Here is a 57,671-nt window from a genome sequence, read left to right as displayed (position 1 = left end):
ACGGAATAGACACTAAAGTAACGTCATCTAGCTGCCATTCCCAGTAGCGAGAGTCTGTTAACGCCTCACCTTCTAGTCTCATCGTTACAAGAGTCGATTCAGCAAGCCAGCCTGCAATCATCTGGTTGATGTCGGCCTCAATGCCATCAAGGTTCGTTAGCATGTCAGCAACGTTCAGACCGCGTTTCTTCAAGGTTTTACCTAAACGATACTTATCGGTACACAACTCTGGAGTCACAAAGCTAGTCACCTGTGCGTAGCTATTGAAGTCATAGCTGCCGAGTGGATCTTTTCTGTCTGCATCTTTACGCCAGTAACTCTCAGCCAATACTTTATTCAAGGCTAAGAAAGCAATGTGTCCGGCACTATGACCGCGGCTCAAACTGGCTTGGTGCTCTTTATCAACCGACAACTCAACTTCATCACCAATGTTAATCATAGAAGCTGATACAGGTAGTTGGTGGACAACCACAAACGCCCACCCTTCCGTATCACGCTTAACAGGGATATCTGCTGCAATATAAAGATTGCCAGTAGATTGTTCTATTGCACCAACAAGGCAATCTTCAACAATATACTGTTCACCACCTACGCTGACAAAACCTCGGTCTGCTGGGTGATCGGGCCAAATATGACTCACTGGGTGGAAAGGTGTCACGTCAGTGATCAAGTAAGTTTTGCTGTCGTCGTATTCAACGTACACCGCTTTTGCATTGAGCAGCCAAATTTGATGACAAAATTGAGTGATGGTTGGTGTGACGACTATTGTTGGTTTCATGGATGTCTCAGGTGTATTCAAATCTCTAGTGGCCATATCATTCTTCTTTTGGAATCTAGTCTGATTCGTTAAGCCATAGCGATACGAAAACATATTGTTATGGCTTAACGTGAATTTTACAAAAAAAAATACCCGAGACAGGCTCGGGTATCAATTCTATTGGAAAGGTTTACTTACGACCTTTAACCATGCTCATCATACGCTTACGTTTACGTTCTTGAGAAATTGTCAGCTTATTAGTCTTAGCTTCAAATGGGTTCTCGCTGTTCTGGAATTGAATGCGAATAGGTGTACCCATAATTTCTAGTGAACGACGGTAGTAGTTCATCAAGAATCGTTTGTATGAATCTGGCAAGTTACGTACTTGGTTACCGTGGATAACGATAATCGGTGGGTTGTAGCCACCAGCGTGCGCGTATTTCAGTTTCACACGACGGCCACGAACCATAGGCGGTTGGTGATCATCAGTCGCCATTTTCATGATACGAGTTAGTACAGAAGTACCTACACGAGTCGTTGCTGACTTGTAAGCTTCTTGAACTGACTCAAACAAGTGACCAACACCTGTACCGTGAAGTGCAGAGATAAAGTGAATACGTGCGAAGTCAACGAAACCTAAACGACGGTCTAGTTCTTTCTTAACACGATCTTTAACGTCGTTATCTAGGCCATCCCACTTGTTTACTGCAATAACAATTGAGCGACCAGCGTTCAATGCAAAGCCTAATAAGCTTAGATCTTGATCTGAGATGTTCTCGCGAGCATCGATAAGCAGTAATACAACGTTAGCATCTTCAATCGCTTTCAGTGTTTTAACCACTGAGAACTTCTCAACTGTTTCGTTGATATTTTTACGACGACGAACACCTGCAGTATCAATCAGAACATATTCACGCTCATCACGCTGCATCGGAATGTAGATAGAGTCACGAGTGGTACCTGGCATATCGTAAACAACAACACGTTCTTCACCAAGAATACGGTTAGTTAGCGTTGATTTACCTACGTTAGGACGACCAATGATCGCTAGCTTAATCGGTTGATCTTGAAGGCGCTTGAATTCTTCTTCCGCTTCTTCTTCAGTAAAATCAACTTGCTCTTCTTCTTCGTCTTCAAATTCAGTTAAATCGCTTACTTCGCCATTCTCAGCTTTTAACGCTTCTGCGAACGGGTTAAGAGCAAGATCAATCAACGCTGTTACACCACGACCGTGCGCTGCAGCGATTTGGTACATGTCTTCTACGCCTAGTTGCCAGAAATCAGCACTTGCAGCGTCAGGGTCGATACCATCAACCTTGTTTACTACTAGCATTGAAGGCTTTTCTAATTGACGAAGGTGCTTAGCAATAGCCACGTCTGAAGGTGTTAGACCCGCACGGCCATCTACCATAAATAGAACGACATCAGCTTCATCAATCGCCGCTAGCGACTGTTCAGCCATTTTAGTTTCAACACCTTCTTCGGTACCATCGATACCACCAGTGTCAATAACAATAAAGTCATGCTCGCTAAAATGAGCATGACCGTATTTACGGTCACGCGTTAAGCCAGGGAAATCCGCAACCAATGCATCACGAGTTCGAGTCAATCGGTTAAATAACGTAGATTTACCTACGTTCGGACGCCCTACTAGAGCAACAACAGGTACCATAACAACCTCTACAATTTCTTCTCTAAATGTAGTTATAGGTAAGCACTTGATCGCAAGTTTAAACTCTTACCTATAACCACACGGTCTATTAATTTATAACAACAAAACGGCTCCTAGCTGTTACCAACCAGGAGCCGACTGTGAATTATATCACGCTTTTATTGGCTAATCGTTAGTTTCTTTACATCGCCATTGCGAGTCGTCACTAAGTAGCCTTCAGGCATTTCAATTGGCGCAACCGCAAAGCCGCTATCATCGACCAACTGTTGAGCAACAAACTCACCCGATGAACGATCTAACCAGTGCAGATAACCTTCAGTATCACCAACAACTACATACCCATTAATAATAGCAGGTGCTGTTAGTAAGCGGTTTTCTAACAATGGAGTGCTCCAAAGTTCAGTACCACTACGCGCATCAACCGCAACCACATGGTCTTTGTCAGTCACAACGAATAAACGGCTACCATCACTTGCTAAATCAATCGCTGACGAGTAGTTGCGTTTCCAAACGGGCTTACCAGAACGAAGATCGATAGCTATCAGCTGACCATTGATACCTACGGTATACAGGGTTCCGCCAAGAACAACCGGTGATGCATCAACATCAACCAAACGATCAATTTCCGTTGCGCCTTTTGGCGTCCCTACTGGCTGTTGCCAAATAAGCTGACCACGATCAACGATAGCTGCGGCTAAACGACCATTTGCCGTACCCCAGAATACACCACCAGAAACAGTAACAGGCGAGCTATCGCCACGAAGTGTTAGGCTTGGTACTTCGGTACTGATGGTCCATTTTTGCTCACCGCTTTCTTGATCTAACGCGGTCAACATGCCACGACTGGTATGAACAATAACCATGTTGCTTTCAGTCGCAGGAGATGCAAGCACCTCACCATTCACTGATACACGCCACAGCTCTTCACCGGTTGATTCATCCAGCGCAATCACTTCGCCATTTTCAGAACCAACAAATACCTTGCCGTAAGCTGCCGTTAAGCCACCCGATAAACGAGCCAGTACTTCTTTCTCAAGATCGACTTTCCAAAGCTCTTTACCTGTTTCAGGGGCAAGCGCTTTAACCATACCTTCACGGCTTGCAACAAATACTTTGTCGTAAGCCAATTCTGGCGTTAGTTTTGAAAAGTAGTGACCAACACCATCACCAACCGACGTAGACCATTCCTGGCTAGGTGTGAACTCGCTGTTTACCGTTGGTACTGGCGCCATGATTACGGTGTCTTCTTCACTTGCACAGCCCGCTAGCAGGCCAAGAGCAATCGCACACAACGCCGCTTTTGGAAACATCTTCTTCATTCAAAGCGCCTTATTTAGCTAGGTCGTCAAGTTTGATTTGAAGCGTTTGGCTCGCATCAGCAGCTTGTTGAGCTTCAGAGTAAGCACTGTAAGCTGCATCTGTGTCGCCTTTACGAAGTGAGATATCACCACGTAGTTCTGCAACACGGCCTTTCCAAGATTCGTCAGTCATCGCTTCAAGATCAGTCAATGCTGCGTCAAATTCACCTTGCTCAGCTTTGATACGAGCAACACGGTAAGTAAGTAGTGGCGCTAATGCTGCGTCCTTAGTTGCCGATTTTGCCCATTCAAGTTGTTCAAGTGCTGCTGTAAGGTCACCAGCTTGAACTTGCGCTTTTGCTAATTGCATAGCAGCAAGAACAGAGTATTCAGCGTCTTTATTTGCATCGATGAAAGCTTGAATATCAGATTGAGCATCAACGCCTTTAGCATCTAGAGCTGAAATTACAGAGGTATAGCTTTCTGAAGCAGCTTCACGCGCTTCAACGACTGAATCTTGGTAATAGCGCCAACCAAATAGGCCTCCTAAACCAATAACCGCACCAAAGATTACGGCCTTACCGTTCTCTTTCCACCAATCTTTAATGGCTTCAACTTGTTGCTCTTCGCTATCGTAAAGTTCCACTTCCTGTCCTCTTTAATTCTTTAAACGCCAGCATAGTGCTGACGTTAATATTCATTATGAGCGTTTGCTCAATGGCTTAGATTAACGCAGCAACTTTCTCTGCAACTTCCGTTTGAGACACGGTTTGTTGCTCGCCACCAACCAAATCTTTTAGCACAACTGTATTGTCAGCAACTTCGTTCTCACCAAGTACTAGCGCTACAACAGCACCTACTTTATCAGCTCGTTTGAATTGCTTCTTGAAGTTACCACCACCGAAGTGGCTCATCACACGTACGCCTTCAACGTTATCGCGTAATTGATTCGCTAACTGCATGCCCGCGATCATAGTACCTTCGCCAGCAGCAACCATGTATACGTCAACGCTACGGCGAACTTCTGTAAGCTCTAGCGTTTCCATCATAAGAACTAGACGCTCTAGGCCCATAGCGAAGCCAACCGCATTGGTTGCTTTGCCGCCTAGTTGTTCAACAAGACCATCGTAACGGCCACCGCCACATACTGTACCTTGAGCCCCAAGGCTGTCAGTGATCCACTCAAATACGGTACGGTTGTAGTAATCTAGACCACGCACTAGACGCTCATTAACTTGGTATTCGATACCAACAGCGTCAAGAAGTTCACACAAACCAGCAAAATGTTGCTTCGATTCTTCACCTAAATATTCAGATAGTCGAGGTGCGTCACCTAAGATAGCTTGAACATCCGGGTTCTTAGTATCAAGTACGCGTAGAGGGTTGGTGTGCATACGACGTTTACAGTCTTCATCTAGCACATCAATGTGTTGCTCAAGGAAAGCCACTAACGCAGTGCGGTAGCTTACGCGATCTTCTTGAGAACCAATTGAGTTCAGCTCTAAGCGAACGTGTTTATCGATGCCTAGCTCACGCCATAGACGTGCTGTCATCATAATAAGTTCAGCGTCTACGTCTGGACCGTCTAGACCAAACACTTCAACACCACATTGGTGGAATTGACGGTAACGACCTTTTTGAGGGCGCTCATGACGGAACATTGGCCCCATGTACCATAGGCGCTGTTCATCACGGTTGATAAGGCTGTTTTGAATACATGAACGTACACAACCTGCTGTACCTTCTGGACGCAGCGTTAGGCTGTCACCATTACGGTCATCAAAGGTGTACATCTCTTTAGAAACAACATCAGTCTCTTCACCAACCGCACGGCTAAATAGGTTCGTCTCTTCAACGATAGGCATACGTACTTCGTTGTAACCGTATGCGCTCACCACACTTTTAACTGCGCTTTCTACTTTCTGCCACAATGGTGATTGAGTTGGAAGGCAGTCGTTCATGCCTCGAATTGCTTGGATATTTTTAGCCACAGTATTTATTCCATAATTTCTCACGACCAGGTGTTAATGCGAATAGACAATCACACCCCATCGCGTTGTATTAATCTTCTAAGTTTTCTACATCAATGCGATTTGCTTTATCAAGCACTGACGCTTTTGCACGAATCTTAGCTTCAAGTTTGTCGACAAGATCATCGTTGTCGAAGCGCTCTTTCTGACGCTTACCGTCTTCGTAGAAAGCACTCTTACGTGCACTACCGGCTAAGCCTAAGTGAGACACTTCAGCTTCACCAGGGCCGTTAACCACACAGCCAATGATAGATACATCCATTGGAGTAATCACATCTTCTAGGCGCTGTTCAAGGGCATTAACTGTGTTAATAACATCGAACTCTTGACGAGAACAGCTCGGGCATGCGATGAAGTTGATGCCACGCGAGCGAATGCGCAAAGATTTAAGAATATCAAAGCCAACCTTGATCTCTTCAACAGGATCAGCCGCTAGCGAGATACGCAGCGTATCGCCGATACCTTCAGAAAGAAGCATACCTAAACCTACCGCTGATTTCACAGAACCCGCACGCGCACCACCCGCTTCGGTAATACCAAGGTGCAAAGGTTGATCAATCTGCTTAGCCAGCAAACGGTAAGAACCGACGGCTAGGAATACATCAGAAGCCTTAACGCTGACTTTAAATTGATCAAAGTTCAAACGGTCTAGGATGTCTACGTGACGCATTGCAGATTCAACCAGAGCTTCCGCTGTAGGCTCTGTGTATTTCTCTTGGATCTCTTTCTCAAGAGAACCACCGTTAACACCAATACGAATCGGAATATTCATATCGCGTGCGCAATCAACAACTGAGCGGATACGGCTTTCGTTACCGATGTTACCTGGGTTGATACGCAGACAGTCAACGCCGTATTCCGCCACTTTAAGTGCGATACGGTAGTCGAAGTGAATATCAGCAACCAAAGGAACAGAGACCTGCTGCTTGATTAGCTTAAAGGCTTCAGCTGCATCCATAGTCGGTACAGATACGCGAACGATATCAGCGCCAACTTTTTCCAGAGCTCTAATTTGAGCAACGGTCGCGGCTACGTCTGTTGTTCTTGTGTTAGTCATGGATTGCACAGCAATTGGTGCACCATCACCGATCGGCACATCACCCACATAAATACGGGTTGATTTGCGACGAATAATAGGAGATTCGTGTTGCATATTAACTCTAAGGTAAGGTTATTCTAGCTACTTTGCCTGAAGTATACCCAGAAAGGTCGACAGGTTCACTTGCAAATGTCATCGATACGCCTTCTGGCGCACCTAGAATCACTTTATATGGCGCAGTTCCTGATAGATTTAACGACTGACCTGCTTTTTTGATGCCAGTCGACAAGGTTTTGCCCGAAGCATCTTTCACTTGGATCCAGCAATCAGCAGAGAACTGCATCAGTAGCTCGTTAATCACAGCTTCAGGTGCAGTGCTTGCTTTAACAGCTTCTGCATTAGCAGCAACTTCAGCAGTTGGCTCTGTCTCTGTTGATTGCTGTGCAGTAGTTTCGTCAGTTGGAGTAACTGCATCAGAAGTATCTTCCGCATCGCTTATCGCAGCAAGGTCATCTGTACCTTCAGCAACAGAAGTACCGGCTTCGTTTTGTTCAGCTTCAATCACTTCTAAAGAGGTAAATTCAGGGGCAAGTGATTCTTCTACAGCTAGCTTTTCTGAGCTTTCAGTATTCGCTAAAGATTGAGATAGGGTGTCTTGTTGTTGGTTCTGCCACCACCACAGTGAGGAGATACCCGCAATTACCGCAAAAATGCTCCAAGTAAGGAGCATAATACGACTGTTGTGCTTCTCGGTTTTGGTCTTACGAGAAAAGCTCAACATTTCTTGTTCTTGATGTTGAGCGTCACCAGCATGATGGAGTGCACTCAATACGACCTTTTCGTCAAGATTTATGTATTTCGCGTATGAACGAATGTAGCCACGCATAAAGGTGGCAACTTGATCTGACTCGAATTGGTTTTCTTCAATTTGTTGGATCAGCGTAACGCGCAGCTTTAAACGATCAGAAATCTGCTTTTGTGTTAAACCAAGAGATTCTCGTTTATTTTTAAGCAGCGTTCCCGCTTCGATTTCTGGAGCGACAGTTTCTTTTGTTTGTGTTTCGTGTTCTGTGTTCATAGAGTGTGAACTTCTAAAGTAATATCGCAGGTCGACGAGAGCGTTTTTTATTGTCGTTTAAGCTCAATCTAACAACCCACTTGTGTGGAATTTTTCCTGTGACCCAGTTCATCAACCCTTAAAGTAGAAAACCACACACTCTTGGTGAGCGACTTTCTCAGGAAGCTAGTTTATCAAGTAGCCAACCTAAATAGACACATTGATGATTATCGGGTAACAAGCGAGCACTTAAATTAATTTAAGATTATTTAATCATAAGCTAATGCCATTGCAAGGCAAAAACACTTTCGACAAAATTTACCGTTAGCTCATGGTTTTGTCCAAAATTTAACGAAAAATGTAAGAAAGCGTGGGAAAAAATCCAATTCTTGGAAATTCACCTTCCAGAAAAGCAACAAGCCAGAAGGATTCCTTCTGGCTTGTTTAAGTTCAAATTACGTTTATACCGCTTTTACTTCAATCACACCACCGGCAATCAAGTTCGCTTCTGAGGCTTCTTTGATCATTTTGGTACGTTTGGTTCTGTCAATAACATCACCGACTAACTGACCACATGCGGCATCAATATCATCACCACGAGTTTTACGAACCGTTACTGTGTAGTTGTATTCCATCAGCGTTTTTTGGAAGCGGTCAATACGAGAATTGCTTGGCTTCTTATATGGCGAACCTGGGTAAGGGTTGAATGGAATCAAGTTGATCTTACATGGCGTATCTTTCATTAGTTCTGCAAGTTCACGTGCGTGGTCCATATCATCATTCACATGATCCAATAGAACGTACTCAACCGTTACTTTACCGCGGTTAGCATTTGAAGAAGCAATGTAGCGACGAACCGATGCTAGGAAATCTTGGATATCCCAACGGTCGTTGATTGGCATGATTTGGCTACGTAGTGCATCGTTTGGTGCGTGTAGAGAAATCGCCAGAGCTACATCGATGTTGTCTGTCATCTGATCAAGACCAGAAACAACACCAGATGTTGATACTGTTACACGACGCTTAGACAGTGAGAAGCCGAGATCATCAAGCATCAACTCTAATGATGGAATCAGGTTCTTCATGTTAAGCAGAGGCTCACCCATCCCCATCATTACGACGTTAGTAATTGGACGACGACCCGTTTCTTTCTCTAAACCGATTTCACGTGCAGCACGCCAAATTTGACCAACGATCTCTGAAACTTTCAGGTTACGGTTGAAGCCTTGTTGAGCGGTAGAGCAGAATTTACATTCAAGCGCACAGCCTACTTGCGAAGATACACATAGCGTCGCACGGTCACCATCTGGGATATATACCGTTTCAACGTCTTGGTCACCAACGCTCATAGCCCATTTAATAGTGCCATCCGCAGAGTGCTGAGCTTCAGAAACGATAGGTGCAACAATCTCACAGCGATGCAGCAGTTTCTCGCGTAATTTTTTGTTGATGTTGTTCATTTGTTCGAAGTCATCGACACCGAAGTGATAAATCCACTTCATCACTTGCTCTGCTCGAAACGCTTTCTCATTCAGTTCTTCTGTGAAAAATTTACGAAGACCTTTACGATCAAAATCGAGTAGATTGACTTTAGCTGTGGTCATGATGCCTCTCAATGACGGAACAATAATTAAGGGCGCGAATTGTACAGCCTTTAGGCAACTTCAACAAGCACTGTAAAACCTTGTGTTTATTAAGACATTCAAACTTAAGTGATTAAAATTCACACAGTCAAACTTACCTGCTTAAGTTTGACCAATTCAAAGCGATATTCCCGATTACGCTCCTCCGTCGCTTTCGGGAGTGACGAGCTTTAACCACCGAATACTCGCGCCTTCTCCGATCTCCTGCTAACGCCGCTCGTTATCTTCGCAGCCTTACGACTAACGCGACTTGTTCGTCTATTCCTGAACCGAGAAACGAAGTATCTGGAATCTCCGACAACACACTCAGATTCCCAACCGCGTTCCTTGTAGATTTCAGGAGTAACGCTTGAATCCATCAGAAATGAAAAAGGCCTCACCGAAGTGAAGCCTTTATTGATACTTGCTGTTGTCTGCTTATTCAGCTGGGCGCGGGCAAATTTCAGATTCTGGGAAGAAAAATTCGATTTCGCGAGCTGCAGACTCTGGGCTGTCGCTGCCGTGTACTGAGTTGTAACGCATGCTGATAGCGTAGTCAGCACGGATAGTGCCGCATGCCGCTTCCTCTGGATTAGTTTTACCCATTAGTTCACGGTAACGAGCAATCGCGTTTTCGCCTTCAAGTACTTGAACCATGATAGGACCAGAAGTCATGAACTCTTTAAGTGGTCCAAAGAACTCTTTACCTTCATGTTCTGCGTAGAAGCCACTTGCTTGCGCTTCTGTAAGAGAAACCATTTTAGCGGCAATAATCTGTAGGCCAGCTTTTTCAATGCGGTGGTAGATTTCACCGACAAGGTTACGCTTAACTGCATCCGGCTTAACAATTGAGAACGTTCTTTCTAGAGCCATAGGGATTCCTTCACTTTATTTTTTTGTTATTAAATACTGAAATTACTAAGATCATTCGATCTGAGTTTATGAATAAGCGGTATCGAAATACCGCTCACTCTTATTATTATTTTGCTTGGTCGATAAGAAGACGCGCCAGTGTACGAACACCCATACCGGTTGCGCCTGCCGCCCACTTATCACTTGATGACTTACGGTAAGTACCCGCGCAATCCATGTGAATCCAACCTTTTTTGTAGTCATCTACAAAGTAAGACAGGAACGCAGCAGCGGTACTTGCACCCGGAGTATAATCACCAGAGCTGATGTTTGAAAGATCAGCAAAGTTTGAAGGCAACATACCACGGTGGAAATCAGCAAGAGGCAATGGCCATAGACCTTCTTTCTCTTGGTTCGCAGCCGTTAGGGCTTGATGAGACAACTCATCATCAAAGCTCAATAATGCGTGGTAGTCGTTACCTAATGCATTTTTAGCCGCGCCTGTTAGCGTTGCACAGTCGATGATCAACTCTGGATTCTGAGCACTTGCGAACATCAGGCCATCAGCTAGAACTAAACGACCTTCCGCATCGGTATTCATGATCTCGACCGTCTTACCATTTTTGTAAGTAATGATATCGCCAAGCTTCAATGCACGACCAGAGATCATGTTCTCTGCACAACATAAGATAAGCTTAATGCGCTTGTTCAGGCCGCGTTCAATCGCTAGACCTAAACCACCGGTAATAGTCGCTGCACCACCCATGTCAGCCTTCATTGCAGTCATGAATTGACCTGGCTTGATGCTGTAACCGCCTGAGTCGAAAGTGATACCTTTACCCACAAGACAAGCAAACACGGGTGCGTTTTCATCGCCAGTTGGGTTGAAGTCCAGTTGAAGCATTGCTGAAGTACGTTCAGAGCCGCGGCCTACCGCGTAGATGCCTTCCCAACCTTCAGTTAGGAGATCTTTGTCTTTAACGATTTTCGCTTTAACAGTGCCTGCAGGTGCAACTGACTTGATGTATTCAGCTGCCATTGTCGCTAATTGACGAGGGGCAACTTCTTCAGCCGTTTTGTTGATGATGTCACGAGTCCAATCTGTCGCGCGGATACGTGCTTCTAATTCAACTTGATCAGCTTCAGCTAGAGCATCCCACTCCAATGCATTCTTTTTCTTTGGTCCACGGTAGCCTTGGTAAAAAGCCCAAACACTTTCTAGATCCCAGCCTTTACCGCTAAGTGCAACCAATGCGATACCTTGTCCGTCAAGCGTACGACCCGCACGTTGAACCGCGCCTAGATCGTGGCCTTCACCAATGTGAATTGTCGCTCCCGCTTCTGAGAACGATAAAATAGCTCTTGCTCCCCACTGAGGCTGGGCAGCTTCTTGACTTAAAAATACTGACATCTGTGTAGACATGATTTCTCCTTGTCATGAACCACTTTGAGTATGTGATTCTGATTGTTTTTTATTAGCGCACTGATGTTAGCATTATGTAGGAGGAAAATGTCATTTTGATAAAAAAACGGACCATAAGGTCCGCTTTTTTTAGTAAGAATTGTTAACTTGGCTGCGTTTTATATTGGACTGATACCAACCCACGACCAAGTGATTAGACAAGAGGATTAATCCATCTCATCCATCCAGCACAATATAATAGCCTCTAGAATTTTCTCATTCGAGTGATTCGGCTCATCATCAAAATCTTCAAGATCTAACACCCATTGATGCAAGTCCGTAAAACGTACGGTTTTAGGATCAGTATCAGGGTATAAATCACATAGCTCAATCGCAATATCTCGCGAATCAATCCATTTCAAACTCATAACACTTCCTTATCTTTATCAGCGACGATTTGTCATCTTAATGATTTATATTTTATGCCAGTTTCACTAACACGTTTAGTCGAGCTGAGTTCTTAGTGCTCCTCAGAAGCTAAGTTCAGTGTGTACTTTGGAATCTCAACAACAAGGTCAGTATCAGCGACTTTAGCTTGGCAACCAAGACGAGATTCCATTTCCAGACCCCATGCTTTATCAAGCATATCGTCTTCTAGGTCATCACTTTCTTCTAATGAGTCGAAACCTTCACGAATCACGACGTGACATGTAGTACATGCACACGACTTCTCACATGCGTGTTCAATACCAATACCGGCCTTCAATGCAACATCAAGAACCGTCTCACCAGTTTTTGCTTCTAAAACAGCGCCTTCTGGACATAGATCTTCGTGAGGTAAAACAATAATCTTTGGCATGTTTATCTATTCTCTAACTATTAAATATTATCGACTGACTGACCTGACAGTGCAGCTCGAATTGATTTATCCATACGACGAGAAGCAAAGTCTTGGCTCGCTTTGTCGGTATTCTTAATTTCTAGTTCGATGGCATCAGCACTTTCGCCATTGCGCACTTCAATCAGTGCCTCAATAGCTTGCAGAAGGTGCTGCTTTTCTTGCTCATCAAGCAGCTCATCGCCATCAGCTTGCATTGCTGCAATAAGGCCTTCGATAACACGATCTGCTTCTACACGTTGTTCAGCTAGAGCACGCGCTTGCATGTCTTCTTTAGCAAACGTCATCGAATCTTTCAGCATATTCGCCACTTCATTATCGCTTAGACCGTAAGACGGTTTAACCTGAATTTCAGCTTGAACACCCGTACTCTTCTCCATAGCAGTAACCGATAGCAGGCCATCAGCATCCACTTGGTAAGTCACACGAATATGCGCCGCACCAGCAGCCATTGGTGGAATGCCTTTTAGAGCAAAACGAGCCAATGAACGACAATCATCAACCATCTCTCGTTCACCTTGTACGGTGTGTACTGTCATTGCAGTTTGACCGTCTTTGAACGTGGTAAATTCTTGTGCGCGAGCAACAGGGATCGTGGTATTGCGTGGAATGATCTTTTCTACCAAGCCGCCCATGGTTTCGATACCTAGGGAAAGAGGAATTACGTCCAGCAGTAACATTTCAGAGTCTGGCTTGTTGCCGACTAAGATATCCGCTTGAATCGATGCACCAATCGCAACCACTTCATCAGGGTTAATGCTGGTTAATGGCGTACGGCCAAAGAAATCACCCACCATTTCACGTACAAGTAATGTGCGAGTTGAACCGCCGACCATTACCACTTCTAGAACTTCGTCCGCGTCAACTTCCGCATCTTTCAGTGCTCGACGGCACGAAAGTAGCGTTTTCTTAACCAGCGGCTTGATGATGTCTTCAAACTCTTCACGAGTTAATGAACCAGACCAACCTAGTACTTCAACCTCAACGCTTTCCGCTTCAGATAAGCCAATCTTCGCTTCTGTTGCGGCGTCGAGAAGAATACGATTCTGTTCTGCAGTTAGCTCTGATAAGCCCATTTGTTCTTGGAAATGATCCGCAACTAAATGGTCAAAGTCGTCGCCGCCTAATGCAGAGTCACCGCCTGTTGCTAAAACTTCGAAGACACCTTTAGATAGGCGTAGGATAGAGATATCAAACGTACCACCACCTAAGTCATAAACAGCAATTACTCCTTCTTTACCTGAATCCAAGCCGTAAGCAATCGCAGCTGCCGTGGGTTCATTAAGAAGACGTAACACGTGAAGACCAGCCAGTTGCGCCGCGTCTTTCGTACCAGCACGCTGTGCATCATCAAAGTAAGCCGGGACAGTAATCACGGCACCGGATAATTCACCGCCTAACGTAGACTCAGCACGTTGGCCAAGCGCTCGTAGAATATCAGCAGAAACCTGGATTGGGTTTTTGTTGCCTTGCTCTGTGCTAATCACAGGCAAACCATTATCACTTTCTTCAAACTGATATGGCAGAGACGGGTATCGCTGTTGAATATCCGACAGTGAGCGACCGATTAATCGCTTAACTGAGATAATGGTATTTTTAGGGTCAGTCTGCGCGTTAGCACGAGCTTCATCGCCAGTCGTATAAGATTCCGACTGGTAGTAAACAACTGAAGGTAAAATGCTTCGACCTTGTTGATCAACGAGTGTGCTCGCCTCGCCACTGCGTACTGCAGCAACCAACGAGTTTGTTGTACCTAAATCAATACCCACAGCAAGCTTATGCTGGTGAGGAGCGGCGCTTTGCCCTGGTTCTGCAATCTGAAGTAGTGCCATGGAGGTGTCCTTGTTATACAAACTAGCCGATCAAACGATCTTCAACTAATTCGATTTCATTCTTTAATTTTGCAATAAACTTAAGCTTTCTTACTCGGTCTGCAGCTTCTAGCCAAGCTTCGCTTTCGAGTTCTTGTTGGATAGCGCTTAATTGTTGTTTATACATTTTGCTAACCTTGCCTTCAAATGCAAATAGCGCATCTTCGGGATCAGAACTGTCTGCGATGTCTTCCAGCTCTTCACGCAATTCCATCTGCTCCATCAGGAACATCGGATCTTGCATGGTTTGTTGTTCGCCACGAATGTCTTCACCGTGTTGAACTAGCAGGTATTCTGCTCGGCTGATTGGATTCTTCAATACCTGGTACGCATCGTTGATTTGTGCCGCTTTTTGCACGGCTAATAAGCGATCACGCTCAGAAGCTATCGCAAATTTATCAGGATGGAATTGGCGTTGCAGATCTCTAAACTGAGAAGAAAGAAGGCTACCATCCAGTTGAAACTGAAGTGGTAGCCCAAATAATTCGAAATGATTCATGTAAAGGTGGTCCTAAGTTTAGGCTCTTTGTTCAGAGCCTAATTTTATTCTTCGCTTACAACGCTCAACGATTCAAGCGTTTAAACATTGAAGCTCTCACCACAACCACATTCGCCTTTCGCGTTAGGGTTGTTGAATTCAAAACCTTCGTTTAGGCCTTCTTTTACATAATCAAGCTCAGTACCATCTAGGTATACTAGGCTCTTTGGATCAATGATGACCTTAACGCCTGAATGCTCAAACACTTCGTCTTCTTCGTTAAGCTCGTCAACGAATTCCAGTACATACGCCATACCCGAACAGCCAGTAGTTTTTACTGCTAAGCGTAACCCGAGACCTTTACCACGGTTATCTAGGAAAGCTTGAACTCGGCTTGCTGCCGTATCTGTCATGGTGATGGCCATACTACAACCTTGTGTTTTATATAAATTGAGAACTCAGGGGGAGCACAAAGGATGCTCCCAAATATTACTTATTTTTTCGACGTGATTACGTTATTGAAGCGATTAGTGCTTCTTTTTGTAATCCGCAACAGCTGCTTTGATTGCATCTTCAGCAAGAATTGAACAGTGAACTTTCACTGGTGGCAACTCAAGCTCTTCTGCGATTTCAGAGTTTTTGATTGCAGCTGCTTCATCAATACTTTTACCTTTAACCCACTCAGTTACTAGTGAACTAGAAGCGATTGCGCTACCGCAACCGTAAGTCTTGAATTTTGCGTCTTCAATAATACCTTCTGCAGATACTTTGATTTGCAGTTTCATTACGTCACCACAAGCCGGTGCGCCAACCATGCCGCTACCTACACTTGGGTCTTCTTTATCAAACGAACCTACATTACGTGGGTTTTCGTAGTGATCAATTACTTTTTCGCTATATGCCATGATAGTTACCTCGAATCCTCTATTTCCGTGAGATTAGTGATGAGCCCACTCAACAGTGTTCAAATCAATCCCTTCTTTATACATATCCCATAGAGGAGACATGTCGCGTAATTTGTTTACCGCTACACGGATTTGTGCAATCGCGTAGTCGATTTCTTCTTCCGTTGTGAAACGGCCGAATGAGAAACGTACTGAGCTGTGCGCCAGTTCATCGTTTAGACCAAGAGCACGCAGAACGTATGAAGGCTCTAAGCTTGCTGATGTACATGCAGAACCTGATGATACCGCAAGGTCTTTTAAAGACATAAGCAGAGATTCACCTTCAACGAAAGCAAAACTCACGTTTAGGTTATGTGGTACACGTTGGTCTAAGTCGCCATTTACAGTTACTGCTTCTAGATCTTGAACACCTTTCAATAGGCGCTCACGAAGTGCTAGTGCGTGGTCGTAATCTTTCTGCATGTCTTGTTTAGCGATAGCAAACGCTTCGCCCATACCCACGATTTGGTGAGTAGCAAGCGTACCAGAACGAAAACCACGCTCATGACCGCCACCGTGCATTTGCGCTTCAAGGCGAATACGTGGCTTACGACGAACGTACAAAGCGCCGATGCCTTTAGGGCCGTATGCTTTGTGTGCAGACATAGAGATAAGATCAACTTTCATCTCTTTTACGTCTAGTGGGATTTTACCCGCAGACTGCGCCGCATCAACGTGGAAAATGATCTTGCGTGCACGACATAATTCGCCAATTGCACCGATATCTTGGATTACACCAATCTCGTTGTTTACGTGCATGATAGAAACTAGAACAGTATCTTCACGCATTGCAGCTTGTAGCTTGTCTAGATCAATGATGCCGTTTGCTTCTGGCTCAAGGTATGTAACCTCAAAACCTTCACGCTCTAGTTGGCGACATGGGTCAAGAACCGCTTTGTGTTCTGTTTTGCACGTGATTACGTGCTTACCTTTTTTCTCGTAAAAGTGCGCAGCACCTTTGATAGCAAGGTTATCTGACTCTGTAGCTCCTGACGTGAAAACAATCTCACGTGGGTCTGCATTTAGTAGATCGGCAATTTGCTCACGAGCATTATCTACTGATTCTTCTGCCTGCCAGCCGTAACGGTGTGAACGAGATGCAGGGTTACCGAAGTTACCGTCCATCGTCATGCACTGAACCATTTTTTCAGCAACACGTGGATCGACTGGGCATGTAGCTGAATAGTCAAAGTAAATAGGCAGTTTCATTTTCTACTCCAATGTAAAAACTGACCGCTAAGAGCGGGCATTAACACCGTGAGGTGCTGCACTAATCGTTGTAGTGCTCGTATTTTTATGTGCAAAACCATTATTAACCGCAAGATCGATATCTTGACGATCAGAAATCTCTAAAACTTCGTTATCTTTCATTAGCTCACCGAGAGTAATGTCGTTTAAGAAGCTGCTGATTCGGGAGCTTAAATCACGCCATAAAGTGTGAGTTAAACAACGAGTACCACCTTGGCAATCTGCTCGACCGTGACACTTAGTTGCATCTACTGATTCGTCAACTGCAGCAATTACAGTTCCGACAGCGATGTCACTCGCTTCAGCACCTAAACGGTAACCACCGCCAGGACCACGAACACTAGCAACCAAGCCAGCTTTACGTAACTTAGAAAACAGCTGTTCTAAGTAAGATAACGAGATGCCTTGTCGCTCTGAAATATCAGCCAGAGGAACTGGGCTTTTTTGCGAATGCAGTGCTACATCTAGCATAGCTGTTACCGCATATCTTCCTTTAGATGTAAGTTTCATATCACACCGTACCCACATTGTTTATGTGGTTGGAATCTTCCCATACCTGACTAAATTGGTCAAGTATTTAGCCGACTATTTTAGTCAGGTATTCATCCTTAAGCTTTGTGCGGACTTTATTTGTCGTTTTTGCTCTTCTCAATTGAAGTCAAAATGCCGCGTAGAGTGTTGATCTCTTGCAGCTCTGGACGAGCTCGACTGAACAAACGACGTAGCTTATTCATCACCTGACCCGGCTTATCCTTAGAGATAAATTGGGTATCAATGATCACTTTTTCAAGGTGCTCATAGAACATTTCTAGTTCTTCGTGACGAGGGTACTCATCTTGTTGCTGCGGCTGGTACTGGCTCGCTACCATATCAAGGTGTGCTACACGTACTTCATAGCTAAGAGTCTGTACCGCCATTGCTAGATTTAGTGAGCTGTATTCGGGGTTTGCAGGAATACATACATGGAAATGACACTTCTGAAGCTCATCATTGGTTAAGCCTGTACGCTCACGGCCGAACACTAACGCTACAGGGTGCTTTTGACCTTCAACTGCAAATTTTTGTCCACATTCACGCGGCTCAAGCATTGGCCATTCAAGCGTACGAGAGCGTGCACTCGAACCAACCACCAAACCACAGTCTTTTACTGCTTCATCCAGTGTAGAAACGATGGTCGCGTTTTCCGCGATGTCACCTGCACCCGCAGCCAGTGCTAAGGTCTGCTCGTCAACTTCACATTGAGGGTCTACAAGAACTAACTGACTCAAACCCATCACTTTCATTGCGCGAGCTGCTGATCCGATATTTCCCGAATGAGACGTACCAACCAGAACGACTTTTACATTGTCTAACATGCTATATGACACCACTTTAAAAATAATCGCGAGATATTAACACATAGCTAAGTAAAATGGTCAGACCCTTCTCGGAATGTGAAATCAAGAGTTCAAAAAATAACCACTTCCCTTTTGGGGAAACTTTGGTATACTCGCCGCCGCTTTAAACTGTTCTTTAACATCTTGTGGGAAAAACCATATGCATCCAATGCTAAACATTGCGATACGCGCTGCGCGTAAAGCTGGCAACCATATTGCTAAATCTCTAGAAACAACTGATAAGATCGAATCGTCTCTAAAAGGTAACAACGATTACGTTACTAACATTGCTCAAGAAGCTGAGTACATGATCATTGAGACAATCAAATCATCTTACCCAGAGCACAGCATTATTTCTGAAGAGTCAGGCCTAACTGAAGGTAAAGATTCTGACGTACAATGGATCGTTGACCCACTAGATGGCACCAACAACTTTGTAAAAGGTTTCCCTCACTTCTCTGTATCTATCGCTGTTCGCATGAACGGTCGTACAGAAGTTGCTTGTGTTTATGACCCAATGCTAAACGAGCTATTCACAGCTCAACGTGGCGCTGGCGCTCAACTTAACAACGCTCGTATGCGTGTTACTCAACTAAAAGACCTTCAAGGTACTGTTCTAGCGACTGGTTTCCCATTCAAGCAAAAACAACACTCTGAATCTTTCATGAAGATCATCTCTGGTCTATTCGTTGATTGTGCTGATTTCCGTCGTACTGGTTCTCCAGCGCTTGACCTATGTTACCTAGCGGCTGGCCGTGTTGACGGTTACCTAGAACTAGGCCTCAAGCCATGGGATCTAGCAGCTGGCGATCTAATCGCTCGTGAAGCTGGTGCTATCATGACTGACTTTGCTGGCGGCACTGATTACATGACGTCTGGTAATGTTGTTGCTTCAAGCGCGCGTGGTGTTAAGTCTATTCTTAAGCACGTTCGTGAGAACTCTAACGAAGGTATGCTGAAGTAATTCAGACCTTGCGTTAATGCTCTTTAGTTAAGAGCATAAGATTTTCAAAGCCTCGCTATTGCGAGGCTTTTTTGTATCCGAGATACGACCAAAATTCCGGTTAGTTACAGTGAGCACAAATCACTTGATCTGTCAGCTGTATTTAGAACTCCACTAGATAGTGACTTAACTACTTTGGCACTTGGTATTGATATTGATATTGATATTGATATTGATATTGATATTGGGTAAATACGGCAATGTGCAATCGGATACAAAAGCTAACCCACAATATACAGACATAAAAAAACCGCTAGTTGCCCAGCGGTTTTTTGGTTTAGCGAAAGTTGTTAAGCCGCGGCCTAAGGCATTTCGTCAAACTCTTCACCTTCTTTATCCACTTGTGGTGGCATTAGATGCTCACGCGTAATACCCAACTTCATAGCTAGTGCTGATGCAACGTAGATAGAAGAATAAGTACCCACTGTAATACCCAATAGAAGCGCAGTCGCGAAACCGTGAATCATAGCGCCGCCCTGAACAAACAGTGCAATAACTACGAATAACGTGGTACCAGAAGTGATCAAAGTACGGCTCAATGTTTGTGTGATTGAGCTGTTCAGAACTTCAGGTGCCTCGCCTTTACGCATCTTACGGAAGTTCTCACGAATACGGTCGAATACAACGATGGTATCGTTGAGGGAGTAACCGACTACCGTTAGCAAGGCTGCTACGATGGTAAGGTCTACCTCAATTTGCATTAAAGAGAAGACACCGAGCGTGATGATAACGTCGTGCGCTAGGGCTAATACCGCACCCGCAGCTAATCGCCATTCGAATCGCACTGATACGTAGATCAAGATACAGATAAGAGAAACAAGGATAGCAAGGCCACCCGCTTCTGTTAATTCATCACCTACGTTAGGACCAACGAACTCGATACGACGCATCTCAACTTGCTCACCAGTACCATCTTTAATCGCAGACAGGATCTGGTTACCAAGCGTTTCACCCGCAACACCATCACGTGGACGTAGACGAACCATTACCTCACGCGCAGAACCAAAGTTCTGAACCGTAGCATCACCAAAGCCTTCAGCTTCTAGTGCGCTTCGAATGTCAGGTAGATTTGCTGGCTCCTCAAAGCCAACTTCAATCAGAGTACCGCCGGTAAAATCTAGACCCCAATTCAACGATTTCGTTGTTAGGGTGAAGATAGCAGTACCAATCATCAAGATAGAGAATACAAAGGCAACCTTTGACCAACGCATAAAGTCGATCATTTTTTCTGCTTTTAGAATCTGAAACATATTAATTCCTAGCCTTAGATCGACAGTTTCTTAACGCGTTTGCCGCCATACATCAGGTTCACGATACAACGTGTTCCGATAATAGCTGTAAACATTGAAGTCAAGATACCGATTGATAACGTTACCGCGAAGCCTTTAATCGCACCTGTACCGACAGCAAATAGAATGATTGCTGTTAGTAGTGTGGTGATGTTGGCATCGGCGATTGTACTAAATGCGTTTGCATAACCTTGGTGGATCGCTTGTTGTGGACTGCGTCCATCTCGAAGTTCTTCACGTATACGCTCAAAGATAAGAACGTTGGCATCGACTGCCATACCGACCGTCAATACGATACCGGCAATGCCTGGTAGCGTCATTGTCGCGCCAGGAATCATCGACATCACACCAATAATCAACACCAAGTTAGCCATCAGAGCAACGTTCGCAATCAAACCGAAAGTACGGTAGTAAAGCAGTGTAAACAGCATTACTGCAGCCATACCCCAAACCATCGCCATGATACCCATATCGATGTTTTGTTGACCCATAGATGGACCAATCGTACGTTCTTCTACAATCGAGATAGGAGCAATCAATGCACCTGCACGTAGTAGAAGTGCCAAGTTATGAGCTTCAGCCGTTGAGTCGATACCTGTAATACGGAAGTTACGGCCAAGCGCAGATTGAATTGTCGCTTGGTTAATCACTTCTTCGTGCTTACTTAGGATCACTCGGCCTTCAGGTGTTTTACGACCGCTGTCCTTATACTCTGCAAATACGGTTGCCATTAGCTTACCGATATTTTGACGAGAGAATGTAGACATCTTGCTACCACCTTCGCTGTCTAGCGAGATGTTAACTTGTGGGCGACCATATTCATCAACACTTGAGCTTGCATCTGTAATGCTAGAACCGCCTAAGATAACGCGTTTCTTAAGTACTACAGGACGACCATCACGGTCTTGCTTAATTTCACTACCAGCAGGAGCACGGCCAGAAGCTGCAGCGGCCAAATCAGCACTGCTGTCTACTTCACGGAATTCAAGAGTCGCGGTTGCGCCTAAAATTTCTTTAGCACGAGCCGTGTCTTGAACACCAGGCAATTCCACTACGATACGGCTAGCACCTTGACGTTGAACCAAAGGCTCAGCAACACCAAGTTCGTTAACGCGGTTACGTAGAATAGTAATGTTTTGCTCTACCGCATAATTGCGGATTTCTTGAAGACGAGTTTCAGTGAAGTTAGCAATCAAAGAGAAACGACCGTTAGATTCTGAATCTACGAACGTCATATCTTGGTGCTTAGATTGCAGTAGCGATTTCGCTTCCGCAAGCTGCTCTTCGTTACGCAGAATCACTTCAACTGCATCTTTACCCGATGGGCGAATAGCACGGTAGCGGATTTTTTCTTCACGAAGTTCACTGCGGAACGCTTCTTCTTGTTGGCCAACCAGTTTTTGCATCGCAGCGTCCATATCCACTTCCATTAAGAAGTGAACACCACCACGTAGATCAAGACCCAGTTTCATTGGTGCAGCACCAATAGATTCAAGCCAATCAGGAGTTGAAGCCGCTAGGTTTAAAGCTACGATAACGTCATCACCTAGTGCTTCTGTGATGATATCACGGGCACTGATTTGCGTATCTGTATCGTTAAATCGAACAAGAATGGAACCGTTTTCGAGAGCAACGGATTTAGTAGAAAGGTTTTCTGCTTCAAGAGCATTGGTGACAGCATCCAGCGTAGACAGATCTACAGAGGCGCCACGCGCCCCTGTAACTTGAACTGCCGGATCTTCACCGTATATATTTGGAAGTGCGTACAACGCAGCGATAGCGATGGCAAACATCACCATCAAATACTTCCATAACGGATAACGGTTTAGCACAGCGAGGATCCTCTAGCTGTTTATAGTGATTTCAGAGTACCTTTTGGTAGCACTGCTGTAACGAAGTCTTTCTTGATAACAACTTCGTTGTTTGCGTTCAGTTCGATAGCAACGTAGTCGCTGTCTTCAGCAATCTTAGTGATCTTGCCGATTAGGCCGCCGCTTGTAAGAACTTCATCGCCTTTGCCCATAGAAGACATAAGGCTCTTGTGCTCTTTAACACGCTTAGCTTGTGGACGGTAGATCATGAAGTAGAAGATCACAGCGAACATACCTAGCATGATAAGCATTTCGAAACCGCCGCCTGCTGGTGCACCTTCTGCTGCTGCGTGAGCTTGAGAAATAAACATTTAAAACATCCTCTATTATATTTTCGTAATTGTTTGTCTAATTGGGTCACATCCCTTTATTTTCAAGCCCCATCACTCGGAAGAGAGATAGGGCTCGCAAAAAAGAAATACTAAGATTCTTTACCTAGTGGTGGCACTTCACGCCCCATTCTTGCGTAGAACTCTGCAACGAACTCTTCAAAGCGGTCTTCATCGATAGACTGACGAATGTCTGACATTACTCGTTGGTAGAAACGCAGGTTGTGAATCGTGTTCAGTCGAGCACCTAGGATTTCGTTACAACGATCCAGATGGTGTAAGTACGACTTGCTGTAGTTCTTACAAGTGTAACAGTCACAATCTGAATCTAGTGGTGTTGTATCGGTTTTATGCTTCGCATTACGGATCTTGATCACACCTTCCGTTACAAACAGGTGGCCATTACGTGCATTTCGCGTTGGCATAACACAGTCAAACATATCGATACCGCGACGAACACCTTCAACCAAATCTTCAGGTTTGCCTACACCCATTAGGTAACGTGGCTTATCTTCCGGCAGTTGAGGACATGTGTGCTCAAGAATGCGGTGCATGTCTTCTTTTGGCTCGCCTACTGCTAGGCCGCCAACTGCGTAACCGTCAAAGCCAATTTCTGTTAGGCCTTTAACTGATACATCACGAAGGTCTTCGTATACGCCACCTTGTACAATACCGAACAGTGAGTTCGGGTTTTCTTGCTTATCAAAGTGATCACGTGAACGCTGAGCCCAACGAAGAGACATCTCCATCGAGTCTTTAGCTTCTTTATGCGTCGCAGGGTAAGGCGTACATTCGTCAAAGATCATTACGATATCTGAGCCTAGATCCTTTTGGATTTCCATCGACTTCTCAGCGTCCATGAAGATCTTGTCACCGTTTACAGGGTTACGGAAATGAACACCTTCTTCAGTGATTTTACGCGTTGCACCTAGGCTGAATACTTGGAAGCCACCTGAATCAGTCAAGATAGGACCTTTCCAGTTCATGAAATCGTGCAAATCACCGTGCAGTTTCATGATTTCTTGACCAGGACGTAGCCATAGGTGGAATGTATTACCTAATAGGATTTCAGCACCTGTGTCTTTTACTTCTTCAGGTGTCATGCCTTTAACCGTACCGTAAGTACCTACAGGCATGAATGCTGGGGTTTCAACGGTACCACGTTCAAACTGAAGTTGACCACGACGTGCGCCGCTATTAGTTTTTTTAAGTTCGTATTTTAATTTCACGAAGCCTCCAATATGCCAGAGAAACAATCTGACTGTTAATTCAGAACCTTAAGCCAAACAAAAGTTCAGCCTAGTAGGTTCTATGAGGAGCGGTCGCGTATTCCTTGCGAGAGATTAGACAGACACCCTGCCCGACTCCTAGCTTACTGCTAGCACCCGTAAATTCTGTTTATATCGTTTATAACCAGCTTAAATTAGCTCGTTTTCTTATTGATGAACATCGCATCGCCGTAGCTGAAGAAACGATATTCGCTCTTCACCGCGTGATCGTATGCGCCCATCACATGGTCGTAGCCAGCAAATGCACTTACCAACATAATCAGCGTTGATTCTGGCAAGTGGAAGTTGGTAATCAAGCAATCCACCAACTGGTATTCATAACCAGGGAAGATGAAAATTTCTGTATCACCAAAGAAAGGAACTAACTCAGTGCCATTTTTCAATGCATCTTGAGCCGCACTTTCTAGTGAGCGCACAGAGGTTGTACCAACGGCAATGATACGCCCGCCACGTGCTTTTGCAGCTGCAACGGCATCCACCACTTCTTGCGGCACTTCAACGTACTCTGCATGCATGTGATGATCATTGATGTTATCGACTTTTACTGGCTGGAACGTACCAGCACCAACGTGAAGCGTCACGTAAGCAAACTCAACACCTTTTTCTTTCATGTCAGCCATTAGCTTATCATCAAAGTGAAGGCCTGCTGTTGGCGCAGCAACCGCACCCGGCTTTTCATTATAGACAGTTTGGTAGCGCTCTTTATCGGCGTCTTCATCTGGACGATCGATGTAAGGAGGCAGTGGCATGTGACCAACACTGTTAAGAATCTCTAAAACGCTTTGATCGGATGTGAAATGGATTTCAAATAGCGCATCATGACGTGCCACCATTTCAGCTTCATACTCATCGTTCTCGCCAAGGAACAATTTGGTACCCGGTTTCGGTGATTTAGAACAACGAACATGCGCAAGAATGCTTTTCTCATCAAGCATACGTTCAACCAACACTTCAAGCCTACCGCCTGATGCCTTGCGACCGAATACACGAGCAGGAATCACGCGAGTGTTATTAAAAACAACAAGATCGCCTGGCTCAACCAAGTCTAAAACGTCTTTAAACGAACCATCAGCTAGGTTGCCATTGTTGCCATCTAATTTAAGTAGGCGGCTTGCTGTGCGCTCCTCTTGAGGGTAGCGAGCAATGAGTTCATCTGGTAGGTCAAAGTGAAAATCTGAAACTTGCATGTGTCGAGTCTTGTCTTAGTTGATGATATTTATGCCGTTGGCGAATAATAAGTCGAAGTTGCCGAGCAATCGTTTCGGTAAGTAAATCGTTACCAGAAACACATCGTAAACATGACTAAAAATTTCGCAGTGGGCTAGTATAGGCACACGAGCCGCAATAGCAAGGTTTACAGCATTGGATTATTGTAAAGAGTCGTAAAATAATACGACCATTCCCCCTCATAAAAAAGCCAAAATTAGTTGCATGAAACTCACCCAAAAATGCGTTAGATCTCAGTTATTTTTTGGATAAAAAACTATAGTGATAGCAACAAATAAAAAAGAAGGAGGTCCGTATGATCAAGGTTGAAGATATGATGACTCGCAACCCTCATACCCTATTGCGCTCACACTCACTGGCCGATGCAAAGCACATGATGGAAGCGCTTGATATCCGCCATATTCCGGTTGTTGATGCCGACAGACAACTACTTGGCGTCGTCACACAGCGAGACGTTCTTGCCGCTCAAGAATCTAGCCTACAAAACATCCCACAAGCTCAATCCTATACTCTTGCAACACCACTCAATGACATCATGCACAAGAGTGTTATGTCTGTAGAGCCACGCGCAGGACTAAAAGAGTCTGCTGTTTATATGCAGAAACACAAAGTGGGCTGTTTACCTGTCGTAGAGAACCACGAACTAGTGGGCATCATTACAGACAGCGATTTCGTTACAATAGCGATCAATTTATTAGAGTTACAAGAAGAAGTAGAACCAGAAGAAGTCGGAGGTTAGTCCGTTTGTTCTATTCACGATACCCCATAGAGCCTTTTAATCCGAGGCTCTTCACATATCTAAATTCTGCCCCATCTAAAACCGCATCTGTTTTTGTAAAACATCAAAAGAAAAATTACAAAAAACAAGAATATCAACAACCTACTTTACCCATCATTCCTAGATATCAAAATATAGTGTTCTGATACTATTTATTGATATATTTATCGTTAGAATAATGTAAGAATTTATTAAGAATAAAAACAAGCTGCCTTACTAGGAATGATATTTATGAGTTTAAAGAAATTGCTGTCCTTAGGTTTTGGCGTGATTCTCGCGCTAATTTTGGTTATTTCAGTCGTTGCTTCATTACGCTTTTATCAATCGAGTGATGGGTTTAACACTTACCGTTCCCTTGCATTAACAAGTGTCTCAACGGGTCGAATCCAAGCCAACATACTGGAAGCTCGTTTATCTGCACTTAAATATATTAAAAACCCTATTCCGTCACACGCTTCTGAATTGAACAGACGCATCACCGCATCAAATCAATTGATCGATGACCTATTAGCTTCTCACCTTGACGATCTACACAAAAATGAATTTCTAGCGATAGAAGGGCTGCTTGATCAATATAGCCAAGGCTTTAACAAAGTTGTTCAACTGGTTAATACGAGAAACAACCTAGTTCAAGAGGCCTTAGACCCATCAGGAGTCAATATGCGAAAAGCAGTGACCAACTTGATGACCCAAGCTTCAGCCGAAGAGGATTTAGAAGTTGCTGTCAGTTCAGGACAGCTTCAGCAGCATGTGTTGCTATCAAGATTGTACGCTTCTAAGTTTCTGACTAGCAATAAAACAGAAGATGCTCAGCGTGCTGAAAAAGAGTTTGCCTCAGCTGCACTACTCGCAGAAACAATCGAATCTCAACTCATGTCGATGGAACAAATCAGTTACTTAAACGATTTTACTGATGCATTCAAAACCTACCGCACCACATTTTCAAAAATCGTTAACACGATCAACGAACGAAACAGCATAATTTCAGGAACCCTTGATCTTGCAGGTATCAATGCGGCAAAAACAATTGAAGAGATAAAACTAGCGACAAAGTCAAAACAAGACTCTGTTGGGCCTAGTATGGTAGAGCGATTCTCTAGTGCGCAGTTTATGCTAGGCGTTCTTTCAATTATCGTCGTTGCCGCTTCTCTTAGCATTGCTGTTTCGATTTACCGCAGTGTATGGAAAGTCGTTGGGGGAGAGCCAAGTGACATCCAAGCAATTGTTGCCGAAGTTGCAGCTGGCGATCTTTCAAAACAGATTCCAAGTACAGGCACAGAAACTGGTATATACGCTAACATTTTAGAAATGCGCCAAGAACTGCGTCGAATCATCGATGGTTTCCACCAAATTTCAGACAATGTTTCAGCGGCCTCCGTTGAGCTAACCGCAGTGATGAGTCAAACAGAAGGGAATGCTCAACAAGAACTGAGTCAGATGGAACAAATAGCAACAGCTATCAATGAACTTTCTAGTACTGCGAGTGAGGTTAGCCAGAATGCAGCTAGCGCCGAGAGCGCGGCAACAGGTGCGACGACCAATGTCAAAGATGGCAGTGTTTCACTCGATGCATCAGATGATATATCACAAAAAGTTGAAAATTCGATCGAAGAGACATCAAACATCGTTAACCAATTGCAAGAGTACTCGGTAGAGATAGGTAGTGTTATTGAAGTAATCAATTCAATTTCGGAACAAACTAACTTGCTTGCGTTAAATGCTGCTATTGAAGCCGCTCGAGCAGGCGAGCAAGGCCGAGGCTTTGCTGTGGTAGCAGATGAAGTTCGTTCTCTTGCCGCTAAAACACAGCAGTCAACCGTCGATATTCAAGAAATAATATCTCGCCTTCAAGCTCAAGCGAAAGATGCGAACCAGTTTATGCAATCCAACCTTTCGTTAGCTGAAGAGTCTAGACAGTATAGCGAACAGCTTCGCACTTCATTCGCCTCTATCACTGACTCTGTGCAACTAATCTCAGATATGAATACACAAGTAGCAACTGCGTCTGAAGAGCAATCTGGCGTGACACAAGATATTTCACAAAATGTTTCTCTGACCTTTGATATTGTTCATCAAAATGTTTCAGGGATTGAGCAGAGCAAACAAGCTAGTGAGGAACTTTCTTCATTAGCCGCTAAGCAAAAAGACTTGCTGAGCTTTTTCAAAATCTAACACTATAGATAAATTTCCAACGCCACTATTTGTGGCGTTTTTTTATCAAACCAAAAGAGCAGCCAAATAGCTGCTCTTTTGAATTTTACTTTCTAGTTTTTTAAAGCAATTCTGAGACCACATCAGCTAACTGATGAAAGGTTTCAAGACGTGACGAGCTTGGTCGCCATACAAGACCTATGTCTCGGTATGCCTGTTGGCCTGGTGGGTCGATCACCACCAAATTCTGATTTTCAAGCAAGCCATGATCGATAGCCATTTGCGGAATAAAAGTTGTCCCTAACCCGTTTGCCACCATTTGAACCAATGTGTGAAGGCTCGTCGCTGTGAACGGGTTGATCTTCTCTTTATCTGTTAACTTGCAGGCCGACACTGCGTGTTCTGTTAAACAGTGCTCATTTTCCAGTAAGAATACAGATTCATCAGGCAGATCATCATATTTAATCGGAACACGAATACCATCGGCTTGATTACGGCTAATCACCATTCTGAAAGGATCTTGCCCAACAACTTTGCTCTCCATGTTGTCGATATCGACAGGCAAAGCCAGAATCAGTACATCCAACTCACCATGACGCAATGCAGCCAATAGGTTAGTTGTCGTGTCTTCCCGTAACAACAAGTTCAACTGTGGAAAACGTTGGTTCGCTTCTTGTACCAAATCGCACAATAGGAATGGTGCAATAGTAGGAATACACCCTACTCGCAACTGCCCTTGCATCGCATCCCCATTACATAGATTTCCAAGCTCAACCAAGTCTTGCCCTTTCGCCAATAACTCTCGACCATGCTTAACCACCAGCTCACCCGCTTGAGTGAAAACCAATGGGCTCTTTTTATCTTTCTTCTCATAGAGAGGACAACCAATGAGTTCTTCCAGGTTTTGAATGCCTTTACTTAGTGTCGATTGACTCACGAAGCAGCGATCCGCAGCGTCGCTAAAGTGGCGAGTTTCGTGAAGAGTAACAAGATAGTGAAGTTGTTTAAGACTTGGCCATTTATTCATGAAATTACTTTGTAATATGAGTAGGATAACTTAAGTGAAGGTCATTTGACCTAAGGAACGGACAAAGAATAAGCTTATCGCTTTTTTCGATTAACTTAATCTATTTAATTCGCTTTTTTCTATAGTACCGATTGTACTATAGTTTGTCCCGTAGAAACGGAGCCCAAACAAAGATGTGTTGGGCCAACTAATTTTTTAGGAGATTCCAAATGGTACTAGTAGGTCGTCAAGCCCCTGACTTTACTGCAGCAGCTGTTCTAGGTAACGGTGAGATCGTTGATAACTTCAACTTCGCAGAATTCACTAAAGGTAAGAAAGCGGTAGTTTTCTTCTACCCACTAGACTTCACTTTCGTTTGTCCTTCAGAGCTAATCGCTTTCGACAACCGTCTAGAAGATTTCCAAGCTAAAGGCGTTGAAGTAATCGGTGTTTCTATTGATTCTCAATTCTCTCACAACGCATGGCGTAACACTGCTATCGCTGACGGCGGTATCGGTCAAGTTAAATACCCTCTAGTTGCTGACGTTAAGCACGAGATCTGCAAAGCATACGATGTTGAGCACCCAGAAGCAGGCGTTGCTTTCCGTGGTTCTTTCCTAATCGACGCTGACGGCCTTGTACGTCACCAAGTAGTTAACGATCTTCCACTAGGTCGTAACATCGACGAAATGCTACGCATGGTAGACGCACTAAACTTCCACGAGAAGAACGGTGAAGTATGTCCTGCACAATGGGAAGAAGGTAAATCAGGTATGGACGCATCTCCACAAGGTGTTGCTGCATTCCTATCTGAGCACGCTGACGACCTAAGCAAGTAATTACCTCTTAAGCCCGAACTCAACGCGGGTTAATGGTTGGAAGACTCTCTATAAAGAGAAATAAAGCATAAGCTAATAGCGCAAAGCGCACCGCCAATCAGTTAAGAAGTAAAGTCCTATTAAAAGCCCGAAGTTAACGCTTCGGGCTTTTTTTTTGCACGATTTCGCTGCCATGAAATCCACACTCCGCTCTTAGCTATTAATAGGGGTAATCACAAAGCCAAACTTTGCCCCTATTTCCCTCTATCACTCTCTATTCATAATCGTATCTAGATTGCTATTATTTCATCTGTATCTTTTAAACGGATAAACATGATGAACACCGAAATTGAAGTCTGTATCGATAACTTAGAATCTCTACATAACGCACTGTCTGGTGGCGCGAATCGAATTGAGCTGTGCTCTTCATTGGCACTTGGCGGGTTAACTCCAAGCTTCGGAATGATGAAGCAGGCGGTGAAAATTTCGTCCGTACCAGTTTATGCAATGATACGACCGAGACAAGGCGACTTCATATTCGATTATGACGATATACTCTGTATGCTAGACGATATTGAAGCTTGTGCGAGAGCAGGGGGGAATGGCGTCGTTCTGGGTGTACTAACACCTGATGGTGAGATTGATATGCCTGCAATGCAAATTCTCTCAAGCAAGGCTCACCAACTCAAACTAGCAATCACCTTCCACCGTGCAATCGACCAACTTCAGGATTATAAAGTAGCGTTAGAGCAGATTATTGAGCTTGGATGTGAAAGAATCCTGACGTCAGGGCTTGCTATTAATGCAGAGCAAGGCATCAATGTGCTCGCAGATATGGTCAAACAAGCCGATGGCAGAATCGACATCATGGCAGGGGCTGGCGTCAACGCAACGAATGCCAAAATGATTCAAAGCACCACCCAAGTACCTGCACTTCACCTTTCAGGTAAATCGACAAGACCCAGCCTAATGGAAAACAATTCAAGCGCTCAAATGGGCAGTAATGATGTTGATGATTATCAGATACCAGTAACTGATGCGAATAAGATATCCAATGTGAGAGCCGCCCTCACCGCTTAGGGTAATCGTCACTAACACAAATCCAGAGAACCACGCTGACTAATCTAACTGACTGACGTATATTAGATTTAATAACGCAGTAAACCTTCCATGGACAGATATGGCTAAAGACTTATTCAGATCTCTTGATTTAAACCTGTTACGAACATTTCTGATTGTTTATCAAGAAAAAAACACCAGAAAGGCAGCGGAGCGTTTATTTGTTTCTCAGCCAGCGGTTAGCCAAGCCCTACAAAAACTAAGACACCACTTCAACGATGACCTTTTCGTAAAGGTTCATGGAGGCTTACGACCTACGGCTTTTTCAGAGCAGCTCACTAATCAAATAAAACCGTTCATGGACGGTCTATCTATCGCGGTAAATACATCGAATGCTTTTGACCCGAAAGAGATTGATTACACACTCAAAATAGCGCTATCACCTATCGTCTTATCTTGTTTATCTGGTTCTTTATTTAGAAAGATAAGGGAACAAGCGCCCAACGCCAATCTTGAGCTAGTTCCATGGTCAAATTCGTCGGTTGCAGATATACAAAAAGATGAAGTTCTGATGGGGGTAAGCTATCTAGGGGAAAATACCAGTAAAGAGGTTTATACAAGGCAGCTTTTTGAATTAACAGGACGTATCTTTGTTAGGAAAGACCACCCTTTAAAGCCAGATACCGTGACTCCATATGACATGGCAGGGTACGAAATCGCATCTTTAGTGACGCCTGGTTGGAATGACAATTTTAGCTTAGCGTCTCAGATTCTAACCGACCTTTCCATCGAGCATCGTATCGGTTTTCGCAGCGAATTGGTCATGGCTCTAATCGATGTCATTCAACATACTGATATGTACATGCCCCATTCCAACCTTTTCCCAGTAGAAAACTATCCGACATTACGCGGGGTAGATGTCTCAGTCGACGGAAAAACGCTGAAGACTCCGGTCTATAGTTATATACACATTAAAAATCGAAACTCACTTTTAACAAATTGGCTTTCAAAACTCATAAAGCAAGTTTTATCAGAACAAGTACAAAAGTAAGTTCGATTAAAAGTTATATATTGTATTTTACTCTTCTGGGCGCCAGCTCAGTGCGCTAGCAATAGTACCGATAACTAATGTGTCTTTTTCAGCGTCATTAAGTTCAGGTAACATCTGTAGCGTTATCATTCCATTTGTCTGAGCAGCCGCTATTTCTTTAGAAGCTTTTTTAAAGCTATACCCTAGTGGTTTTTCCACCGACATCAAAAGATCTTTGCTTGAATGGACTGTTTCTACATCATATTGATTCGACCCAACTCGGATGTAGCCAGCTTCTTTCTTTTCTAAGCTAACGCTGATCATCCCAGCTTGAGGCTCTAATACGAACTCTCCTACCTTCTCATTCTTTTGAGATACAGAACAGCGGTAAGGCTTATTGCCACCAAAATCAACACCCATATAGTTAACTGAAGTGCCACCGCCAGAACAAACTAAGTTCCACATCTGGCCATTATCGACTCGAGTGATCTCAGCAGCAAGCTCACCCTCTTTAAACGAAACAGTATTAAACCATGTTGAGCTTGATGAGTTTCGGGTGTATTTACCTTGATACATACCCGCAATATCAAACGTTCCTTCTTGTCCTAATCCCCAGAAATCGCCATCGGTTTTTACAATGAGTTCAGGCTGTTGATTAACAGCGTCGGATTTATCCATTATGGCAACGCTGCCGCACGCAGTTAACGCGAAAAGAGGAGTCACAACTAAAAGAAACTTCTTCATACTGGTATCTACCTAAAAAATAAATGTAAGGGCTAAACTAAGCAGCAGAATAAATTAAAGACCGGTTGGAATATAGCGAGTACCGAAGAGCCACATCAATACTGTCGTTATTTTTTTTATAACTGACAAACAAAGTCATTACAGAACATAAGCTTAAGTGGCAGTGTATTTACAACACTCGATTTGTAAGTCTACGTAAGGCCATGTAAAACCAAGTGCCTCACTGAGTAACCTTCACCACCACTGATAAGCAAGCATTATCACAGAGATAACCAATGCGAATTAGCCTGCTCTTTCCAAGCCCATATAATGTTCATCGTTAGCCAGTTATTTTACTGAGTTCACGCATGGATCGATCTAATGCTAAGGAGAGCTAAAAATTACTTCGGTGGTATCATGAAATTTAAAACACTTCTTTTAGCTTCAGCTTTATTCTCAACCTCTGCTTTTTCAAGCGGTCTTCATTTTTCACCAGAGTTTAAAATAGGTGCATATCACGGGTTTGGGGCACAAGTCGGTGTCACTGAAGTTGCGGATCTAAATGCAGTTTACTTAAGTTACTCAGAGGTTTGGTATGAGAGTGACCGCTATGATGAAACGGTAAACTCGTATCGGATTGGTATTCAGAACATGTTTGGTTCACAGAAAATACACGGCTTTCAAGCTGAGATAGGACTTGCGGACTACGAAGGTGAAAAGACTCGTTCTGGGGTAACGGAAACGAAGACAGCAACAGGCTTAAGTTTAGGTGGTGCCTATGTGTATCAAGCGACGCCAATACTCGCACTCAGAGCGGGTGCCGACTTGAATCTGTTTGACCACAATAAGACTTTTGTACCTTACAACACCACTATCAACTTAAACCTAGGCGCTATACTGAGCTTCTAGCTAGGCTGTTTATTTTAATGCGTCATCTAGACTTTGATCACCAAGGTGGCGTACATCTTTCCCCTTCACAAAGTAGATAATGTATTCACAGATATTTTGACAACGATCTCCCACTCGCTCAATCGCACGGGCTGACCACATCACTTGTAGGATGTTGGGGATGTTCTTAGGATCTTCCATCATGTACGTCATCAACTGACGAATGACGGCCTCGTATTCCGCATCCAGCTTATCATCAAGTTTATGTACTTCTGCCGCCGCATCGACATCCATCCGAGCAAAAGCATCTAATACTTGATGCAGCATAGTGATTGCCTGACGACACAATGGCTCTAACGAGACATGAAATTTTTGTTCTTTGGTCGAAGGGATCTCGATCGCGCCTTGAGCAATTTTAGAGGCAACATCGCCAATCCGTTCTAAGTCGGTAATGGTTTTGATAATCGCCATAATCAAACGCAGATCTTTCGCTGTCGGCTGACGCTTTGCAATAATACGAGTACATGCTTCATCAATGGAAACTTCCATCGCATTGACTTTATGGTCATCACGAATCACTTTCTTGGCCAGCTCCGCGTCATCTTTATGAAGAGCTTGCATCGCAAAGGACAACTGCTGCTCTACCAATCCACCCATGGTTAGTACGTGTGTACGGATAGATTCTAATTCGACATTAAACTGTCCTGAGATGTGGCGACCAAAATGCATGTCAGCTCCTTAAAAGAAATGAATAAAGCCGTTTATTTCAGAGTGACTTAGCTCTAGATGGCACGAACTTAAACGTTAGCCGTACCTACCAGTAATGTAGTCTTCCGTTTGATTTTTCAATGGCGAAGTAAATATCGAATCAGTATCTGAGTACTCGATCAACTTACCCATATGGATAAAAGCAGTATGGTCACTCACACGCGCGGCTTGCTGCATGTTGTGGGTAACAATCACCACTGTGTATTGCGTTTTAAGCTCATTAATCAACTCTTCAATCGTCAATGTCGAAATCGGATCGAGTGCCGATGTCGGCTCATCCAATAACAACACTTCAGGTTCGATGGCAACCGCACGAGCGATAACCAAACGCTGCTGTTGCCCCCCCGATAAACCAAAGGCGTTCTCATGCAAACGGTCTTTCACTTCATCCCATAACGCAGCAGCACGCAGAGAGCGCTCAACCGCATCATCAAGATCTCGGCTGTTGCTCACGCCTTGGAGCCTCAAACCATAAACCACATTCTCATAGATAGATTTAGGAAAAGGGTTCGGGCGCTGGAATACCATGCCGACACGGCGTCGTAAAGTCGCGACATCCACCTTAGGGTGATAGACGTTCTTGCCATGAAGCTTCACTTTTCCGGAAACCTTACAACCTTCAACAAGATCGTTCATGCGATTAATGCAGCGCAGTAGAGTCGACTTACCACACCCTGATGGGCCAATAAACGCGGTCACCTGCCCCTTCGGGATTTGCATTGAAATATCATCAAGTGCTTGGCTCTCTTTATAATAAAGATTCAGCCCTTCAATCGAGATAGCAATTTGCTCATCCTTCAAGTTGTGGACATCAAGTGGTGCTTGGTAGCCCAAGGTTTCATTAATCGAGAACATCTAATCTTGTCCTAAGGTTCGGTATTTTTCACGCAAGTTATTACGGATATTGATGGCTGTTAAATTCAATCCAACAATCACAGTAACCAATAAAAATGAAGTCGCATACACTAAAGGTCGTGCCGCTTCGATATTAGAGGTTTGAAACCCAACATCATAGATATGAAAACCTAAATGCATGAACTTTCTGTCTAAATGCAGGTATGGAAACTGACCATCCACAGGCAAGCTTGATGCGAGTTTCACCACACCCACCAGCATAAGTGGGGCAACCTCCCCCGCAGCTCTCGCGATTGCCAAAATCAAACCGGTGATTATCGCAGGGCTTGCCATCGGTAAAACAATGCGCCAAAGCGTCTCAAATTGAGTGGCGCCAAGCGCCAATGAACCATGTCTCACGGAGCTAGGAATCCGCGTTAAACCCTCTTCCGTAGTGACAATAACAACGGGTAATGTTAATACCGCCAAGGTCAATGCGGACCATAATAGGCCCGGCGTACCAAATGTCGGAGCGGGTAACCGTTCTGCGTAAAACAAAGAATCAATTGAGCCACCGATGGTATACACAAAAAATCCTAAGCCGAATACACCATACACAATCGACGGTACACCCGCTAAGTTAATTACGGCAATACGAATCAAACGTGTTAGTGCGTTGTTTTTTGCGTATTCATGAAGATATATCGCAGCAACCACACCAAGAGGCATCACGACAATCGACATAAGAATAACCAACAGTACCGTGCCAAAAATCGCAGGAAACACACCGCCTTCAGAGTTTGAGTCTCGAGGGTTCTCTGATAAGAACTTCCAAACTTGTTTGCCCCAATGCCCAACCTTTTCAAGATAAGACATATTATTCGGGTACCAATAATCCAAAATATGACTGAGCGAAATTTCAACCTGCTCTCCTGTCATATCTTCCACCAACAAGCTTTCGACATTGAGCTGCGTTCTAAGGTGCTCAAGCTTTATTTCTGCTTCTGCTAACTGGCGATTTAATTCCAGTTTAGTTTGAGTATAGGTTTTAAGGTATTCATCGCTCACTGACTCATTGAGTTCAAGCTTACGTTTTTCTAAACGCAAATTTTCCAATTGCCAGCTGATATTGCGGATTTCTTGGTTCACTACACGCGACGTCTCTTTACGTAACGTACCAGCGAACGCCAAGCCTTGCTCGAGCTGTTGGTCTATGTTCGAATCAAAGGTGCCAGAAGCGGTTTTAAACCCCACAGGTTTACCAAAGAAGTAACCACCTCGACTTCGCTCAATCACAGCCCAGTCAGGTGGGGTGGTTGGTTCGCGTAAGTTAACATCCAAAATGGAAACAAAGTCCGCTGGATAAATTTCCCTGTTAGCAACTTTGATACTTAAGCGCTGAATTAGCCCAGTCGACAGGTTTTGAGACGACAAGAGGTCGTGTACTTGTGGGACTTGCTCTATCGGGATGTATTTCCGTTCATATAACTGACCAATCAATACATCTTGCTTTACTAACGTTTCGTCGAGGCCGACAACTAACGATGCGTCTTTGGAATCGACTTGCCATTGATACAAAGGAGCAGGCCAAAAATAGGTTAAGCCCTTCCAACCGATCAGCAGCATTAGGCCAAGAACCGAAAGCATACTGATGCTCACCGCCCCGCCCGTAAGCCAGATCCACGGAGATCCCGATTTAACCCAAGATAATAATGACTTCAGTTTATTCATCATGATCGACCTTGCTGTTGACGTGCTGAAACCAAGGAAGAGCCAAGTTCGCGAGATGCGCTAACCAAACAACTAAAAGCCATTAAGACACATTGAGGTAGATCTTTAAAACTACAGCGCACGATATTTATCTCTCAACCTTTGTCTAACCCACTCTGCGACAGAGTTCACCGCGAACGTAAAAATAAACAGTAAGAGTGCAGCTAAGAACAACAAGCGGAAGTGAGAACCTCCCACCTCGGATTCAGGTAACTCGACAGCAATCGTGGCCGATAATGTCCTCATCCCTTCCAAAATATTCCAGTCAAGAATTGGGGTGTTACCTGTAGCCATCAAAACGATCATGGTTTCGCCAACCGCTCGCCCTAGCCCCATCATGATTGCAGAAAAGATACCTGGGCTAGCCGTCAATAACACAACATAAATAAGGGTCTGCCAAGCTGTTGCACCTAACGCTAATGAACCATCAGATAAATGCTTTGGCACAGAGAAAATAGCGTCTTCTGCAATCGTGAAAATGGTAGGGATGACAGCAAAACCCATAGCAAAACCAACCACCAGCGCATTACGTTGGTCAAAGTCGATGCCATAACTAGCCAAGAAAGTACGAATATCGCCACCAAACAACAAGGCTTCCATACCATTTTCACCAGCAAAGACTGCCATCACAGTCATCACCAATACCGGGATCAATATCAGAGCATGCCAACCATTAGTAAAACGGCTCGTCACCATTTTTGGCAAGCAGAACCAAACAAGCCCAGTCAGTAGCGTGCTCAGTGGTAATAGCACCATTAACGAGAAGACGGCCGTTAAATGCGTTTCAACAATGGGAGCAAACCAAAGCCCGGCTAAGAATCCTATAATAACGGTCGGAAGAGCTTCCATCAGCTCTATCGAAGGCTTAACCACTCTTCGCATTCGAGGTGACATAAAATATGCAGTGTAAATGGCTCCGAGCACAGCAATCGGCACGGCAAACATCATCGCAAACAGCGCGGCCTTGATGGTACCAAACGTGATAGGGACTAAACTGAATTTCTCTTCAAAGTCATCGTTTGCCGACGTTGACTGCCAAACGTATTGCGGTTCTGGGTAGCTTTCGTACCAGACTTTTTGCCAAAGCGATGAGAATGATATTTGCGGGTATTCATTATCAACTTTAGCCACACTAATGACGCCATCAATCAGCGTCGCCAGATGCAGTTCATTGGCCGACATTGCTGCTAATTGTGGTGACTTATCAAATGCGCGCTCGAACAACGACAGCTTTTCACTGGTCGTATAGTGGCTTTGTAATGTGCCGTTCTTATAGAAGCTATAAAAACCCTTTCTATAAGTATCTGGCAGAATAAACTGTACCTCTTCGGCGAGTTGGAAGTCGCGAATATGGGTCAGGCTACGCTTTTCATCTTTGAGTACATCAAACCACTGAGAAACCTGTCCGTCCTCATGCGTAACCAACAGCGAATAGGCCCCAGACAGTAAATCGATACTTTTCACCGAGTGCTTCGCATCATTCAAGCTAAGATCAATCACTTCACGAACATCGAAGCCGCTATCTGATAGCTTCAAAACCACTAAATCCGATTGCGCTCGGAGATATAAGGTTTGGCCATCAGGCGTGACTAACAACTGTTGCTGTAAACCCAACTTATCCGACAGCCATTGGCTCTTCTGAAAAACATACTGACCCGTAACATCACTTTGGTACCACTTCACTAAAACTCGTTGGTCGCTTAACTGAGCGGCAACCGTGATCCCAGGTCCATTCTTAGAGAACGCAAATTTTTCGATTGTTGTTCCGTTTGATGATACATCATTTAAAAATGGTTCAGGGAGATCGATTTGCTCAATTTTAGGTTTGGCTTCACTGCCCTTTTGCAGCACAGGCGCACTATACTCTGGGTAGAAAAAAGTAAGGTTGCTTGCGCTATCGGCAAAGGCAAACCAGTTTTCAGACGGGGTATTTCGAGAAAAGGCGATGGGGTTAGCTAAAACATTACGCTCAAAGTAAGAGTGTGTATTTTGAGACTCTAAATCCCAAAACTGAACCAAACCAGATTTTTCGATAGTAAACGCATGCTGACCGTATTCATCAACCGATAAGGCGATAGGCTTTTCTATGGCAACGCTCTTCACGGCTTGGTCAGTCTCTAAACCAGTATCAGAAAATACCGGTAAAATGACCATCGCCAAGTAAACAAAGATCAGCACCAGAGCCGCTAGAACACTGACGGCACCACATGTCACCGAAAAACGGACGAGACGATCTTTCAACCATCTTTTTTTGTCGCGCTCTTTCAATGAAAATTGGGCTGAAGCCATCTGTTTATCTACCTTTTTTTAGCTACTGACATAATATGTACGTTAGATGACAATTATATTACAAGTTACGTTAAACAACTGAAACTAATAACAAGTTTGTTGACCATATTTCTTAAAGTAAGATCATAGATTTTGTGAATTTTGTCATTCTAAATTAAAGTAATCAGCTCTATAGCCAGCACTCAAGGATTATCATCTCAATGGAAAAAGACTATGTAACAAAAGAACTTAGCTGGTTATCCTTCAATGAAAGAGTACTCCAAGAAGCGGCCGACAAATCAGTCCCCTTAATCGAAAGAGTTCGTTTTTTAGGTATTTACTCGAAAAACCTCGATGAGTTTTACAAAGTCCGATTTGCTGACGTGAAACGAAAGATCTTACTCCAAGATCCACAATTATCTGCCAACTCGCAGAAAACCCTACTAACTCAAATGCAGAGCAAAGCAAGAAAGCTCGATGCTCGATTCCATGAACTGTATAGCGACTTACTATTAGAACTGGCACGCAATCGTATTTTTCTGGTCAACGAACAACAGATTACTGAGGATCAGAGTGAATGGATCAAAAAGTACTTTAAGAAAAAAGTACTGCCACATTTAACTCCGTTTCTCTTGAACGAAGATAGCCAGTTACTCAATATTATCAAAGATGAACAAAGCTACTTGGCGATCGACATTGAGCGAGAGACATCTTCTCAATATGTCTTACTCGAAATCCCATCAGAAGCTCTCCCTCGATTTGTTAAGTTACCAGACACGTCTGGTTCACAGCGTACTACTTTGATCTTATTAGATAATATAGTTCGATTTTGTTTAGATGACTTGCTTAAAGGATTCTTTGAGTATGACTCCGTGCGTTGCTTTGCTATAAAAATGACTCGTGATGCCGATTATGATCTTCAAGAGGACAATGAAAATAACCTATTAGAATCTATGTCGTTGGGTTTAGAACAGCGCTTAACAGCACTACCGATACGCCTTATCTATGAGTCAGAAATGCCAGCTGAAATGCTCAATTTCTTACAAGTCAAACTTAAGCTGTCTGACTATGACAGTGTTATCGCGGGAGGTCGCTATCATAACTTCAAGCATTTCTGCGAATTCCCAAGCCTTAACCGACGTGATTTAGTTAATCGCCCACTTCCCGCAATTAAGTGCGCGCATTTCAGCCACTACCCAAACTACTTCGAAGCAATAAAAGACCGCGATATCTTACTGCATTACCCTTATCACACCTTTAATCACATTACTGAACTCGTGAGGCAGGCTTCCTTTGACCCGAAAGTAACCTCCATAAAAATAAACGTTTACCGTGTTGCAGAAGGCTCAAAGCTCCTTAGCTCGATCATCGATGCGGCACACAATGGTAAGAAAGTAACAGTCGTCGTTGAGCTGCAAGCTCGCTTTGATGAACAAGCCAATATTCAATGGACCAAGAAACTTCAAGAAGCCGGTATAAAAGTCATCCATGGTATCCCAAGTTTGAAAATTCACTCTAAGCTGCTGCTCATTAAACGGAAAGAAGGAAAGCATACGGCGCATTACGCTCATATTGGCACCGGTAACTTTCATGAAGTAACAGCGCGCGTGTATACCGATTTTTCTCTGCTCACTGCGAATGAAGATTTGACCCAAGAGGTGAGACAAATCTTTAAGTATATTGAAAATCCTTATCAAAAATCACAGTTCAAACAACTGATTGTGTCACCAAAGAATACAAGAAAACGCCTGTATCAGTTGATAGATAATGAAATACAAAACGCGATAGAGAGCAAACCTGCGAGTATCACTCTAAAACTCAACAATTTAGTCGACCGAGAGATCATTGAGAAGCTCTATCAGGCCAGTCAAGCCAATGTAAAGGTGAGAATGGTCATTCGTGGTATGTGCTCTCTCGTACCAGGAGTCCCCAACATCAGTGAGAAGATTGAGGTTGTTAGTGTGGTCGATCGCTTTCTCGAGCACCCAAGAGTGATGATCTTTGGTAACGCTGGTAATCCAACAGTCTATATCTCCTCTGCCGACTGGATGACACGAAACTTTGATCACCGCATCGAAGTTGCAGCCCCAATTTTAGATCCAAAGATCAAGCAAACCATTATCGATATCACCGAGTTTCATTTCGATGATAGCAACAAAGCCCGAGTGCTAGAGCAATCGATGAGCAACCCTTACATACAAGCTCCAACAAACCCACTCGATTACCCGACGTCACAACTCTCCACTTACCACTATATTAAACGTATGGAGAAACTTGCTCGCAAGAAGTACAAACAAGAGAAGAAATCATGCCGCTAATTGATAACAAACATTCTCGATGTATTGCCGCTATCGATTTAGGTTCGAACAGCTTTCATATGGTGGTTGCCAGAGTATTCGATCAACACCTGCAATTAGTCAGCAGACACAAACAGAAAGTGAGATTGGGCGACGGGTTGGATGAGTTTAACTTCTTATCCGAAAGCGCTATCGAGCGAGGCTTGGAATGCCTCAAGGTATTCGCTGAACGACTAGCGGATTTTGAACTTGATGATGTCAGAGTTGTTGCGACTCATACTCTAAGAAAGGCCAAAAACGCTCAAGACTTCTTAGAGCAAGCCAGACCACTGTTTCCTTTTCCAATAGAGATCATTTCAGGTCAAGAAGAAGCTCGAATAATCTATAACGGTGTAGAACACACTCAAATCGCTTCTAAATCTAAATTGGTTATTGATATCGGTGGAGGGAGTACCGAACTCGTCGCTGGGCAAGGCTTTACCCCCCTAATTATGCGCAGTTTACCTATGGGATGTGTCAGCTTCACTCAACGTTTCTTTGCTGACGGAGAGCTAACCTCACAACACTTCTCAGATGCTTATACCGCAGCTACTCGTCTATTGATGCCATTGATTGAAGAATACACAAAGGCCCCTTGGGAAATCGCCTTTGGCTCATCAGGGACGGCTAAATCAATAAAAGAGGTACTCATTGGCTTAGGGTTTACCGATGGCCTCATTACGCCGCAACGTCTGTCCTATTTGAAAAATCACTTATGTGAGTTTTCATCATCCAAAACCTTAGACCTTTCAGGTTTAAGTGATGAGAGAAAGCCAGTGTTTGCTGCTGGCGTCACCATTCTTTCAGCAGCTATGGATACGCTGGACATAAAGGAGTTACATTTTTCTGATGGCGCCCTGAGAGAAGGCGTTCTTTATGACATGGAGGATAGATTTAAAGATATTGATGTTCGAACAAGAACCGCCGAAACACTCGTATCTCGATACCATGTTGACGTAGCTCATGGCCAGAAAGTCAAAGAACTCGCCCTTGCATTACTGAAACAAGTGCAGTCTCAAATAACTACTACGGTCACCAATGAGCTGTATGATCTGGTTGGTTGGGCTGCACTACTTCATGAGGTAGGACAAAGCATCGCATTCCAAGGCTATCACCGCCATTCCGCTTATCTGCTTAAGCACACGACAATGCCCGGTTTCAATACTGAGCAACAACGTCTTATCTCGACATTGGTTCGCCACCAAAGAAAAGCGATTAAGCGACAAGACTTGCCGGAACTGTCTCTATTCTCTCCACAACAAATAACGCTACTAATTCGCATATTAAGACTCGCTATCTTACTCAACCGTCAGCGGAATCAAGCACTGGCCCCAGACGTGACTCTAACGATTGAACAACAGGATAACTGGGAATTGAAAGGATCTAACAGCGATTGGTTGGCCCAAAACCAACTGCTTGAATATGAACTCAAAGAAGAACAACAACGTTGGCAAAATGCTGGATGGTCGTTAAAGGTAGAATAACAGTCAAAACAAAAACAGCCTGCGACTTAGCAAGCTGTTTCTACATATTCTTGACTAAGTTTGTAGTAGCCTCAATCAGAGCCCGACTTTTGCCAACTCTTGCTCTGCGAACTCAGGCGGTATCGCTAAATAGCCATCTTTCTCTACAAGTTCTTGCCCTTGCTTTGAGAACACAAAAGTGAGGAACTCTCTCTCTACAGGAGAAAGCGGTTTATCTGGGTGTTTATTCACATACACATAGAGAAAGCGCGATAGCGGGTAATCTCCACTTAAAATATTCGCTCGAGTAGGCTCTACGTAATCAGAACCATGCTCGGCAATAGGAATTAACTTTACACCAGCCACTCGATAACCAATACCTGAGTACCCTATCCCGCTGATTGATGAAGCGACCGACTGTACAACCGACGCAGAGCCTGGCTGCTCATTGACTCGGTTCTTGAAGTCGCCACTACATAATGCGTTTTGTTTGAAGTAGCCATAGGTTCCCGAAACGGAATTACGACCGAACAGTTGGAATCTATGTTTTGCCCACGGCTGGCTGATACCTAAATCTTGCCAATTGTTTAGCTGCTTAGTCGCGCCACAGCGCAATGTCTCTGAAAATATGCTGTCAATTTCGCGAAAACTAAGCCCCTCGATAGGATTATCACGATGCACAAAAAGACCAATCGCATCGATAGCAACTCGAAGCGCCGTCGGCTTATAGCCATGCTCCCTTTCGAACGCTTCCACTTCTCGCAGGCGCATTGGGCGACTCATAGGCCCGAGATGGGCAGTACCTTCTGTTAAGGCTGGAGGTGCAGTGGATGAACCAGAAGCCTGAACTTGAGCATTCACGTTCGGGTAGTAAGACTTAAACTCTTCAACCCATAACGTTGTCATTCCCGCTAAGGTATCGGAACCGACAGACAACAAGCTGCCCGAAATACCCGGAACCTTAGAATAACCTGGAAGAGAATCGACACCTTGCTCGGCATGAACAGGGGTAACCAAAGCTAATGCTAATGCTAATGCTAATGCTAATGCTAATAATGAACTGATGGGGAAACGCATCCTGCGTATTAAAGAACTCATGACACTGTCAATCGGCTAGGCAGCGTGAAATGGAATCGGCTACCAACACCCACTTCACTTTGAATTTCTAAATGTGAATCATGATGACTCAACGCATGTTTAACAATCGCTAATCCTAGGCCACTGCCCCCAGTATCGCGTGAGCGTGCTTTATCAACACGATAGAAACGCTCGGTAAGTCGATGCAAGTGTTGTGGTTCGATACCGTCTCCAGTATCTGACACATCCAAACACGCGCCTTGACTGGTTTGATACCAACGCACCTTAACCGTTGCGCCCGGCGGCGTGTATTTCACTGCATTGTAAACCAGATTCGATATCGCACTTCTTAACTGATCTTCATCAGCTAATACGCGTAGGCTCTTATCAATATCAAATTCAAGCTTATGTTCTCGCTCTCCACTGAGGCTAGCTGCTTCTTTTTCAAGAACTTCCAACATAGCCGGAACGTTAACCACTTCATCCAATTCATGCATTGGCGCCGCTTCTATCTTAGAAAGAGTTAAAAGCTGATTCACCAGACTGTTCATACGATTCAACTGCTCGGTCATCACACCATGAGCCTTAGGCCACATAGGCCCAACGATCATGTCTGGATCTTCCGTCATTTCAAGGTAGCCCTGAAGTACGGTCATTGGAGTACGCAGCTCGTGAGAAACGTTAGCGAAAAAGTTACGACGCATGCCTTCTAGCTGTTTTAGCTGAGTAACATCACGTACTACCATAAGGTGTTCGCCCTCGGTATACGGTACGATACGAAGCTCAAGCATGCGCTCCACATTAAGTGGCGAAGGCATCTCTAGCGGCTCTGAGAAATCTTGTTTATTAAGGTACTTGATGAAGTCCGGCGTGCGGATCAAGTTGGAGATAGGTTGCCCAGAATCGTCTGGCCAGCGAAAGCCCAGTAAATACTGAGCAAGCTTGTTACACCAAACAATATTGCCTTCACCGCGAAACACCACAACGGCATCGGGAAGGGATTCAGCACCGTTTCTGAAACGGCGGATAAGGTTGGTCAATTCTTTGCGCTTACGACGCTGTCTCTGCTGCATACGATAGATACCGTTAAACAGAGACTCCCAGTTTCCAGAACCAGAAGGGGGTGTTAACCGCTTTTCATCCCACAACCAAGCAGACAAACGCATTTGATAGTGTAGATGCCATGCTAACTGTAATACTGTTGCAGCCAGCAATAACCAAGGTAAATAACCGAATATCCATCCGACTATAATCCAAGGTGCGTAAAAAAAAGCCAGCTCCCAAGCTAGCTTCTTCCAGGTTAACTTCTCAACCATTCAGGACTCCATAAACTGGGCAGTGAAGCCACATTAAGCCTTTGTAGAAAAACGGTAGCCTGCGCCGCGAACCGTTTGAATTAATTTGTCATGACCAGCAGATTCGAGAGCTTTGCGTAGACGTCGAATATGAACATCAACCGTACGGTCTTCAACGTAAACGTTAGTACCCCAAACGTTATTTAGCAGTTGCTCTCGGCTGTATACTCGCTCTTGGTGAGTCATAAAGAAATGCAGCATTTTGAACTCGGTTGGTCCCATATCAACTGGACCTTCGCTTGCTGTAACGCGGTGAGATACAGGGTCTAATTTAAGCCCTTGAACATCTATCACATCTTCCAATGCCGTTGGTGTTACACGGCGAATAACCGCTTTCAGACGAGCGACCAACTCTTTTGGCGAAAATGGTTTGGTAATGTAGTCGTCAGCACCAACTTCTAAACCGCGAACCTTATCTTCCTCTTCACCACGAGCCGTCAGCATCACCACTGGGATGTTGCGAGTTAACTCTTCACGCTTCATATGCTTGATAAAGTTTATCCCGCTACCACCAGGTAGCATCCAATCTAGTAATACTAGATCTGGGAAAGGTTCACATAGCTTGTTTACCGCTGTATCGTAATCTTCAGCCTCTACTGCTTGGTAGCCTTTTTGTTCAAGTACAAAACACAGCATCTCACGAATAGGTGCTTCATCTTCAACGACCAGAATCCTTCTCGACATAATTGAATAGCCTTAGTATTTAATCAACGCATTGCATTATCTGGTTTAATTATGACACTTTTGTGACCTTTGAAAACAAATTTTCATATAACTGTCTCAAACGTTTCACTTTTAATTTTTATTGCAGGTATAAGACAAATGGATCGAAATCTCCTATGATGAGCATCTTCAGATAAAGGTATGAGAAATATTTATGTGGTTTAAGAATTGCCTCGTCTATCGCTTTAATCGTGATATAGACTTCAACGCAGATCAGCTAGAGAAACAACTTGAAGAGTTCCGTTTTACCCCTTGTGGTAGCCAAGACAAACAGAAGTTTGGTTGGGTAAATGCGATGGGTAGACACGGCGATATGATGACGCACGTATCAGAAAACCGCATTCTCATCTGTGCAAAGAAAGAAGAGAAAATGCTTCCTGCTTCTGTAATCAAAGATTCATTGAATGCCAAAGTAGAAACGCTTGAGGCAGAGTCTGGTACTCCTCTGAAAAAGAAAGAGAAAGACAGCCTAAAAGAAGACATCATCATCGATCTTCTTCCTCGTGCTTTCAGCCGCAGTAACTTCACTTACGCACTGATCATGCCGAAAGAAGGCTTTATTGTTGTTGATGCTAGCAGCTACAAAAAAGCAGAAGATGTGTTGGCATTACTACGTAAAACTATGGGTAGCCTGCCAGTTGTACCTGCGATTCCAGAGCAAGCAATTGAAACAACTCTGACAGAGTGGGTAAAATCAGGTAATACGCCTCAAGGTATCACTATGCTTGATGAAGCAGAGCTAAAATCTATTCAAGAAGACGGCGGCATTGTTCGAGTTAAGAAACAAGAACTAGAAGCTGATGAGATTAAAAACCACATTGAAGCCAACAAAGTTGTGACCAAGCTTCTGATCAACTGGCAAGATCGCATTGAGTTCATTCTTGCAGAAGATGGCAGCATCAAGCGCCTGAAATTCAGTGATGAATTAAAAGATGAGAACGACGACATTCCTCGCGAAGATCAAGCTGCGCGTTTTGATGCAGACTTCTCTCTACTTTGTGGTGAGTTCAGTGTTTTCCTACCAAACCTATTCGAATCATTAGGCGGGTTAACTCAACCTAACGCTTAATTGTCCAGAGTTTAAGCTCAGGTGTCGAGGATATCTGAGCTTATTTTCTTTCCTATTCCCCCTTATCAATACCTATCACTCGCTTCTCAATACCATTGTTATCTTTAGGGCTATCAACCAAGCTCATTTTAGCGTAAAATTTGCGCCCCTTTGATATCACCTGGTGGTATCAACCTGACTTGAGATCAGATTAGAGAACGAAGCAATGACTACACAAAAACCATTTGTACCTGAACTATTATCACCGGCAGGAAGCCTTAAAAACATGCGTTACGCATTCGCCTACGGCGCAGATGCAGTTTACGCTGGCCAGCCACGTTACAGCCTTCGTGTTCGTAACAACGAGTTCAATCACGAAAACCTACAAATCGGTATCGATGAAGCTCATGCTCAAGGCAAAAAGTTATATGTTGTATGTAACATTCAGCCACACAACTCTAAATTAAAAACATTCATTCGCGACCTTAAGCCAGTTGTTGAGATGGGCCCAGACGCACTTATCATGTCAGACCCAGGTCTTATCATGATGGTACGTGAAGCATTCCCTGAAATGCCTATTCACCTTTCAGTTCAAGCAAACGCCGTAAACTGGGCAACCGTTAAGTTCTGGTCAACCCAAGGCGTTGAGCGTGTGATCCTATCTCGTGAGCTATCTCTTGAAGAAATCGAAGAGATCCGTGAACATTGCCCAGAAACAGAGCTAGAGATCTTTGTTCACGGTGCGCTGTGCATGGCTTACTCTGGTCGTTGCCTACTTTCTGGCTACATGAACAAACGCGATCCAAACCAAGGTACTTGTACTAACGCTTGTCGTTGGGAATACAAGACAGAAGCTGCGAAAGAAGACGAAAACGGTCAGATCGTTGAAGCCAACCCTACCGGCGTCGCTATTCAAGAAGTCGAAACTCAAGGTATTGAAGTTCAAGACGAGCGCCCAGACAACACACTAGGCCTTGGTAAACCAACTGATGAAGTCGTTTTACTTTCTGAGTCACACAAACCTGAAGAAAAAATGGCAGCGTTTGAAGATGAGCATGGTACTTACATCATGAACTCAAAAGATCTTCGCGCAATCCAACACGTTGAGCGCCTAACGAAGATGGGTGTTCATTCATTGAAGATTGAAGGCCGTACTAAATCTTTCTACTACTGTGCACGTACAGCACAGGTTTACCGTAAAGCTATCGATGATGCTGTTGCTGGAAAACCATTCGATGAGAGCCTAATGGGTACGCTAGAGAGCCTAGCTCACCGAGGCTACACTGAAGGCTTCCTACGTCGTCATACTCACGATACGTACCAAAACTACGAGTACGGCTACTCTATCTCTGACACTCAACAATTTGTTGGTGAATTCACAGGTAAACGCCGTGGTGACTTAGCGGAAGTAGAAGTGAAAAACAAATTCTTAGTTGGCGACAGCTTAGAAATGATGACACCAAAAGGTAACGTTGTTTTCAAACTAGAAGTGATGGAAAACCGTAAATCTGAAGCGGTAGAAGACGCAAAAGGTAACGGTCATTTCGTATTTATTCCTGTGCCAGCAGATCTCGATCTAGAGTATGGCTTGCTAATGCGTAACTTGAGCGAAGGCCAAGATACACGTAACGCATCAGGTAAATAACGGTTACTTGGGAAAGATAAATGGCTCTACTAATAACTGACAAGTGCATAAACTGCGATATGTGTGACCCTGAATGCCCAAATGGTGCAATCACTATGGGTGACAGTATCTTCGAAATCGATCCTGATTTATGTACTGAGTGTAAAGGTCACTATGAGAAGCCAACATGTCAGTCAGTATGTCCGATTACCAAATGCATCATTACTGACCCAAAACATATTGAAACTGATGACGAATTATTAGAAAAGTTTGTCATCATTCAAGGCTTGACCTAAAAGATAAAAGGTTCAACTTAATCATCAAGTTGAACCTTTTTTTTAACCCGATTTCTCAATGGGGTATATGTTACAGAACATCTCTTTCTCAAATTGATATTCGAGTCGTTCTCGCCAGTTTATTGATTGAGCTATCGGAACAAGATAGAAGTTTTCTCTACTGGTATCAGTCACAAATGCCATTCCATACTGCATTAATTCATAGTGAACATCATTTACGAAGCTAGGATCTAAACGTTGTCTGCCTGTTAGCTGATTGATATCAGCTCTTGAAATAGAAATACCCGAGCTTTCAGCGTTGAACCTATGTCTTAACCATTCTGAAAACTCCTTTGCACAAATCATAGTCATAGTCTTATCCTTGAATTATCTATCGACGGGCATCAGACTCTGATTTCGCATACTGCGTATAAGCCGCATCTTTCACCCCAAAAAACACTCAATCCCTGACCAAACCTTGTCAAATTCATCATCGTCGCCCTTGCTGATATCGTTATTGGTTTTATTCATATCAAACGATGTTCTTAATCTCGTGTTTATAAACTCTAGACAAAAGTGTGATATTTCTCCAGTTTTAGAGTCGAGAAAACCAGTGGGGTTACCACTGTAATTAACCTCGATAGATACGATTACTTATTGGATATCAAGGCCAAACACTGACTCGGCATCACTTTAACTTTCTTTTTTTTCTTACTTTTAACGACTTTTTTAGGTGGAGGAACGGGAATGGTCTTTGGAGCCCAACTTGCAAGTTCATCTCCACAACCATCACCTTTAGGAGGGCTTGCTTGAGCGATGCAGTTTGAGCTGCCATCAGGACACTTTAAACGAACATGGAAGTGGGAATGATGCCCCCACCAAGGCCTGATTTTACCTAACCAAGCTCTCTCATTGGCATCAGAGTTTTCTTGTTCACAAAGGGTTTGCTTAATAACAGGATGGACGAAGATACGTACCACTTTTTGATCTTTGGCTGCATAGCGAATAACTTGAAAATGGTCATCGGTCCAATTTGATTTACGCAGTTTGTAATTAGTAAGATCGACAACGCTCATTGGCTTAGGTACGGCAAGTTCATTCTCTGAAAGTTTTTTATCAGTGAGCCTTAACCATATATCAATATCCAAACCAGTCTGGTGACTTGAATGACCCGAAGAAAAACGCCCTCCACGAGGCAGAGAAATATCACCCACTAATAGATTTGTGTTGAGTTGTTTGCTTGTAGTTAAACCAAGCCGTTCAATAAACTGAATTGACTCTGTATGGCCATAATAGCGCTCTCTCTGAGGGCGGATCACCTGATAACCCTGCCCATTAATTGGCAAAGCCTGCGCCCCGTCAAGACAACCATTAGCGTAACTACCTATAGATGAGGTTGAATTTCTTGTTGGGCTTTTCTCTTTTTCCCACGAAGTTGCTGATACAACAAACGAACAAAAGATAAGAGCCAATGTACAAAATAACCTCATAACAATTCCAAATAAACGATCACTGTTTTTATACTAGTCGTCATTAGGGAATAGGTGTATGTCGAGAGTGATATTTTGGGGATAGTTTGAGAGTTATCTACTGACTTGAGATATTTAAGTGAAAAAGCTTCACTATTCCTAGCAAGTCTTCTCAATCTATGGCGATATTGTCGTAGTCGAAGGCAAAAACTCCCCCCCCCCCCCCCCCTGAAACGACGAAAGCCTAGTCATAAGACTAGGCTTTCTAATAAGTGGCGGAGTGGACGGGACTCGAACCCGCGACCCCCGGCGTGACAGGCCGGTATTCTAACCAACTGAACTACCACTCCGCAGTGGAATACTTGTCGTCGCTGACAAGTGTTCAAATTTAAAGCCTGGCGATGTCCTACTCTCACATGGGGAAACCCCACACTACCATCGGCGCTATTGTGTTTCACTTCTGAGTTCGGCATGGAATCAGGTGGGTCCACAATGCTATGGTCGCCAAGCAAATTTTGCTTTTACTTTCAGTTTTTTAAAAACTGAAGGCAAAATAATCTGGAAAACTGCTTCTCTATTTAATAGAGCTATAAAAGTATCTCTTCAAACTCATTCAAGCGTTTGTACTTTGTTTCTGCTTTTGAAAAGCGGAGACAAATAGTTTTGAGTCCACAAAACCCCTTGGGTGTTGTATGGTTAAGCCTCACGGGCAATTAGTACAGGTTAGCTCAATGCCTCGCAGCACTTACACACCCTGCCTATCAACGTCGTAGTCTACGACAACCCTTTAGGACGCTTAAAGCGCCAGGGAAAACTCATCTCAAGGCTCGCTTCCCGCTTAGATGCTTTCAGCGGTTATCGATTCCGAACTTAGCTACCGGGCAATGCCATTGGCATGACAACCCGAACACCAGAGGTTCGTCCACTCCGGTCCTCTCGTACTAGGAGCAGCCCCTTTCAATTTTCCAACGCCCACGGCAGATAGGGACCGAACTGTCTCACGACGTTCTAAACCCAGCTCGCGTACCACTTTAAATGGCGAACAGCCATACCCTTGGGACCGACTTCAGCCCCAGGATGTGATGAGCCGACATCGAGGTGCCAAACACCGCCGTCGATATGAACTCTTGGGCGGTATCAGCCTGTTATCCCCGGAGTACCTTTTATCCGTTGAGCGATGGCCCTTCCATTCAGAACCACCGGATCACTATGACCTGCTTTCGCACCTGCTCGAATTGTCATTCTCGCAGTCAAGCGGGCTTATGCCATTGCACTAACCACACGATGTCCAACCGTGTTTAGCCCACCTTCGTGCTCCTCCGTTACTCTTTGGGAGGAGACCGCCCCAGTCAAACTACCCACCAGGCACTGTCCGTAACCCCGATTCAGGGGCCAACGTTAGAACATCAAAACTACAAGGGTGGTATTTCAAGGACGACTCCACCACATCTAGCGACGCGGTTTCATAGTCTCCCACCTATCCTACACATGTAGGTTCAATGTTCAGTGCCAAGCTGTAGTAAAGGTTCACGGGGTCTTTCCGTCTAGCCGCGGGTACACTGCATCTTCACAGCGATTTCAATTTCACTGAGTCTCGGGTGGAGACAGCGTGGCCATCATTACGCCATTCGTGCAGGTCGGAACTTACCCGACAAGGAATTTCGCTACCTTAGGACCGTTATAGTTACGGCCGCCGTTTACCGGGGCTTCGATCAAGAGCTTCGACCGAAGTCTAACCCCATCAATTAACCTTCCGGCACCGGGCAGGCGTCACACCGTATACGTCATCTTACGATTTTGCACAGTGCTGTGTTTTTAATAAACAGTTGCAGCCACCTGGTATCTGCGACTCTCGTCTGCTCCATCCGCAAGGGACTTCACTGATAAGAGCGTACCTTCTCCCGAAGTTACGGTACCATTTTGCCTAGTTCCTTCACCCGAGTTCTCTCAAGCGCCTTGGTATTCTCTACCCGACCACCTGTGTCGGTTTGGGGTACGATTCCTTACAATCTGAAGCTTAGAGGCTTTTCCTGGAAGCATGGCATCAATGACTTCACTACCGTAGTAGCTCGACATCGTATCTCAGCGTTAATGAAAGTCCGGATTTACCTAAACTTTCCGCCTACGTACTTGAACCTGGACAACCGTCGCCAGGCCCACCTAGCCTTCTCCGTCCCCCCATCGCAATTGTAAGAAGTACGGGAATATTAACCCGTTTCCCATCGACTACGCCTTTCGGCCTCGCCTTAGGAGTCGACTTACCCTGCCCCGATTAACGTTGGACAGGAACCCTTGGTCTTCCGGCGAGGGAGTTTTTCACTCCCTTTATCGTTACTCATGTCAGCATTCGCACTTCTGATACCTCCAGCATGCCTTACAGCACACCTTCAACGGCTTACAGAACGCTCCCCTACCCCACATACCCTAAGGTACGTAGCCGCAGCTTCGGTGTATAGCTTAGCCCCGTTACATCTTCCGCGCAGGCCGACTCGACCAGTGAGCTATTACGCTTTCTTTAAATGATGGCTGCTTCTAAGCCAACATCCTGGCTGTCTGAGCCTTCCCACATCGTTTCCCACTTAGCTATACTTTGGGACCTTAGCTGGCGGTCTGGGTTGTTTCCCTCTCCACGACGGACGTTAGCACCCGCCGTGTGTCTCCCGGATAGTACTTACTGGTATTCGGAGTTTGCAAAGGGTTGGTAAGTCGGGATGACCCCCTAGCCTTAACAGTGCTCTACCCCCAGTAGTATTCGTCCGAGGCGCTACCTAAATAGCTTTCGGGGAGAACCAGCTATCTCCAGGTTTGATTGGCCTTTCACCCCTAGCCACAAGTCATCCGCTAATTTTTCAACATTAGTCGGTTCGGTCCTCCAGTTGATGTTACTCAACCTTCAACCTGCCCATGGCTAGATCACCTGGTTTCGGGTCTAATCCTAGCAACTGTACGCCCAGTTAAGACTCGGTTTCCCTACGGCTCCCCTAAACGGTTAACCTTGCTACTAAAATTAAGTCGCTGACCCATTATACAAAAGGTACGCAGTCACACCACGAAGGTGCTCCTACTGCTTGTACGTACACGGTTTCAGGTTCTATTTCACTCCCCTCACAGGGGTTCTTTTCGCCTTTCCCTCACGGTACTGGTTCACTATCGGTCAGTCAGTAGTATTTAGCCTTGGAGGATGGTCCCCCCATATTCAGACAGGATATCACGTGTCCCGCCCTACTCGTTTTCACTGATTATGATGTGTCGGTTACGGGGCTATCACCCTTTATTGCGAGACTTTCCAGACTCTTCACCTGCATCATTAAAAGCTTAAGGGCTAATCCAATTTCGCTCGCCGCTACTTTCGGAATCTCGGTTGATTTCTCTTCCTCGGGGTACTTAGATGTTTCAGTTCCCCCGGTTTGCCTCCTGTTGCTATGTATTCACAACAGGATACGTGCTTGTGCACGTGGGTTTCCCCATTCAGGAATCCCAGACTCAAAAGGTTATTACTACCTAATCTGGGCTTATCGCAAGTTATTACGCCTTTCATCGCCTCTGACTGCCAAGGCATCCACCGTGTACGCTTAGTCACTTAACCATACAACCCGAAAGGGTCTCTGTTTTACTTTCACTTTCCTTTTTATTTTCACTTTTAAAAAGTGAAGACAAACAGGAGTGAAAACAAACTAGTATGGCAACTAACCAAGGTTTTTGGTTGTCATCAAGAAGGGTTAATTCTTGATGACTGTTTGCCGGACTCAATTGTGAATCAAACTAACGTTTGATTCGAATACAAGACACTTGAATGTGTTTGTTGTGTTTATACCGTTCTTATTAAATAAGAGCAGATAAACATTGAGAACTTTTAAATTTGATTGAATTACTCGTAAGTAATCAATCAGTCAGCTTTCCAAATTGTTAAAGAGCTTGATTCAAACTAATGAACCATTTTTAAATATTTTCAAAGAAAAACACTTAAAGATGGTGGAGCTATGCGGGATCGAACCGCAGACCTCCTCGCTGCCAGCGAGGCGCTCTCCCAGCTGAGCTATAGCCCCATCTGGAAAAGTATTTCTACTCTTAAACTTTCTAAACCTAATCAATCTGTGTGGACACTCATCGTAAGTATCTTCGTATAAGGAGGTGATCCAGCCCCAGGTTCCCCTAGGGCTACCTTGTTACGACTTCACCCCAGTCATGAACCACAAAGTGGTGAGCGTCCTCCCCGAAAGGTTAAACTACCCACTTCTTTTGCAGCCCACTCCCATGGTGTGACGGGCGGTGTGTACAAGGCCCGGGAACGTATTCACCGTGACATTCTGATTCACGATTACTAGCGATTCCGACTTCATGGAGTCGAGTTGCAGACTCCAATCCGGACTACGACGCACTTTTTGGGATTCGCTCACTATCGCTAGCTTGCTGCCCTCTGTATGCGCCATTGTAGCACGTGTGTAGCCCTACTCGTAAGGGCCATGATGACTTGACGTCGTCCCCACCTTCCTCCGGTTTATCACCGGCAGTCTCCCTGGAGTTCCCGACATTACTCGCTGGCAAACAAGGATAAGGGTTGCGCTCGTTGCGGGACTTAACCCAACATTTCACAACACGAGCTGACGACAGCCATGCAGCACCTGTCTCAGAGCTCCCGAAGGCACACCTGTGTCTCCACTGGCTTCTCTGGATGTCAAGAGTAGGTAAGGTTCTTCGCGTTGCATCGAATTAAACCACATGCTCCACCGCTTGTGCGGGCCCCCGTCAATTCATTTGAGTTTTAATCTTGCGACCGTACTCCCCAGGCGGTCTACTTAACGCGTTAGCTCCGAAAGCCACGGCTCAAGGCCACAACCTCCAAGTAGACATCGTTTACGGCGTGGACTACCAGGGTATCTAATCCTGTTTGCTCCCCACGCTTTCGCATCTGAGTGTCAGTGTCTGTCCAGGGGGCCGCCTTCGCCACTGGTATTCCTTCAGATCTCTACGCATTTCACCGCTACACCTGAAATTCTACCCCCCTCTACAGCACTCTAGTTCACCAGTTTCAAATGCAGTTCCGAGGTTGAGCCCCGGGCTTTCACATCTGACTTAATGAACCACCTGCATGCGCTTTACGCCCAGTAATTCCGATTAACGCTCGCACCCTCCGTATTACCGCGGCTGCTGGCACGGAGTTAGCCGGTGCTTCTTCTGTTGCTAACGTCAAGAGATGTTGCTATTAACAACACCCCCTTCCTCACAACTGAAAGTACTTTACAACCCGAAGGCCTTCTTCATACACGCGGCATGGCTGCATCAGGCTTTCGCCCATTGTGCAATATTCCCCACTGCTGCCTCCCGTAGGAGTCTGGACCGTGTCTCAGTTCCAGTGTGGCTGATCATCCTCTCAGACCAGCTAGGGATCGTCGCCTTGGTGAGCCATTACCTCACCAACTAGCTAATCCCACCTAGGCATATCTTGACGCGAGAGGCCCGAAGGTCCCCCTCTTTGGCCCGTAGGCATTATGCGGTATTAGCCATCGTTTCCAATGGTTATCCCCCACATCAAGGCAATTTCCTAGGCATTACTCACCCGTCCGCCGCTCGACGCCCATTAACGCACCCGAAGGATTGTTAGTGTCGTTTCCGCTCGACTTGCATGTGTTAGGCCTGCCGCCAGCGTTCAATCTGAGCCATGATCAAACTCTTCAATTTAAGATTTTGTCGGCTCAATGAATACTGACTTCAAAACTACAAAAAGTAATCCTAAAGCTATTATCTCTCTCTTCTTAAATAAATAGGAACAGAAAGATAATGAATTGACTGTGCCAAATACTTTCTTTCTACAAGAGAAAGTAGTTATTCGTATTGGTCACTCAGTTCATTGAAACCAAAGTTGATTCCGAGGAATCTGTTTTACTTCTCTTAATAAAAAGGAAAGATAAAACGTTTTGATATTCATCAACGAGTGCCCACACAGATTGATAGGTTTAAATTGTTAAAGAGCTTTACTTGTTGAGCATTCCTTTTAGTAAGGAGCCTCTCGAAGTGGACGGCCATTCTAGCGAATTGGGTTCCAGTGTCAAACACTTTTTCCAGCTAATTTTTCAAAGCATCTTAAATGCTTAATGTCGTCTCGTTACTTAGTTCAAACCGCTTAGTTATCCCTGGCAACGGAGGCGCATTATAGAGAGAATGCCCCTTTGCACAAGGCCAACAACGAAAAAAGACCGCAGCAGGCGATCGTTCGGACACTATTCACTCAAAGCGTTCAAAATAGGTACGATTGCGTCTTAATTTCGACTAATCGTACCTATCGTTCTTACCTTGATTATTGGTGAGCAATAATTCGGTCGTTATTCACTAACAGCTGCACTTTCTTATCCGGATTGATTTTCCCCGCAAGTATCGCTTTCGCTAATGGGTTCTCAACACTCTGCTGAATTGCTCTTTTAAGAGGCCTCGCACCATATACAGGGTCAAAACCGACTTGAGAAATCAACCTCAGTGCTTTATCCGATACTTCAAGCTCATAACCATTGTCTTCCATTCGCTTTTTCAAATGCTCAAGCTGAATAGCGGCAATTGACTCAATGTGCTCTTGGCCTAATGGATGGAACACAACGCTTTCATCAACTCGATTCAAAAACTCAGGTCGGAAATGTTTACCCACCACTTCCATAACCTCATTT

48 protein-coding genes, 2 tRNA genes and 3 rRNA genes (2 of these 53 running past the window's edge) are annotated in these 57,671 nt (G+C 44.4%); 12 read left to right on the top strand and 41 right to left on the bottom strand.

Features of this window, described 5'->3' with window-relative positions:
- The 19 genes from Q5H80_RS02795 to trmJ all read right to left on the bottom strand — a co-directional run.
- On the bottom strand, positions 1-814 hold the 5' portion of the coding sequence (locus tag Q5H80_RS02795; RefSeq protein ID WP_304568534.1) for an alanyl-tRNA editing protein. The gene continues 107 nt to the left of window position 1, outside the view; only the first 814 of its 921 coding nucleotides appear in the window; the start codon lies at positions 812-814; its stop codon lies beyond the left edge, outside the window.
- A gap of 133 nt (positions 815-947) precedes the next feature.
- Positions 948-2,429, bottom strand: coding sequence for a ribosome biogenesis GTPase Der (der, locus tag Q5H80_RS02790; protein ID WP_010440555.1), 1,482 nt, complete (start codon positions 2,427-2,429; stop codon positions 948-950).
- A 158-nt stretch (positions 2,430-2,587) separates the two neighbouring features.
- Entirely contained in the window at positions 2,588-3,748 is a 1,161-nt protein-coding gene (gene bamB, locus Q5H80_RS02785; RefSeq protein WP_304568532.1) for an outer membrane protein assembly factor BamB, read from the bottom strand.
- A gap of 10 nt (positions 3,749-3,758) precedes the next feature.
- Positions 3,759-4,373: a YfgM family protein gene (locus Q5H80_RS02780; protein ID WP_102559524.1), complete on the bottom strand. Its 615-nt coding sequence runs from the start codon at positions 4,371-4,373 to the stop codon at positions 3,759-3,761.
- Positions 4,374-4,449: 76 nt separating this feature from the next.
- A complete protein-coding gene (gene hisS, locus Q5H80_RS02775; RefSeq protein WP_304568531.1) occupies positions 4,450-5,718 on the bottom strand; it encodes a histidine--tRNA ligase in 1,269 nt (422 codons plus the stop codon).
- A gap of 70 nt (positions 5,719-5,788) precedes the next feature.
- Positions 5,789-6,910: a flavodoxin-dependent (E)-4-hydroxy-3-methylbut-2-enyl-diphosphate synthase gene (gene ispG, locus Q5H80_RS02770; RefSeq protein ID WP_304568530.1), complete on the bottom strand. Its 1,122-nt coding sequence runs from the start codon at positions 6,908-6,910 to the stop codon at positions 5,789-5,791.
- Positions 6,911-6,917: 7 nt separating this feature from the next.
- Entirely contained in the window at positions 6,918-7,874 is a 957-nt protein-coding gene (gene rodZ / locus Q5H80_RS02765; protein WP_304568527.1) for a cytoskeleton protein RodZ, read from the bottom strand.
- A gap of 440 nt (positions 7,875-8,314) precedes the next feature.
- Positions 8,315-9,457: a bifunctional tRNA (adenosine(37)-C2)-methyltransferase TrmG/ribosomal RNA large subunit methyltransferase RlmN gene (locus tag Q5H80_RS02760; protein WP_304568524.1), complete on the bottom strand. Its 1,143-nt coding sequence runs from the start codon at positions 9,455-9,457 to the stop codon at positions 8,315-8,317.
- A 456-nt stretch (positions 9,458-9,913) separates the two neighbouring features.
- Positions 9,914-10,348 carry a nucleoside-diphosphate kinase gene (gene ndk / locus Q5H80_RS02755; RefSeq protein WP_004735101.1) on the bottom strand — a complete coding sequence of 145 codons (435 nt, stop codon included), beginning with the start codon at positions 10,346-10,348 and terminating at the stop codon, positions 9,914-9,916.
- A gap of 106 nt (positions 10,349-10,454) precedes the next feature.
- Positions 10,455-11,750, bottom strand: coding sequence for an aminopeptidase PepB (gene pepB, locus Q5H80_RS02750; RefSeq protein ID WP_009848290.1), 1,296 nt, complete (start codon positions 11,748-11,750; stop codon positions 10,455-10,457).
- A gap of 206 nt (positions 11,751-11,956) precedes the next feature.
- A complete protein-coding gene (iscX, locus tag Q5H80_RS02745; protein WP_004735099.1) occupies positions 11,957-12,157 on the bottom strand; it encodes a Fe-S cluster assembly protein IscX in 201 nt (66 codons plus the stop codon).
- Between the two features lie 92 nt (positions 12,158-12,249).
- Complete coding sequence (gene fdx, locus Q5H80_RS02740) at positions 12,250-12,588, bottom strand: ISC system 2Fe-2S type ferredoxin (protein WP_004735098.1); 339 nt, start codon at positions 12,586-12,588, stop codon at positions 12,250-12,252.
- Positions 12,589-12,608: 20 nt separating this feature from the next.
- Positions 12,609-14,459 carry a Fe-S protein assembly chaperone HscA gene (gene hscA / locus Q5H80_RS02735; RefSeq protein WP_304568521.1) on the bottom strand — a complete coding sequence of 617 codons (1,851 nt, stop codon included), beginning with the start codon at positions 14,457-14,459 and terminating at the stop codon, positions 12,609-12,611.
- A 22-nt stretch (positions 14,460-14,481) separates the two neighbouring features.
- Entirely contained in the window at positions 14,482-14,997 is a 516-nt protein-coding gene (gene hscB, locus Q5H80_RS02730; RefSeq protein WP_009848288.1) for a co-chaperone HscB, read from the bottom strand.
- Between the two features lie 80 nt (positions 14,998-15,077).
- Positions 15,078-15,401 carry an iron-sulfur cluster assembly protein IscA gene (iscA, locus tag Q5H80_RS02725; protein WP_004735095.1) on the bottom strand — a complete coding sequence of 108 codons (324 nt, stop codon included), beginning with the start codon at positions 15,399-15,401 and terminating at the stop codon, positions 15,078-15,080.
- A gap of 102 nt (positions 15,402-15,503) precedes the next feature.
- Positions 15,504-15,881: a Fe-S cluster assembly scaffold IscU gene (gene iscU / locus Q5H80_RS02720; protein ID WP_004735094.1), complete on the bottom strand. Its 378-nt coding sequence runs from the start codon at positions 15,879-15,881 to the stop codon at positions 15,504-15,506.
- A 33-nt stretch (positions 15,882-15,914) separates the two neighbouring features.
- Positions 15,915-17,129 (bottom strand): IscS subfamily cysteine desulfurase, encoded by a 1,215-nt coding sequence (locus Q5H80_RS02715; protein ID WP_009848287.1) that lies wholly within the window; start codon positions 17,127-17,129, stop codon positions 15,915-15,917.
- Between the two features lie 27 nt (positions 17,130-17,156).
- A complete protein-coding gene (iscR, locus tag Q5H80_RS02710; protein ID WP_012603310.1) occupies positions 17,157-17,678 on the bottom strand; it encodes a Fe-S cluster assembly transcriptional regulator IscR in 522 nt (173 codons plus the stop codon).
- Between the two features lie 116 nt (positions 17,679-17,794).
- Positions 17,795-18,523 carry a tRNA (cytosine(32)/uridine(32)-2'-O)-methyltransferase TrmJ gene (gene trmJ, locus Q5H80_RS02705; protein ID WP_004735091.1) on the bottom strand — a complete coding sequence of 243 codons (729 nt, stop codon included), beginning with the start codon at positions 18,521-18,523 and terminating at the stop codon, positions 17,795-17,797.
- Positions 18,524-18,704: 181 nt separating this feature from the next.
- On the opposite strand from trmJ, the gene suhB reads away from it, so the two are divergent.
- Positions 18,705-19,508 (top strand): inositol-1-monophosphatase, encoded by an 804-nt coding sequence (suhB, locus tag Q5H80_RS02700; protein ID WP_009848284.1) that lies wholly within the window; start codon positions 18,705-18,707, stop codon positions 19,506-19,508.
- 341 nt (positions 19,509-19,849) lie between these two features.
- Here suhB and secF read toward each other — a convergent pair whose 3' ends face one another.
- The 5 genes from secF to queA all read right to left on the bottom strand — a co-directional run bounded on the left by secF (position 19,850) and on the right by queA (position 25,512).
- The gene (gene secF, locus Q5H80_RS02695; protein WP_135382717.1) at positions 19,850-20,797 is read right to left on the bottom strand and encodes a protein translocase subunit SecF; all 948 of its coding nucleotides are present in this window, start codon (positions 20,795-20,797) and stop codon (positions 19,850-19,852) included.
- A gap of 14 nt (positions 20,798-20,811) precedes the next feature.
- Positions 20,812-22,668 (bottom strand): protein translocase subunit SecD, encoded by a 1,857-nt coding sequence (secD, locus tag Q5H80_RS02690; protein ID WP_009848282.1) that lies wholly within the window; start codon positions 22,666-22,668, stop codon positions 20,812-20,814.
- Between the two features lie 20 nt (positions 22,669-22,688).
- Positions 22,689-23,018, bottom strand: coding sequence for a preprotein translocase subunit YajC (gene yajC, locus Q5H80_RS02685; RefSeq protein WP_009848281.1), 330 nt, complete (start codon positions 23,016-23,018; stop codon positions 22,689-22,691).
- Positions 23,019-23,128: 110 nt separating this feature from the next.
- Positions 23,129-24,265, bottom strand: a complete 1,137-nt coding sequence (gene tgt, locus Q5H80_RS02680; RefSeq protein WP_009848280.1) for a tRNA guanosine(34) transglycosylase Tgt — start codon at positions 24,263-24,265, stop codon at positions 23,129-23,131.
- Between the two features lie 194 nt (positions 24,266-24,459).
- A complete protein-coding gene (queA, locus tag Q5H80_RS02675) occupies positions 24,460-25,512 on the bottom strand; it encodes a tRNA preQ1(34) S-adenosylmethionine ribosyltransferase-isomerase QueA (RefSeq protein ID WP_304568513.1) in 1,053 nt (350 codons plus the stop codon).
- Positions 25,513-25,847: 335 nt separating this feature from the next.
- On the opposite strand from queA, the gene Q5H80_RS02670 reads away from it, so the two are divergent.
- Positions 25,848-26,291, top strand: a complete 444-nt coding sequence (locus Q5H80_RS02670; protein WP_304568512.1) for a CBS domain-containing protein — start codon at positions 25,848-25,850, stop codon at positions 26,289-26,291.
- A gap of 270 nt (positions 26,292-26,561) precedes the next feature.
- Complete coding sequence (locus Q5H80_RS02665) at positions 26,562-28,502, top strand: methyl-accepting chemotaxis protein (RefSeq protein WP_304568511.1); 1,941 nt, start codon at positions 26,562-26,564, stop codon at positions 28,500-28,502.
- Between the two features lie 100 nt (positions 28,503-28,602).
- Here Q5H80_RS02665 and Q5H80_RS02660 read toward each other — a convergent pair whose 3' ends face one another.
- On the bottom strand, positions 28,603-29,508 hold the full coding sequence (locus tag Q5H80_RS02660; protein WP_132981966.1) for a hydrogen peroxide-inducible genes activator: 906 nt from the start codon (positions 29,506-29,508) through the stop codon (positions 28,603-28,605).
- Positions 29,509-29,717: 209 nt separating this feature from the next.
- On the opposite strand from Q5H80_RS02660, the gene Q5H80_RS02655 reads away from it, so the two are divergent.
- From Q5H80_RS02655 to Q5H80_RS02645, 3 genes are all read left to right on the top strand, one after another.
- Positions 29,718-30,326 carry a peroxiredoxin C gene (locus Q5H80_RS02655; RefSeq protein WP_048658845.1) on the top strand — a complete coding sequence of 203 codons (609 nt, stop codon included), beginning with the start codon at positions 29,718-29,720 and terminating at the stop codon, positions 30,324-30,326.
- A 315-nt stretch (positions 30,327-30,641) separates the two neighbouring features.
- Entirely contained in the window at positions 30,642-31,385 is a 744-nt protein-coding gene (locus tag Q5H80_RS02650) for a copper homeostasis protein CutC (protein ID WP_304569369.1), read from the top strand.
- A 100-nt stretch (positions 31,386-31,485) separates the two neighbouring features.
- Positions 31,486-32,415, top strand: coding sequence for a LysR family transcriptional regulator (locus Q5H80_RS02645; RefSeq protein ID WP_304568509.1), 930 nt, complete (start codon positions 31,486-31,488; stop codon positions 32,413-32,415).
- 27 nt (positions 32,416-32,442) lie between these two features.
- Here Q5H80_RS02645 and Q5H80_RS02640 read toward each other — a convergent pair whose 3' ends face one another.
- Positions 32,443-33,138 carry a hypothetical protein gene (locus Q5H80_RS02640; RefSeq protein WP_304568508.1) on the bottom strand — a complete coding sequence of 232 codons (696 nt, stop codon included), beginning with the start codon at positions 33,136-33,138 and terminating at the stop codon, positions 32,443-32,445.
- Positions 33,139-33,534: 396 nt separating this feature from the next.
- On the opposite strand from Q5H80_RS02640, the gene Q5H80_RS02635 reads away from it, so the two are divergent.
- Entirely contained in the window at positions 33,535-34,026 is a 492-nt protein-coding gene (locus Q5H80_RS02635; protein WP_304568506.1) for a hypothetical protein, read from the top strand.
- Between the two features lie 9 nt (positions 34,027-34,035).
- Here the strand turns inward: Q5H80_RS02635 and phoU are convergent, their stop codons facing one another.
- The 4 genes from phoU to Q5H80_RS02615 all read right to left on the bottom strand — a co-directional run bounded on the left by phoU (position 34,036) and on the right by Q5H80_RS02615 (position 39,666).
- Complete coding sequence (gene phoU, locus Q5H80_RS02630) at positions 34,036-34,734, bottom strand: phosphate signaling complex protein PhoU (protein WP_004735072.1); 699 nt, start codon at positions 34,732-34,734, stop codon at positions 34,036-34,038.
- Positions 34,735-34,809: 75 nt separating this feature from the next.
- The gene (pstB, locus tag Q5H80_RS02625) at positions 34,810-35,628 is read right to left on the bottom strand and encodes a phosphate ABC transporter ATP-binding protein PstB (RefSeq protein WP_004735071.1); all 819 of its coding nucleotides are present in this window, start codon (positions 35,626-35,628) and stop codon (positions 34,810-34,812) included.
- On the bottom strand, positions 35,629-37,338 hold the full coding sequence (gene pstA, locus Q5H80_RS02620; RefSeq protein ID WP_304569368.1) for a phosphate ABC transporter permease PstA: 1,710 nt from the start codon (positions 37,336-37,338) through the stop codon (positions 35,629-35,631).
- 111 nt (positions 37,339-37,449) lie between these two features.
- A complete protein-coding gene (locus Q5H80_RS02615; RefSeq protein ID WP_304568500.1) occupies positions 37,450-39,666 on the bottom strand; it encodes an ABC transporter permease subunit in 2,217 nt (738 codons plus the stop codon).
- A gap of 200 nt (positions 39,667-39,866) precedes the next feature.
- Here Q5H80_RS02615 and ppk1 point away from each other — a divergent pair, with 200 nt between their 5' ends.
- Together ppk1 and ppx are read left to right on the top strand one after the other, a co-directional pair.
- Positions 39,867-41,963 (top strand): polyphosphate kinase 1, encoded by a 2,097-nt coding sequence (gene ppk1, locus Q5H80_RS02610; protein WP_304568499.1) that lies wholly within the window; start codon positions 39,867-39,869, stop codon positions 41,961-41,963.
- Entirely contained in the window at positions 41,954-43,465 is a 1,512-nt protein-coding gene (ppx, locus tag Q5H80_RS02605) for an exopolyphosphatase (protein ID WP_304568498.1), read from the top strand. Before ppk1 ends, ppx begins: the two co-directional genes overlap by 10 nt.
- Before the next feature lie 75 nt (positions 43,466-43,540).
- On the opposite strand, the gene Q5H80_RS02600 is transcribed toward ppx, so the two are convergent.
- From Q5H80_RS02600 to phoB, 3 genes are read right to left on the bottom strand one after another with little or no spacing between them, the layout of a single operon-like run.
- Positions 43,541-44,542 carry a PstS family phosphate ABC transporter substrate-binding protein gene (locus tag Q5H80_RS02600; RefSeq protein WP_304568497.1) on the bottom strand — a complete coding sequence of 334 codons (1,002 nt, stop codon included), beginning with the start codon at positions 44,540-44,542 and terminating at the stop codon, positions 43,541-43,543.
- Positions 44,539-45,837: a phosphate regulon sensor histidine kinase PhoR gene (phoR, locus tag Q5H80_RS02595; RefSeq protein WP_304568496.1), complete on the bottom strand. Its 1,299-nt coding sequence runs from the start codon at positions 45,835-45,837 to the stop codon at positions 44,539-44,541. Before phoR ends, Q5H80_RS02600 begins: the two co-directional genes overlap by 4 nt.
- 33 nt (positions 45,838-45,870) lie before the next feature.
- Entirely contained in the window at positions 45,871-46,560 is a 690-nt protein-coding gene (phoB, locus tag Q5H80_RS02590) for a phosphate regulon transcriptional regulator PhoB (RefSeq protein WP_004735064.1), read from the bottom strand.
- Between the two features lie 193 nt (positions 46,561-46,753).
- On the opposite strand from phoB, the gene rdgC reads away from it, so the two are divergent.
- The 3 genes from rdgC to Q5H80_RS02575 all read left to right on the top strand — a co-directional run bounded on the left by rdgC (position 46,754) and on the right by Q5H80_RS02575 (position 49,567).
- Positions 46,754-47,668, top strand: a complete 915-nt coding sequence (gene rdgC, locus Q5H80_RS02585; RefSeq protein ID WP_304568467.1) for a recombination-associated protein RdgC — start codon at positions 46,754-46,756, stop codon at positions 47,666-47,668.
- 205 nt (positions 47,669-47,873) lie between these two features.
- Positions 47,874-49,292 carry a tRNA 5-hydroxyuridine modification protein YegQ gene (gene yegQ, locus Q5H80_RS02580; RefSeq protein ID WP_304568466.1) on the top strand — a complete coding sequence of 473 codons (1,419 nt, stop codon included), beginning with the start codon at positions 47,874-47,876 and terminating at the stop codon, positions 49,290-49,292.
- A 20-nt stretch (positions 49,293-49,312) separates the two neighbouring features.
- Positions 49,313-49,567 carry a YfhL family 4Fe-4S dicluster ferredoxin gene (locus Q5H80_RS02575; protein WP_102285860.1) on the top strand — a complete coding sequence of 85 codons (255 nt, stop codon included), beginning with the start codon at positions 49,313-49,315 and terminating at the stop codon, positions 49,565-49,567.
- A gap of 42 nt (positions 49,568-49,609) precedes the next feature.
- On the opposite strand, the gene Q5H80_RS02570 is transcribed toward Q5H80_RS02575, so the two are convergent.
- From Q5H80_RS02570 to clpB, 8 genes are all read right to left on the bottom strand, one after another.
- On the bottom strand, positions 49,610-49,918 hold the full coding sequence (locus Q5H80_RS02570) for a hypothetical protein (protein WP_009848260.1): 309 nt from the start codon (positions 49,916-49,918) through the stop codon (positions 49,610-49,612).
- A 278-nt stretch (positions 49,919-50,196) separates the two neighbouring features.
- On the bottom strand, positions 50,197-51,036 hold the full coding sequence (gene mepA / locus Q5H80_RS02565) for a penicillin-insensitive murein endopeptidase (protein WP_304568463.1): 840 nt from the start codon (positions 51,034-51,036) through the stop codon (positions 50,197-50,199).
- A gap of 252 nt (positions 51,037-51,288) precedes the next feature.
- Positions 51,289-51,365 (bottom strand) — tRNA-Asp (locus tag Q5H80_RS02560).
- A 43-nt stretch (positions 51,366-51,408) separates the two neighbouring features.
- Positions 51,409-51,524 (bottom strand): 5S ribosomal RNA (rrf, locus tag Q5H80_RS02555).
- 183 nt (positions 51,525-51,707) lie between these two features.
- Positions 51,708-54,601: ribosomal RNA gene (locus Q5H80_RS02550) — 23S ribosomal RNA — on the bottom strand.
- A gap of 384 nt (positions 54,602-54,985) precedes the next feature.
- Positions 54,986-55,061 (bottom strand) — tRNA-Ala (locus Q5H80_RS02545).
- Positions 55,062-55,139: 78 nt separating this feature from the next.
- A 16S ribosomal RNA gene (locus Q5H80_RS02540) occupies positions 55,140-56,694 on the bottom strand.
- The 16S, 23S and 5S rRNA genes sit together here with 2 tRNA genes alongside, the layout of an rRNA operon.
- A gap of 616 nt (positions 56,695-57,310) precedes the next feature.
- Positions 57,311-57,671, bottom strand: the end of a protein-coding gene (gene clpB / locus Q5H80_RS02535) for an ATP-dependent chaperone ClpB (protein WP_304568461.1). It continues 2,213 nt past the right edge of the window; the window shows 361 of its 2,574 coding nt (coding positions 2,214-2,574); its start codon lies off the right edge, out of view; it ends in the stop codon at positions 57,311-57,313.

This window comes from Vibrio sp. SNU_ST1, from assembly GCF_030563405.1.
Classification (GTDB): domain Bacteria; phylum Pseudomonadota; class Gammaproteobacteria; order Enterobacterales; family Vibrionaceae; genus Vibrio.
The sequence above is the reverse complement of the archived record's forward strand: the minus strand, read 5'-3'. Positions and strand labels throughout refer to the sequence as shown.

Bases quoted from the DNA above. Each gene is read 5' to 3' on its own strand.
- Q5H80_RS02570 (WP_009848260.1), bottom strand. From the start codon at position 49,918: ATGACTATGATTTGTGCAAAGGAGTTTTCAGAATGGTTAAGACATAGG.
- iscU (WP_004735094.1), bottom strand. From the start codon at position 15,881: ATGGCATATAGCGAAAAAGTAATTGATCACTACGAAAACCCACGTAAT.
- secF (WP_135382717.1), bottom strand. From the start codon at position 20,797: ATGTTTCAGATTCTAAAAGCAGAAAAAATGATCGACTTTATGCGTTGG.
- iscR (WP_012603310.1), bottom strand. From the start codon at position 17,678: ATGAAACTTACATCTAAAGGAAGATATGCGGTAACAGCTATGCTAGAT.
- mepA (WP_304568463.1), bottom strand. From the start codon at position 51,036: ATGAGGTTATTTTGTACATTGGCTCTTATCTTTTGTTCGTTTGTTGTA.
- rdgC (WP_304568467.1), top strand. From the start codon at position 46,754: ATGTGGTTTAAGAATTGCCTCGTCTATCGCTTTAATCGTGATATAGAC.
- Q5H80_RS02615 (WP_304568500.1), bottom strand. From the start codon at position 39,666: ATGGCTTCAGCCCAATTTTCATTGAAAGAGCGCGACAAAAAAAGATGG.
- Q5H80_RS02650 (WP_304569369.1), top strand. From the start codon at position 30,642: ATGAACACCGAAATTGAAGTCTGTATCGATAACTTAGAATCTCTACAT.
- phoR (WP_304568496.1), bottom strand. From the start codon at position 45,837: ATGGTTGAGAAGTTAACCTGGAAGAAGCTAGCTTGGGAGCTGGCTTTT.
- Q5H80_RS02645 (WP_304568509.1), top strand. From the start codon at position 31,486: ATGGCTAAAGACTTATTCAGATCTCTTGATTTAAACCTGTTACGAACA.
- ispG (WP_304568530.1), bottom strand. From the start codon at position 6,910: ATGCAACACGAATCTCCTATTATTCGTCGCAAATCAACCCGTATTTAT.
- Q5H80_RS02655 (WP_048658845.1), top strand. From the start codon at position 29,718: ATGGTACTAGTAGGTCGTCAAGCCCCTGACTTTACTGCAGCAGCTGTT.
- Q5H80_RS02640 (WP_304568508.1), bottom strand. From the start codon at position 33,138: ATGAAGAAGTTTCTTTTAGTTGTGACTCCTCTTTTCGCGTTAACTGCG.
- pstA (WP_304569368.1), bottom strand. From the start codon at position 37,338: ATGAATAAACTGAAGTCATTATTATCTTGGGTTAAATCGGGATCTCCG.
- Q5H80_RS02665 (WP_304568511.1), top strand. From the start codon at position 26,562: ATGAGTTTAAAGAAATTGCTGTCCTTAGGTTTTGGCGTGATTCTCGCG.
- bamB (WP_304568532.1), bottom strand. From the start codon at position 3,748: ATGAAGAAGATGTTTCCAAAAGCGGCGTTGTGTGCGATTGCTCTTGGC.
- Q5H80_RS02715 (WP_009848287.1), bottom strand. From the start codon at position 17,129: ATGAAACTGCCTATTTACTTTGACTATTCAGCTACATGCCCAGTCGAT.
- pepB (WP_009848290.1), bottom strand. From the start codon at position 11,750: ATGTCTACACAGATGTCAGTATTTTTAAGTCAAGAAGCTGCCCAGCCT.
- Q5H80_RS02660 (WP_132981966.1), bottom strand. From the start codon at position 29,508: ATGAATAAATGGCCAAGTCTTAAACAACTTCACTATCTTGTTACTCTT.
- der (WP_010440555.1), bottom strand. From the start codon at position 2,429: ATGGTACCTGTTGTTGCTCTAGTAGGGCGTCCGAACGTAGGTAAATCT.
- hscB (WP_009848288.1), bottom strand. From the start codon at position 14,997: ATGAATCATTTCGAATTATTTGGGCTACCACTTCAGTTTCAACTGGAT.
- ppk1 (WP_304568499.1), top strand. From the start codon at position 39,867: ATGGAAAAAGACTATGTAACAAAAGAACTTAGCTGGTTATCCTTCAAT.
- yajC (WP_009848281.1), bottom strand. From the start codon at position 23,018: ATGTTTATTTCTCAAGCTCACGCAGCAGCAGAAGGTGCACCAGCAGGC.
- queA (WP_304568513.1), bottom strand. From the start codon at position 25,512: ATGCAAGTTTCAGATTTTCACTTTGACCTACCAGATGAACTCATTGCT.
- rodZ (WP_304568527.1), bottom strand. From the start codon at position 7,874: ATGAACACAGAACACGAAACACAAACAAAAGAAACTGTCGCTCCAGAA.
- iscA (WP_004735095.1), bottom strand. From the start codon at position 15,401: ATGGCCATCACCATGACAGATACGGCAGCAAGCCGAGTTCAAGCTTTC.
- ppx (WP_304568498.1), top strand. From the start codon at position 41,954: ATGCCGCTAATTGATAACAAACATTCTCGATGTATTGCCGCTATCGAT.
- yegQ (WP_304568466.1), top strand. From the start codon at position 47,874: ATGACTACACAAAAACCATTTGTACCTGAACTATTATCACCGGCAGGA.
- fdx (WP_004735098.1), bottom strand. From the start codon at position 12,588: ATGCCAAAGATTATTGTTTTACCTCACGAAGATCTATGTCCAGAAGGC.
- trmJ (WP_004735091.1), bottom strand. From the start codon at position 18,523: ATGTTAGACAATGTAAAAGTCGTTCTGGTTGGTACGTCTCATTCGGGA.
- Q5H80_RS02670 (WP_304568512.1), top strand. From the start codon at position 25,848: ATGATCAAGGTTGAAGATATGATGACTCGCAACCCTCATACCCTATTG.
- iscX (WP_004735099.1), bottom strand. From the start codon at position 12,157: ATGAGTTTGAAATGGATTGATTCGCGAGATATTGCGATTGAGCTATGT.
- phoU (WP_004735072.1), bottom strand. From the start codon at position 34,734: ATGCATTTTGGTCGCCACATCTCAGGACAGTTTAATGTCGAATTAGAA.
- ndk (WP_004735101.1), bottom strand. From the start codon at position 10,348: ATGGCTCTAGAAAGAACGTTCTCAATTGTTAAGCCGGATGCAGTTAAG.
- pstB (WP_004735071.1), bottom strand. From the start codon at position 35,628: ATGTTCTCGATTAATGAAACCTTGGGCTACCAAGCACCACTTGATGTC.
- Q5H80_RS02635 (WP_304568506.1), top strand. From the start codon at position 33,535: ATGAAATTTAAAACACTTCTTTTAGCTTCAGCTTTATTCTCAACCTCT.
- hscA (WP_304568521.1), bottom strand. From the start codon at position 14,459: ATGGCACTACTTCAGATTGCAGAACCAGGGCAAAGCGCCGCTCCTCAC.
- Q5H80_RS02760 (WP_304568524.1), bottom strand. From the start codon at position 9,457: ATGACCACAGCTAAAGTCAATCTACTCGATTTTGATCGTAAAGGTCTT.
- Q5H80_RS02575 (WP_102285860.1), top strand. From the start codon at position 49,313: ATGGCTCTACTAATAACTGACAAGTGCATAAACTGCGATATGTGTGAC.
- Q5H80_RS02600 (WP_304568497.1), bottom strand. From the start codon at position 44,542: ATGAGTTCTTTAATACGCAGGATGCGTTTCCCCATCAGTTCATTATTA.
- suhB (WP_009848284.1), top strand. From the start codon at position 18,705: ATGCATCCAATGCTAAACATTGCGATACGCGCTGCGCGTAAAGCTGGC.
- phoB (WP_004735064.1), bottom strand. From the start codon at position 46,560: ATGTCGAGAAGGATTCTGGTCGTTGAAGATGAAGCACCTATTCGTGAG.